Origin of the sequence: Ancylobacter rudongensis, from assembly GCF_900100155.1 — a bacterium.
Classification (GTDB): Bacteria; Pseudomonadota; Alphaproteobacteria; order Rhizobiales; family Xanthobacteraceae; genus Ancylobacter; species Ancylobacter rudongensis.
The window spans coordinates 1-54,286 of record NZ_FMTP01000011.1; the positions used below are offsets into that span (position 1 = coordinate 1).

Annotated in this window: 57 protein-coding genes, 1 tRNA gene and 1 pseudogene (1 of these 59 cut by a window edge); 28 read left to right on the forward strand and 31 right to left on the reverse strand. The window is 67.2% G+C overall.

What is annotated here, in order from left to right:
• Positions 1-920, reverse strand: a pseudogene (locus BLO63_RS19760) (hypothetical protein); the annotation flags it as partial.
• Positions 921-1,406: 486 nt separating this feature from the next.
• Complete coding sequence (locus BLO63_RS19765; RefSeq protein WP_205409370.1) at positions 1,407-1,772, reverse strand: hypothetical protein; 366 nt, start codon at positions 1,770-1,772, stop codon at positions 1,407-1,409.
• A 711-nt stretch (positions 1,773-2,483) separates the two neighbouring features.
• Between BLO63_RS19765 and BLO63_RS19770 the strand changes: the two genes are divergently transcribed.
• A complete protein-coding gene (locus tag BLO63_RS19770; protein ID WP_091444359.1) occupies positions 2,484-4,301 on the forward strand; it encodes an ABC transporter ATP-binding protein in 1,818 nt (605 codons plus the stop codon).
• Positions 4,302-4,629: 328 nt separating this feature from the next.
• Here BLO63_RS19770 and BLO63_RS19775 read toward each other — a convergent pair.
• Both BLO63_RS19775 and BLO63_RS19780 read right to left on the reverse strand, forming a co-directional pair.
• Positions 4,630-4,721, reverse strand: a tRNA-Ser gene (locus BLO63_RS19775).
• A gap of 138 nt (positions 4,722-4,859) precedes the next feature.
• A complete protein-coding gene (locus tag BLO63_RS19780) occupies positions 4,860-5,573 on the reverse strand; it encodes a glutathione S-transferase N-terminal domain-containing protein (protein ID WP_091444362.1) in 714 nt (237 codons plus the stop codon).
• A 204-nt stretch (positions 5,574-5,777) separates the two neighbouring features.
• Here BLO63_RS19780 and BLO63_RS19785 point away from each other — a divergent pair, with 204 nt between their 5' ends.
• Positions 5,778-6,464, forward strand: a complete 687-nt coding sequence (locus BLO63_RS19785; protein WP_091444364.1) for a hypothetical protein — start codon at positions 5,778-5,780, stop codon at positions 6,462-6,464.
• A 15-nt stretch (positions 6,465-6,479) separates the two neighbouring features.
• Here the strand turns inward: BLO63_RS19785 and BLO63_RS19790 are convergent, their stop codons facing one another.
• Positions 6,480-6,977, reverse strand: a complete 498-nt coding sequence (locus BLO63_RS19790) for a GNAT family N-acetyltransferase (protein WP_091444366.1) — start codon at positions 6,975-6,977, stop codon at positions 6,480-6,482.
• Positions 6,974-8,464, reverse strand: a complete 1,491-nt coding sequence (gene gatB, locus BLO63_RS19795) for an Asp-tRNA(Asn)/Glu-tRNA(Gln) amidotransferase subunit GatB (RefSeq protein WP_091444369.1) — start codon at positions 8,462-8,464, stop codon at positions 6,974-6,976. The genes BLO63_RS19790 and gatB overlap by 4 nt, the downstream gene beginning before the upstream one ends.
• 378 nt (positions 8,465-8,842) lie before the next feature.
• Between gatB and BLO63_RS19800 the strand changes: the two genes are divergently transcribed.
• Together BLO63_RS19800 and BLO63_RS19805 are read left to right on the forward strand one after the other, a co-directional pair.
• Complete coding sequence (locus BLO63_RS19800; RefSeq protein ID WP_091444370.1) at positions 8,843-10,537, forward strand: L-lactate permease; 1,695 nt, start codon at positions 8,843-8,845, stop codon at positions 10,535-10,537.
• Between the two features lie 103 nt (positions 10,538-10,640).
• Positions 10,641-10,934 carry a DUF6455 family protein gene (locus tag BLO63_RS19805; RefSeq protein WP_091444373.1) on the forward strand — a complete coding sequence of 98 codons (294 nt, stop codon included), beginning with the start codon at positions 10,641-10,643 and terminating at the stop codon, positions 10,932-10,934.
• A gap of 96 nt (positions 10,935-11,030) precedes the next feature.
• Here BLO63_RS19805 and BLO63_RS19810 read toward each other — a convergent pair whose 3' ends face one another.
• The 5 genes from BLO63_RS19810 to BLO63_RS19830 form a co-directional block, all read right to left on the reverse strand.
• Positions 11,031-11,324, reverse strand: a complete 294-nt coding sequence (locus BLO63_RS19810) for a chorismate mutase (protein WP_091444375.1) — start codon at positions 11,322-11,324, stop codon at positions 11,031-11,033.
• Between the two features lie 4 nt (positions 11,325-11,328).
• Entirely contained in the window at positions 11,329-12,822 is a 1,494-nt protein-coding gene (gene gatA / locus BLO63_RS19815; RefSeq protein ID WP_091444378.1) for an Asp-tRNA(Asn)/Glu-tRNA(Gln) amidotransferase subunit GatA, read from the reverse strand.
• Between the two features lie 5 nt (positions 12,823-12,827).
• Positions 12,828-13,115, reverse strand: a complete 288-nt coding sequence (gatC, locus tag BLO63_RS19820; protein ID WP_091444381.1) for an Asp-tRNA(Asn)/Glu-tRNA(Gln) amidotransferase subunit GatC — start codon at positions 13,113-13,115, stop codon at positions 12,828-12,830.
• A gap of 264 nt (positions 13,116-13,379) precedes the next feature.
• On the reverse strand, positions 13,380-13,682 hold the full coding sequence (locus BLO63_RS19825; protein ID WP_091444382.1) for a hypothetical protein: 303 nt from the start codon (positions 13,680-13,682) through the stop codon (positions 13,380-13,382).
• A gap of 25 nt (positions 13,683-13,707) precedes the next feature.
• Complete coding sequence (locus tag BLO63_RS19830) at positions 13,708-14,034, reverse strand: hypothetical protein (protein ID WP_091444383.1); 327 nt, start codon at positions 14,032-14,034, stop codon at positions 13,708-13,710.
• Between the two features lie 112 nt (positions 14,035-14,146).
• Between BLO63_RS19830 and BLO63_RS19835 the strand changes: the two genes are divergently transcribed.
• Complete coding sequence (locus tag BLO63_RS19835) at positions 14,147-15,070, forward strand: MarR family transcriptional regulator (protein WP_244517990.1); 924 nt, start codon at positions 14,147-14,149, stop codon at positions 15,068-15,070.
• 25 nt (positions 15,071-15,095) lie between these two features.
• Here the strand turns inward: BLO63_RS19835 and BLO63_RS19840 are convergent, their stop codons facing one another.
• Complete coding sequence (locus tag BLO63_RS19840; RefSeq protein WP_091444388.1) at positions 15,096-15,800, reverse strand: metal-dependent hydrolase; 705 nt, start codon at positions 15,798-15,800, stop codon at positions 15,096-15,098.
• A 125-nt stretch (positions 15,801-15,925) separates the two neighbouring features.
• Between BLO63_RS19840 and ruvX the strand changes: the two genes are divergently transcribed.
• The 6 genes from ruvX (at position 15,926) to dprA (ending at position 21,463) form a co-directional block, all read left to right on the forward strand.
• A complete protein-coding gene (gene ruvX, locus BLO63_RS19845) occupies positions 15,926-16,408 on the forward strand; it encodes a Holliday junction resolvase RuvX (RefSeq protein WP_091444515.1) in 483 nt (160 codons plus the stop codon).
• 26 nt (positions 16,409-16,434) lie between these two features.
• Positions 16,435-17,367, forward strand: a complete 933-nt coding sequence (locus BLO63_RS19850) for an AEC family transporter (protein WP_091444389.1) — start codon at positions 16,435-16,437, stop codon at positions 17,365-17,367.
• 70 nt (positions 17,368-17,437) lie between these two features.
• Positions 17,438-18,391: an aspartate carbamoyltransferase catalytic subunit gene (locus tag BLO63_RS19855; protein ID WP_091444518.1), complete on the forward strand. Its 954-nt coding sequence runs from the start codon at positions 17,438-17,440 to the stop codon at positions 18,389-18,391.
• Positions 18,384-19,679, forward strand: coding sequence for a dihydroorotase (locus BLO63_RS19860; RefSeq protein ID WP_091444392.1), 1,296 nt, complete (start codon positions 18,384-18,386; stop codon positions 19,677-19,679). The genes BLO63_RS19855 and BLO63_RS19860 overlap by 8 nt, the downstream gene beginning before the upstream one ends.
• Before the next feature lie 62 nt (positions 19,680-19,741).
• Positions 19,742-20,347, forward strand: a complete 606-nt coding sequence (gene plsY, locus BLO63_RS19865) for a glycerol-3-phosphate 1-O-acyltransferase PlsY (protein WP_091444394.1) — start codon at positions 19,742-19,744, stop codon at positions 20,345-20,347.
• Positions 20,348-20,350: 3 nt separating this feature from the next.
• Positions 20,351-21,463, forward strand: a complete 1,113-nt coding sequence (gene dprA / locus BLO63_RS19870; protein WP_091444397.1) for a DNA-processing protein DprA — start codon at positions 20,351-20,353, stop codon at positions 21,461-21,463.
• A gap of 259 nt (positions 21,464-21,722) precedes the next feature.
• Here the strand turns inward: dprA and BLO63_RS21020 are convergent, their stop codons facing one another.
• A complete protein-coding gene (locus tag BLO63_RS21020) occupies positions 21,723-21,911 on the reverse strand; it encodes a hypothetical protein (RefSeq protein WP_126279095.1) in 189 nt (62 codons plus the stop codon).
• Between the two features lie 290 nt (positions 21,912-22,201).
• Between BLO63_RS21020 and topA the strand changes: the two genes are divergently transcribed.
• Complete coding sequence (gene topA / locus BLO63_RS19875) at positions 22,202-24,874, forward strand: type I DNA topoisomerase (protein WP_091444400.1); 2,673 nt, start codon at positions 22,202-22,204, stop codon at positions 24,872-24,874.
• Between the two features lie 25 nt (positions 24,875-24,899).
• On the opposite strand, the gene BLO63_RS19880 is transcribed toward topA, so the two are convergent.
• Positions 24,900-26,378: an MDR family MFS transporter gene (locus BLO63_RS19880; RefSeq protein WP_091444402.1), complete on the reverse strand. Its 1,479-nt coding sequence runs from the start codon at positions 26,376-26,378 to the stop codon at positions 24,900-24,902.
• A gap of 268 nt (positions 26,379-26,646) precedes the next feature.
• Here BLO63_RS19880 and rnr point away from each other — a divergent pair, with 268 nt between their 5' ends.
• The 5 genes from rnr to rpmG all read left to right on the forward strand — a co-directional run bounded on the left by rnr (position 26,647) and on the right by rpmG (position 31,730).
• A complete protein-coding gene (gene rnr, locus BLO63_RS19885) occupies positions 26,647-28,887 on the forward strand; it encodes a ribonuclease R (protein ID WP_091444405.1) in 2,241 nt (746 codons plus the stop codon).
• Between the two features lie 17 nt (positions 28,888-28,904).
• Positions 28,905-29,363 carry a DUF983 domain-containing protein gene (locus BLO63_RS19890; protein WP_091444408.1) on the forward strand — a complete coding sequence of 153 codons (459 nt, stop codon included), beginning with the start codon at positions 28,905-28,907 and terminating at the stop codon, positions 29,361-29,363.
• Positions 29,364-29,410: 47 nt separating this feature from the next.
• Entirely contained in the window at positions 29,411-30,151 is a 741-nt protein-coding gene (locus BLO63_RS19895) for an NUDIX hydrolase (RefSeq protein WP_091444410.1), read from the forward strand.
• A gap of 119 nt (positions 30,152-30,270) precedes the next feature.
• Positions 30,271-31,431, forward strand: a complete 1,161-nt coding sequence (locus BLO63_RS19900) for an MFS transporter (RefSeq protein WP_091444412.1) — start codon at positions 30,271-30,273, stop codon at positions 31,429-31,431.
• 131 nt (positions 31,432-31,562) lie between these two features.
• Positions 31,563-31,730, forward strand: a complete 168-nt coding sequence (gene rpmG, locus BLO63_RS19905; RefSeq protein ID WP_018390658.1) for a 50S ribosomal protein L33 — start codon at positions 31,563-31,565, stop codon at positions 31,728-31,730.
• 341 nt (positions 31,731-32,071) lie between these two features.
• Here rpmG and BLO63_RS19910 read toward each other — a convergent pair whose 3' ends face one another.
• A complete protein-coding gene (locus BLO63_RS19910; protein WP_091444414.1) occupies positions 32,072-32,443 on the reverse strand; it encodes a response regulator in 372 nt (123 codons plus the stop codon).
• Between the two features lie 107 nt (positions 32,444-32,550).
• Between BLO63_RS19910 and BLO63_RS19915 the strand changes: the two genes are divergently transcribed.
• Positions 32,551-32,853: a DUF3572 domain-containing protein gene (locus BLO63_RS19915; protein ID WP_091444416.1), complete on the forward strand. Its 303-nt coding sequence runs from the start codon at positions 32,551-32,553 to the stop codon at positions 32,851-32,853.
• A 22-nt stretch (positions 32,854-32,875) separates the two neighbouring features.
• Entirely contained in the window at positions 32,876-34,252 is a 1,377-nt protein-coding gene (locus tag BLO63_RS19920; protein ID WP_091444417.1) for a DNA polymerase IV, read from the forward strand.
• Here the strand turns inward: BLO63_RS19920 and BLO63_RS19925 are convergent.
• Positions 34,209-35,027 (reverse strand): cell envelope integrity EipB family protein, encoded by an 819-nt coding sequence (locus BLO63_RS19925; RefSeq protein ID WP_091444419.1) that lies wholly within the window; start codon positions 35,025-35,027, stop codon positions 34,209-34,211. The genes BLO63_RS19920 and BLO63_RS19925 overlap by 44 nt on opposite strands.
• Positions 35,028-35,187: 160 nt before the next feature.
• On the opposite strand from BLO63_RS19925, the gene BLO63_RS19930 reads away from it, so the two are divergent.
• From BLO63_RS19930 to BLO63_RS19945, 4 genes are all read left to right on the forward strand, one after another.
• The gene (locus BLO63_RS19930; protein ID WP_091444422.1) at positions 35,188-35,649 is read left to right on the forward strand and encodes a RidA family protein; all 462 of its coding nucleotides are present in this window, start codon (positions 35,188-35,190) and stop codon (positions 35,647-35,649) included.
• A 10-nt stretch (positions 35,650-35,659) separates the two neighbouring features.
• A complete protein-coding gene (locus BLO63_RS19935) occupies positions 35,660-36,427 on the forward strand; it encodes a glycerophosphodiester phosphodiesterase family protein (RefSeq protein ID WP_091444424.1) in 768 nt (255 codons plus the stop codon).
• Between the two features lie 131 nt (positions 36,428-36,558).
• Positions 36,559-37,767, forward strand: a complete 1,209-nt coding sequence (locus BLO63_RS19940) for a GNAT family N-acetyltransferase (RefSeq protein WP_091444521.1) — start codon at positions 36,559-36,561, stop codon at positions 37,765-37,767.
• 64 nt (positions 37,768-37,831) lie between these two features.
• Positions 37,832-38,254 carry an HIT family protein gene (locus tag BLO63_RS19945; RefSeq protein WP_091444426.1) on the forward strand — a complete coding sequence of 141 codons (423 nt, stop codon included), beginning with the start codon at positions 37,832-37,834 and terminating at the stop codon, positions 38,252-38,254.
• On the opposite strand, the gene BLO63_RS19950 is transcribed toward BLO63_RS19945, so the two are convergent.
• From BLO63_RS19950 to BLO63_RS19970, 5 genes are all read right to left on the reverse strand, one after another.
• Positions 38,244-38,597 (reverse strand): AzlD domain-containing protein, encoded by a 354-nt coding sequence (locus BLO63_RS19950; protein ID WP_091444427.1) that lies wholly within the window; start codon positions 38,595-38,597, stop codon positions 38,244-38,246. The genes BLO63_RS19945 and BLO63_RS19950 overlap by 11 nt on opposite strands.
• Positions 38,594-39,259 (reverse strand): AzlC family ABC transporter permease, encoded by a 666-nt coding sequence (locus BLO63_RS19955; RefSeq protein ID WP_244517992.1) that lies wholly within the window; start codon positions 39,257-39,259, stop codon positions 38,594-38,596. The genes BLO63_RS19950 and BLO63_RS19955 overlap by 4 nt, the downstream gene beginning before the upstream one ends.
• A 308-nt stretch (positions 39,260-39,567) precedes the next feature.
• Positions 39,568-42,006: an ATP-dependent Clp protease ATP-binding subunit ClpA gene (gene clpA / locus BLO63_RS19960; RefSeq protein WP_091444430.1), complete on the reverse strand. Its 2,439-nt coding sequence runs from the start codon at positions 42,004-42,006 to the stop codon at positions 39,568-39,570.
• A 31-nt stretch (positions 42,007-42,037) separates the two neighbouring features.
• Positions 42,038-42,409, reverse strand: coding sequence for an ATP-dependent Clp protease adapter ClpS (gene clpS, locus BLO63_RS19965; RefSeq protein WP_091444432.1), 372 nt, complete (start codon positions 42,407-42,409; stop codon positions 42,038-42,040).
• Positions 42,410-42,726: 317 nt separating this feature from the next.
• Complete coding sequence (locus BLO63_RS19970; protein WP_091444433.1) at positions 42,727-43,065, reverse strand: phasin family protein; 339 nt, start codon at positions 43,063-43,065, stop codon at positions 42,727-42,729.
• 379 nt (positions 43,066-43,444) lie between these two features.
• On the opposite strand from BLO63_RS19970, the gene BLO63_RS19975 reads away from it, so the two are divergent.
• On the forward strand, positions 43,445-45,094 hold the full coding sequence (locus tag BLO63_RS19975; protein WP_091444435.1) for an SPOR domain-containing protein: 1,650 nt from the start codon (positions 43,445-43,447) through the stop codon (positions 45,092-45,094).
• A gap of 14 nt (positions 45,095-45,108) precedes the next feature.
• Here the strand turns inward: BLO63_RS19975 and BLO63_RS19980 are convergent, their stop codons facing one another.
• Both BLO63_RS19980 and BLO63_RS19985 read right to left on the reverse strand, forming a co-directional pair.
• Positions 45,109-45,807, reverse strand: a complete 699-nt coding sequence (locus BLO63_RS19980) for a DnaJ domain-containing protein (RefSeq protein ID WP_091444437.1) — start codon at positions 45,805-45,807, stop codon at positions 45,109-45,111.
• Complete coding sequence (locus tag BLO63_RS19985; protein WP_091444438.1) at positions 45,804-46,532, reverse strand: hypothetical protein; 729 nt, start codon at positions 46,530-46,532, stop codon at positions 45,804-45,806. Before BLO63_RS19985 ends, BLO63_RS19980 begins: the two co-directional genes overlap by 4 nt.
• A gap of 161 nt (positions 46,533-46,693) precedes the next feature.
• On the opposite strand from BLO63_RS19985, the gene panC reads away from it, so the two are divergent.
• Positions 46,694-47,548 (forward strand): pantoate--beta-alanine ligase, encoded by an 855-nt coding sequence (panC, locus tag BLO63_RS19990; RefSeq protein WP_091444440.1) that lies wholly within the window; start codon positions 46,694-46,696, stop codon positions 47,546-47,548.
• 15 nt (positions 47,549-47,563) lie between these two features.
• On the opposite strand, the gene BLO63_RS19995 is transcribed toward panC, so the two are convergent.
• From BLO63_RS19995 to BLO63_RS21465, 4 genes are all read right to left on the reverse strand, one after another.
• On the reverse strand, positions 47,564-47,761 hold the full coding sequence (locus BLO63_RS19995) for a hypothetical protein (protein WP_091444442.1): 198 nt from the start codon (positions 47,759-47,761) through the stop codon (positions 47,564-47,566).
• A gap of 66 nt (positions 47,762-47,827) precedes the next feature.
• Entirely contained in the window at positions 47,828-48,262 is a 435-nt protein-coding gene (locus BLO63_RS20000) for a DUF1489 family protein (RefSeq protein WP_091444444.1), read from the reverse strand.
• A 26-nt stretch (positions 48,263-48,288) separates the two neighbouring features.
• Complete coding sequence (locus tag BLO63_RS20005) at positions 48,289-48,960, reverse strand: glutathione S-transferase family protein (RefSeq protein WP_091444447.1); 672 nt, start codon at positions 48,958-48,960, stop codon at positions 48,289-48,291.
• Positions 48,961-49,163: 203 nt separating this feature from the next.
• Positions 49,164-49,289, reverse strand: coding sequence for a hypothetical protein (locus BLO63_RS21465; RefSeq protein WP_280138072.1), 126 nt, complete (start codon positions 49,287-49,289; stop codon positions 49,164-49,166).
• Between the two features lie 280 nt (positions 49,290-49,569).
• Here BLO63_RS21465 and BLO63_RS20010 point away from each other — a divergent pair, with 280 nt between their 5' ends.
• Both BLO63_RS20010 and BLO63_RS20015 read left to right on the forward strand, forming a co-directional pair.
• On the forward strand, positions 49,570-50,253 hold the full coding sequence (locus BLO63_RS20010; RefSeq protein ID WP_018390636.1) for a DUF599 domain-containing protein: 684 nt from the start codon (positions 49,570-49,572) through the stop codon (positions 50,251-50,253).
• Positions 50,243-50,518, forward strand: a complete 276-nt coding sequence (locus tag BLO63_RS20015; RefSeq protein WP_091444449.1) for a DUF3253 domain-containing protein — start codon at positions 50,243-50,245, stop codon at positions 50,516-50,518. The genes BLO63_RS20010 and BLO63_RS20015 overlap by 11 nt, the downstream gene beginning before the upstream one ends.
• Here the strand turns inward: BLO63_RS20015 and BLO63_RS20020 are convergent.
• The 3 genes from BLO63_RS20020 to mgtE form a co-directional block, all read right to left on the reverse strand.
• Positions 50,488-51,300, reverse strand: coding sequence for a glycosyltransferase family 32 protein (locus BLO63_RS20020; RefSeq protein WP_091444451.1), 813 nt, complete (start codon positions 51,298-51,300; stop codon positions 50,488-50,490). The genes BLO63_RS20015 and BLO63_RS20020 overlap by 31 nt on opposite strands.
• 137 nt (positions 51,301-51,437) lie before the next feature.
• Positions 51,438-52,235 (reverse strand): YdcF family protein, encoded by a 798-nt coding sequence (locus BLO63_RS20025; protein WP_091444454.1) that lies wholly within the window; start codon positions 52,233-52,235, stop codon positions 51,438-51,440.
• A gap of 62 nt (positions 52,236-52,297) precedes the next feature.
• Positions 52,298-53,692, reverse strand: coding sequence for a magnesium transporter (mgtE, locus tag BLO63_RS20030; protein WP_091444457.1), 1,395 nt, complete (start codon positions 53,690-53,692; stop codon positions 52,298-52,300).
• A gap of 157 nt (positions 53,693-53,849) precedes the next feature.
• Here mgtE and BLO63_RS20035 point away from each other — a divergent pair, with 157 nt between their 5' ends.
• Positions 53,850-54,143, forward strand: coding sequence for an acylphosphatase (locus BLO63_RS20035; protein WP_091444460.1), 294 nt, complete (start codon positions 53,850-53,852; stop codon positions 54,141-54,143).
• A gap of 2 nt (positions 54,144-54,145) precedes the next feature.
• On the opposite strand, the gene lipB is transcribed toward BLO63_RS20035, so the two are convergent.
• Positions 54,146-54,286, reverse strand: the end of a protein-coding gene (gene lipB / locus BLO63_RS20040) for a lipoyl(octanoyl) transferase LipB (protein WP_091444462.1). Its footprint extends 603 nt past the window's final position; only the last 141 of its 744 coding nucleotides appear in the window; its start codon lies beyond the right edge, outside the window; it ends in the stop codon at positions 54,146-54,148.

A 54,286-nucleotide genomic window follows, 5' to 3' on the forward strand; every position in this document is an offset into this window, starting at 1 on the left:
CGCGTCTGCCCCCGCCGCTCCGCACGCCCGACAGGGCAAATCCAACCGTCAGAACGAACTGAAAGCTGGATAGAAGTTGGGGGCAACGTCACCGCCAATGGCTGCTTGGTGATGCCGGCGAGAAGCTTCTTTGCTTCGTCATCCGTGAAGGGCCGCTTCACCCCCTGCCCGTCTTCGCCCTTAGGGCCACTCCCGACCTTGAGGAACTGGCGATGCCAAGGGTTCACGCCCTCCTCGATATGACCGCGCTTCCCGAGCCAATCCCAATAGGACGAAAGCCCGGAGATGGCCTTGTTAGCCGTCGCAGGATGAGCGCCGGCCGTCACGAAAGCGTCCGCGATAAAGCGCCCGGCAATCTTCCGGTTTACCGCCTCGATGGTAGCAGGCACCTTCTTCTCAGAGGACCATTCCTTGAACCGCTTAAGGGCGTGGCGGCGAGCGGCCTCAGTCCGGCCTTTGTACGCCTTCTCAGCTATCCAATCCTCGATGAGGCTTTCAAGCGGTGTCGCGGTGCCAAGTGCGATGCCGGCAAGAAGCTCAGCCTTTGCCTCCCCGTGCTGGTGGGCGATTGTGTCCACTCGGTCTTCGAGTGCCTGCCTCGCGGTGACATCCGAAGAGGCTGAAGGCTGATCTTCGGCAATCGCCTCCCTCCAGAGCATTCCTTCGGCCACGATAGGGTCCGCTTCAGTGCCGCTCACGACGCCATTCCGGGCATCGTCAATCCGCTTCTTCAGGCGGGCGATGACAGGCCACTTGAGCGTTTCGGCAGCGCGGGGACTATCGGTGGGGAGCCCCTCCTTGAGCCATGCGGGGAGCTTTGCGCTCTGCTGCACCAGCGGCGGCACACGCACCTTCACCCGAATTTTCTGGCCGTGCCATTCGAGATGCGAGCCGAGTTTCGGCCTGTTGGAGACGGACATGCAGGGGCACCGTGGTTCGACGCGTGGAGCCCGCTTGAACCCCAATTATGGACCCCACGTCAATTCCATTTTTCCTTGATTTCAAAGCAGGATAACCGCTCGTTTGGCGTGCCGCGAAGGGCTCCCCTAGGGCGCGCCAGGCTTCGTACAAAACCGCGAACATCCGGATGGGTGGCTTGGTCGGCGAGTACGGCTCTTTCCAGCAGCGATCGTGATCCATGGATACGCGCGACGTGTCCCGTTCAACCGCGCCGGGCAGCGCGCGGCGCTGGCCCTTGCGCCACGGCGCCTCGCCACGTTGGCACGCTTGACGTGCCGCCGATCCGTCTACGGCCGGCTTGCCGCCGCTCCTCAAGCATTTTCGAGCGACGTGGGGTTCGATTCGCGTGGCGTTAATGCGTAGAAGCAAAATCAGAGCACATCAGCTGAACCGGCGTTCTCCGGGCGTGCTCTAGGGACGGCACCCAAGCGCTCACAGCGCCTGCCTCACAGCGCCTTCACCTCACCCGAGGCGGAGGGCGGCTCGGCGGCGTTCGCGGCGGGCGCAGCGTGCGGCCATGACTTGCCATCGATCACGACGCGGCGTGTGCCGCCATTCTCGAATTCGCACACAGCGGACCGCAGTTCATCGCTGCGCATGAACGCGCCCTGCACCTTGCCATTATGCGCGTCGCCCGTGACCCCCATCGAGGCGACCTCGCCGGCACTGAGGTCATGGCCGGTCGCCGCCTCAAGGTGGATTTCGCACTTGAGCCGGGCGGTTCGGGCGGGGTCATCTTCGCGCAGGAGCAACCAGCCGCTGAGCCCTGCGCCGATGAGAGCCAGAGCCGTCAGGTTCCTGTTGAGCTTCATGATGCACCCCGCAATCATTTGTCCTGCGCCGGGCGTATCCCGGCGCGCGCCTTAGCCCCCTTGGCGGGAGCGGCACAGGATGTGATGGGGGAGCCTTGTCCGGGGCTTGCCGCCAGGGGCCATTGCTCGCAAGCGCGCGGCTCTCACGCAGGCGACCGACCCGCCTTGTCCTTTCAGGCGGCTGCACGCGGGACGGGTCGATCCGTGCAGATTGACGACGTCCACACGACGATTTTCGGCGGCTTCGGGATGGGAGCGGGTCTTGAGTCGGCTCTCTCCACCTGCAGGAAGCGGTGCGATGGTGCGGCCGCCTGCGGGCCATGATGGGTGCGCCGGAAGGGCGGGCCACACAACCACGGGCGTTCTGCCGATCCGGCCGGACGGTTCGCCGCCCTTCCCGCATTTGAGGACGTGAAGGTCTTCAGCGCGGCATGAGCCGATTGCCGCGCCCTCGCGCCGCTCGCCCATCTGCCGGCGCCCCCGGCGAGATTGTCCGCGCGAGCGGAGCGTGGTATCGAATGAGAATTGACGCTGCGAACCAGGGAGGGGCGCGAATGACTATTTTGTTTCGTCAGCCCACCCCGGCTGTGAAGCCGCACGGCTAGTTCGGCAGGCTGCGGAGCCGCGCTCCCCCGCCCTACCGTCACCTGTTCCCCGCTTTGAGCTGATGTCCTTCGCAGGAGAGGCGCGCCTTTCGCGCCTGCGTTTCCCATGTCATTCCCGTCCAAAAGCGGCAGCGACGCGCTGCGCAACGTTCTCGCTTTCACCTTCCGCCACTGGGCGCGCCGCTGGCCGATCGCGGCCGGCATCGGCACGGCCATCGTTCTGGCGACGCTGACCGAGGTCTTCGTGCCGCTCTATGCCGGCCGGCTGATCGACGCGCTGACCGCCGGCAAGAGCGAGGCGCCCGCCGCGCTGGAAGCCTTTGTCATGATGGCGGGCCTCGGCCTCGTCATGGTGCTGCTGCGCCACCTCGCCTGGTGGGGGGTGGTGCCGCTGACGCTGGGCATGATGTCGGATGTGGTGCGCGAGGCGTTCCACCGCGTGCAGCGCTTTTCCAGCGACTGGCACGCCAACAGCTTCGCCGGCTCCACCGTGCGCAAGATCACTCGCGGCATGTGGGCGCTCGACGTCATGAACGACGTGCTGCTGCTCTCGCTGCTGCCCTCGCTGGTGGTGCTGGGCGGCACCGTGCTGCTGTTGATGCTGCACTGGCCGGTGATGGGGCTGGTGATGGCGGTCGGCGCGCTTGCCTATGGCGCGCTCACCGTCACGCTCGCCACCCGCGTCGTCGCGCCGGCGGCCCGGCTCTCCAATGCGTGGGACACCCGCATCGGCGGCATCCTCTCCGACACGCTCGGCGCCAACCAGGTGGTGAAGGCCTTCGGCGCCGAGGCGCGGGAAGATGCCCGTCTCGAGGCGGTGGTGGTACGCTGGAGGCGGCGTGTCCAGCGGACCTGGATGCTTCACACCTGGAGCGCCAGTGGCGAGTTCGCCTTGCTCTGGGTGGTGCGCACCACCGTCACCGCCACCGCGCTGTGGCTGTGGTGGCAGGGCCGCGCCACGCCGGGCGACGTCACCTATGTGCTGACCACCTATTTCGTGCTGCACGGCTATCTGCGCGAGATCGGGCAGCATGTGCACAATCTCCAGCGCGCGGTGAACGACATGGAGGAGATGGTCGACCTGCACGGCCTCACCGCCGGGGTCGCCGACCGCGATTCGGCGCAGCCTCTGGCGGTGCGCGGTGGCGAGGTGCGCTTCGAGCACGTCACCTTCCATTACGGCCAGCACGCCGCGCCGCTGTTCGAGCGCCTCGACGTGCGGATCCCGGCCGGGCAGCGCGTCGGCCTTGTCGGGCCGTCCGGCTCGGGCAAGACCACTTTCGTCAAGCTGCTGCAACGGCTCTATGACGTCAGCGGCGGCCGGGTGCTGATCGACGGGCATGATGTGCGCGAGGTGGCCCAGGCCTCGCTGCGCCAGCAGATCGCCATCGTGCAGCAGGAGCCGATCCTGTTCCACCGCACCCTGGCGGAGAACATCGCCTATGCCCGGCCCGGCGCCAGCGCGGCCGAGATCGAGCGCGCGGCGCGGCTCGCCAATGCGCACGACTTCATCGAGCGGCTGCCGAAGGGCTACCGCACGCTGGTCGGCGAGCGGGGCGTGAAGCTCTCCGGCGGCGAGCGCCAGCGCGTGGCCATCGCCCGGGCCTTCCTCGCCGATGCGCCGATCCTCATTCTGGACGAGGCGACCTCCAGCCTCGATTCGGAATCGGAGGCCGCGATCCAGCAGGCGATGGAGCGGCTGATGCAGGGGCGCACGGCCATCGTCATCGCGCACCGGCTTTCCACGGTGCGGGCGATGGACCGCATCCTCGTCTTCGAGCATGGCCATATCCTTGAGGACGGCCGGCACGCAGAACTGCTGGCGCGTCCGGGCGGGCGTTACCGGCGGCTGTTCGAGCGCCAGTCGGACGGCATGGCGCAGATCACGCAAGCCGGCGTCGACGCGCGACAGCCGGCAGAATGAGGGTGTCCCCGGCGGCTCGTGCGGGTCCGAGCCGCCGGGGAAACGCTCTCGACAGCGCCCGGCGCGCACCGCAAGCGCGGCTCGATCCGGGACGGCGATCGGCCTGACGGGGCGGCCATGCGAGAGTTGGCGACGGAAGCACGCAGTCGGATGAGGCGTGGAACGGTGAGACTACCGGAGGAAACACGTCCGGGCCTTCACGCGGCGCATCGAGGCCGCGGACGAGGCGACCCGCATCATCGGATCGAGAAGCACCCTGCTCAGAACGCTGGCTGCGGTCTCACAAGGGATAGCGGCTACGCTTCACGTGGCCCGTTTGGGATTGGAATGGCGGAGACGGAGGGATTCGAACCCTCGAGGCCCTTTTGGGGGCCTGCTCATTTAGCAAACGAGTGCCTTCAGCCTCTCGGCCACGTCTCCAGCCGGCCTCGCGGGTCGCCTTGCGGCGGCGCGGTTCGAGCCGGCGACCTGTCTAGGTTTCCCCCGCCCCCCGGTCAAGGCCGAATACGCATCCGGTCCACTGCGATGACACGCGGCGAGGGCACGGCGCGATGCCGCTCAGCCCGCCGGGCGCTGGCCGAACAGCACGCTCTGCGCCTGCTTGTCGGTGGCGAAGTCGATCTTGGCGCGGTCAGCGGCGTTCACGGCGAGGCCGCGCTGCACCGCCGGCCGCGCCAGCATCCGCTCCAGCCAGGCGGCCAGATGCGGGAATTGCGTGATGTCCTGCCCCTGCCGCTCCCACAATTTGGCCCAGCCGATGCAGGCGATGTCGGCGATGGAATAGTCGCCGGCCAGGAAGGGCCGGTCGCTGAGGCGCGTGTTCATCACCCCATAGAGCCGGCGCACCTCGTTGGTGTAGCGCTCGATGGCGTAGGGGATCTTCTCCGGCGCATAGATGCGGAAATGATGCGTCTGGCCCGCCATCGGGCCGAGCCCGGCCATCTGCCAGAACAGCCACTGGTCAACCTCCACCCGTCCGCGCTCGTCGCCGGGGTAGAACAAGCCGGTCTTGCGGCCGAGATATTGCAGGATCGCCCCCGATTCGAACACCGAGAGCGGCGCCCCGTCCGGCCCCTCGGGGTCGAGAATCGCCGGCATCTTGTTGTTGGGCGAAAGGGCGAGAAACTCCGGCTTGAACTGGTCGCCGCGGCCGATATTGACCGGAATCACCTCATAGGGGAGCCCGCACTCCTCCAGCATGATCGAGATCTTCCAGCCATTCGGGGTCGGCCAGTAATAGAGCTGGATCGGGCGGGTCTGAAGCTGGGCCATGACGCGAGCGCTCCCCTTCGCCCTCCATGGGGCGGCTTGCATCAGAACTAGAGCCGCCCCGCAGGGCTGGCAAGCGGGGCAGGCAAGCGAGGCTGGCCCGCCAGCGGTCACGGCGCCGGGCGGCGCTCGCCTCATCCGCCGGATGCGGGTAGATTCCCGCGCCCGGCGCTCCCCCCCGCGCCTGCAACAAGCGAGACCGTGCGCGTGAAACCTGCCTCCCCTCTCTACCTGCTCGGCGCCCTCGCCCTTGCCGGCGCCCTCGCAGGCCCGGCGCACGCCCAGGCGCCCGCGGCCCCCTCCCCGGCGAAGATCTGCGCCGATCGCTGGAACGAGATGAAGGCGACCAACCAGACCGGCGAGCAGAGTTTTCGCGATTTTTCCGCGCAGTGCCTGAAGGAACCCGGGGCGGCACAGGAAAAGCCCGCCACGGCGGGCGAGGCCGCGCCCGCGCCGAAGCGCAACACCACACCGACCGGCGCCTCGGCAGCGGCCGCGCAGCCCTCGATCAAGCAGTGCGCCGATCTGTGGAACGAGATGAAGGCGAAGAACCAGACCGGCACCCGCACCTATCGCGACTTCGCCCAGGAATGCCTCGCCGGCACCGGCGTGCTGGACGACAAGCCGGCGCAGACGCCGGCGGAAACGCCAGCCGGGTCGAAGGACGCGGCCAATCCGTCCCAGGGCGCGCCGCCGAAGACCTCGGTGCCCTCCGTGCCCCGCCCGGCGGCGGCGCCCGCGCCCGATCCCGCCCCGTCGCTGTCGCGCCCGCCCGATGCCAGCGACCGCGAGGCGCTCAACCGCTGCAATGCCGAGTGGCAGGCCTACAAGGCCCGGCACAACCTCACCGGCGCCAAGGCCTGGCACGTCTTCATGGCGCGCTGCCTGCCGTGAGGCGGCCGGCCCGGCTTAATGGCCGGATAGGTCGATCTTGAAGCCGTCGAGCCGCTTCTGGAAGCCGGCGCGCTCATAGAAGCGGTGCGCGTCGGCCCGCGCCTTGTTGGAGGCGAGCTGCAGCGACCCCGCGCCCCGGCGCCGCGCCTCGGCGATCGCGAACTCCATCATCGCCCCGCCGACGCCCTTGCCGCGCACATCGGGGTCCACCTGCACCGCCTCGGCATGGGCGAGCAGCGTGCCGTGGCGCAGCAGCGCGCGGAAGAACACCAGCTGGAAGGTGCCGACCACCCTGCCCTCCAGCCGCGCGACATAGAGCGTCACGCGCGGATCGGCGGCGATGTCGTCGAAGGCGCGCTCATAGTCCGGCAGCGCGGCCGGGTCGGCACTGTCGCGCACGCCCAGCAGCGTCTCGCGGGCGAGGATGGCGACAATGGCCGGCAGGTCGGCGCGGGTGGCCGGCTCGATGACGACGGCGCCCGCCGTCGCGTCAGGCGCAGAGGCCTCGCTCATATGCCGAGCTTGGCCTTCAGCAGGTCGTTGACCACCTGCGGGGCCGCCTTGCCGCCGGTCTGCTTCATCACCTGGCCGACGAACCAGCCCAGCATGGTCGGCTTGGCCAGCACCTGCGCCACCTTGTCGGGGTTGGCGGCGATGATGGCGTCCACCGCCGCCTCGATGGCGCCGGTATCGGTCACCTGGCGCATGCCGCGCGCCTCGACGATGGCGCGGGGGTCGCCGTCCTTCTCCTCGGCGATGATGATCGCCAGCACGTCCTTGGCGATCTTGCCGGAGATGGTGCCGTCGGCGATCAGGTCGACCAGCCCGGCGATCTGCACCGGGGTGATGTGGGTCTCATAGACCGACAGGCCGGAGGCATTGGCGAAGGCGGAAACGTCGCCCATGATCCAGTTCGCCACCGCCTTGGCGTCGCGTCCGCCGCCATGGGCGACCGCCGCCTCGTAATAGGCCGCCGTCTCCTTCTCCGCCACCAGCACGTCGGCGTCATAGGCGGAGAGGCCATAGGCGGCGACGAAGCGCGCCTTCTTCTCGTCCGGCAGTTCCGGCAGGTGCGCCTTCAGCTCGGCGACGAAGGCGTCGTCGAATTCCAGCGGCAGCAGGTCCGGGTCGGGGAAATAGCGGTAGTCATGCGCTTCTTCCTTCGAGCGCATGGAGCGCGTCTCGCCCTTGCCGGGGTCGAACAGGCGGGTTTCCTGGTCGATCGTGCCGCCATCCTCGATGATACCGATCTGCCGGCGGGCCTCGGTCTCGATCGCCTGGCCGATGAAGCGGATCGAGTTGACGTTCTTGATCTCGCAGCGCGTGCCGAAATCATCGCCCGGCTTGCGCACGGAGACGTTGACGTCGGCGCGCAGCGAGCCCTTCTCCATGTCGCCGTCGCAGGTGCCGAGATAGCGCAGGATGGTGCGCAGCTTGGTCACATAGGCCTTGGCCTCTTCCGAGGAGCGCAGGTCCGGCTTGGAGACGATCTCCATCAAAGCGACGCCGGAACGGTTGAGGTCGACCAGCGAGAGCGTGGGGTGCTGGTCGTGGATCGACTTGCCCGCGTCCTGCTCCAGATGCAGCCGCTCGATCCCGACCTCGATCGGCCCGTCGGCGGTGTCGACCAGCACCACCCCCTCGCCGACGATCGGGCTCTTGTACTGGCTGATCTGGTAGCCCTGCGGCAGGTCCGGGTAGAAATAGTTCTTGCGGTCGAACACCGAGCGCTTGTTGATCTGCGCCTTCAGCCCCAGCCCGGTGCGCACCGCCTGCTTCACGCATTCGGCGTTGATCACAGGCAGCATGCCCGGCATCGCCGCATCGACCAGCGAGACATGGGCGTTCGGCTCGGCGCCGAATTCGGTCGAGGCGCCGGAGAACAGCTTGGAATTGGAGGTGACCTGCGCATGGATTTCCATGCCGATCACGATTTCCCAGTCGCCGGTGGCCCCCTTGATCAGCTTCTTCGGGTCGGCGGGGCGGGAATGCATGTTCATCGGACGAACCTGTTCTGGCGTGCGCGGGCACGAAAGCGCGGGAGTGGCAGTTCCCTACCCTGCCCCCGCCGGTCCTGACAACCATTTCGCGCGGCGCTGGCGCGACCTTGGCACGCCCCTGGCCCGCCCGGCCGCCACGGCTGGCGGCCGAGATGGCGGCCAAGGCGGCGGCGACACCCGCAAAAAGGCGGGCTTCCTAGACCATTGGACAGGGGGACACGCCATTTTGTCTCGCGTATTCATGGCCTCAATGCGAAGCTGGTCAGAATATATTACCAGAACGCAGGCTCTCGGGAGGAGCGTCCACACCAATCAACGTTGCCGCTCCGTCCGGGCTCCTGGCGGAACAATGGCGGCGACACAGGAGGAAACATCGGGATGTCGACAGGTCTGCTCGCCTTCCTTGCCTTTTTGCCGATCATTTCGGCAGGCGTCTTGCTCATCGGTTTTCGCATCGCCGCCCGCATCGTCATGCCCATCACCTATGTGATGGCGGTGGTCATCGCCCTGTTGTTCTGGGGCGTAAGCGCCAACCGGATCGCCGCCTCGACCCTGCAGGGATTGCTGCAGACCGCCGGCCTTCTATGGATCATCTTCGGCGCCATCCTTTTGCTGAACACGCTGAAGCACTCGGGCGCCATCTCCACCATCCGCGCCGGCTTCACCTCGATCAGCCCGGACCGGCGCGTGCAGGTCATCCTCATCGCCTGGCTGTTCGGCTCCTTCATCGAGGGCGCCTCGGGCTTTGGCACCCCGGCCGCCGTCGCCGCCCCGCTGATGGTGGCGGTCGGCTTCCCGGCCATGGCTGCCGTCGTGTTCGGCATGATGATCCAGTCGACGCCGGTCTCCTTCGGCGCCGTCGGCACCCCGCTGATCGTCGGCGTGCAGACCGGGCTCGACCAGACCGCGATAACGGCGCAGCTCACCGAGGCCGGCTCCAGCTGGGCGACCTTCTTCCACCTCATCACCACGGAAGTGGCGGTCATCCACGCCATCTGCGGCACGCTGATGCCGCTGTTCCTCATCATGGTGATGACGCGCTTCTTCGGCCGCAACAAATCCTGGACCGAGGGCCTCTCCGCCGCGCCCTTCGCCATCCTCGGCGCCTTCGCCATGACGGTGCCCTATGTGCTGGCAGCGACCTTCCTCGGCGCGGAATTCCCCTCGCTGCTCGGCGGTCTCATCGGCCTCGCCATCATGACGCTGGCCGCGCGCGCCGGCTTCCTGGTGCCGAAGACCAGCTGGGACTTCGCCCCGCCCTCCGAATGGCCGAAGGAGTGGTTCGGCCAGCTCGACATCACTCTCGACAGCCTCGCCAAGCGCACCATCCCGCTGGCGCTGGCCTGGGCGCCCTATGTGCTGCTGGCGGTCTTCCTGGTGGTCAGCCGCATGGTGCCCGGCGTCGGCGGCGCGCTGAAGTCGGCGACGCTGGCCTTCTCCGGCATTCTCGGCGAACAGGGGATCAATGGCGATTTCCCGCTGCTGTTCTCCCCCGGAGGTCTGCTCGTCATCATCTGCATGATCACCGTGCTGCTGCACCGCATGCCGCTGTCCGGCTTCGCGGCCGCCGTGCGTGAGAGCAGCGGCACGCTGATCGGCGCCGGCTTCGTGCTGATCTTCACCGTGCCGATGGTGCGGGTGATGATCAATTCCGGCGTCAACGCCAACGGGCTGGACAGCATGCCGGTGCTGGTCGCCGAATGGGTGTCGGAACAGGTCGGCGCGGTCTACCCGGTCTTCGCCCCGACCATCGGCGCGCTGGGCGCCTTCCTCGCCGGCTCGAACACGGTCAGCAACCTGATGCTGAGCCAGTTCCAGTTCTCGGTGGCGCAGGGGCTGGGCATCTCCTCGGTGCTGATGGTGGCGGGTCAGTCGGTCGGCGCCGCCGCCGGCAACATGATCGCCATCCACAATGTGGTCGCCGCTTCCGCCACCGTCGGCCTGCTCGGGCGCGAGGGCGCGACGCTGCGCATCACCATCCTGCCGACGATCTATTATCTGATCGTCGCCGGCACGCTGCTGCTGCTCGGCTTCTATGTCGTCGGCCTCACCGACCCGTTGATGGGCCGGTAAGACGAAGGGCCGGGACCGCCTGCGCGGTTCCGGCAACCTTGCGCCAGATCAAGGCCGGCGCCCGCGCGCGCCGGCACTCTCCCCGCAAACGGGGAGAACAGCCATGAATGTCGACACGATTGACGAGCGCCTCGCGCTCTTCCGCGCCATGGCCGCCCATGCCGGCGTGGATCTCCCGGCACGGACCGCCGAGGCACCGCAGGAGGTGCTGACCGCCGCGCAGCGCTGCCTGGGCTGTCGCGACGCCCCCGATTGCCACCGCTGGTTCGACACGCAGGCGCAAAGCGCCGCCGCCGCCGGTGACGCGCCCGTTCCCGGCTTTTGCCGCAACGTCGTTCAGTTCGATCTGTGGAAAGAGGACGAGGCGGCGCCGGCCCCCGAGCAGCGCACGGCCTAGAGCGTTTTCGAGCGAAGCGGCTACAGGGTCGCGTGAAGAAAACGCGCCAAAACAAAGAATCAGGCGCGCGGGCGCGACCCGCGGCGCGGTGAGACCCTAGCCCAGACGCTCATTCTCATAGGCGATCACCCAGTCGATCAGCTGCCGCCAGAGCATTTCCACCAGCTCGGGCGGCACGCCATGCGTCTCGGCATGGGCGCTGACCTTGTCGATCACGTCTTCCACCCGCTCGGGCAGGAAGGCGGCGAGGCCCTCCACCTTCTTCACCGCGACGACGTGCTTGACCACCTCGATGCGCCGGGCCAGCAGCTCGACGATCTGGGCGTCGATGGCGTCGATCTCCGCCCGGAAGGGGGCGAGGGAACGCTCATTGGCGGGCAGGCGCGGCATGGCCTCACTCCCACCAGCGGTCAGTGACCTCGAAGCGGCCGGCGGCCTCCTCGATCACCTGACCGAGCGAGAACAGCCCCTCTTCGCCGAACGGCCGACCGATGAGCTGCAGGCCGAGCGGCAGCCCCTCGGAGGACAGGCCGGCCGGCACCGCGATGCCCGGCAGGCCGGCCATGTTCAGCGTCACGGTGAACACGTCCTGCAGATACATCTCCACCGGATCGGCGCCCGACTTCTCGCCGATGCCGAAGGCGGGCGACGGCGTGGCCGGCGCCAGCACGGCGTCGACGCCCTGCGCGAACACAGTCTCGAAGTCGCGCTTGATCAGGGTGCGGACCTTCTGCGCCTTGAGGTAATAGGCATCGTAATAGCCGGCCGAGAGCACATAGGTGCCAACCATGATGCGTCGGCGCACCTCGCTGCCGAAGCCGCTGGCGCGGGTCTTCTCATACATCTCGACAATGTCGCGGCCCGCGACCCGCTCGCCATAGCGCACGCCGTCATAGCGCGCGAGGTTGGAGGAGGCCTCGGCCAGCGCGACGATGTAATAGGCCGGCAGCGCGTATTTGGTGTGCGGCAGGCTGATGTCGACGATCTCGGCGCCGGCGGCGCGCAGCATGTCGGCGCCCTTGTCCCACAGCGCGACGATCTCCGGCGACATGCCGTCGACGCGGTACTCGCGGGGGATGCCGATGCGCTTGCCCTTCACCGAGGCGCCCACCGCCGCCTCATAGTCCGGCACGGGCATGTCGACGCTGGTGGAATCCTTCGGGTCGTGGCCGGCCATCGAGCGCAGCAGCAGCGCGGCATCGTTGACCGAGCGGGCGATCGGCCCGGCCTGGTCGAGCGAGGAGGCATAGGCGACGACGCCCCAGCGCGAGCAGCGGCCATAGGTCGGCTTGATGCCCACCGTGCCGGTGAAGGCCGCCGGCTGGCGGATCGAGCCGCCGGTGTCGGTGCCGGCCGCCCCGGCGCAGATCTGCGCCGCCACCGCCGCCGCCGAGCCGCCGGACGAGCCGCCCGGCACGAGGGGCTGCGACGAGCCGCTGCGCCGCCAGGGGTTCACAGCGGCGCCGAAGGCGCTCGATTCGGTGGAGGAGCCCATGGCGAACTCATCCTGGTTCAGCTTGCCCAGCAGCACCGCGCCATCCTTCCACAGCCGGGAAGTGACGGTGGATTCATAGGGCGGCACGAAATTCTTGAGGATGTTCGAGCAGGCCGTGGTGCGCACACCCTCGGTCGCGAACATGTCCTTGATGCCGAGCGGGATGCCTTCCAGCGGCCCGGCCGTGCCGGCGGCGTAGCGGGCATCGCTGGCCTTGGCCATTTCAAGCGCCTTCTCAGGCGTGGCCAGCACATAGGCGTTGAGATCGCCCGCCGCCTCGATGGCGCCGAGATAGGCCTGCGTCAGCTCGGTGGCGGTGAAATGCCCCTCGCTCAGCCCCTCATGGGCGGCGGTCAGCGTGAGGCGGGTGAGTTCGTGGCGGGCGTGGCTCATCGGGCTCACTCCACCACTTTCGGGACGGCGAAGAAGCCGTCTTCGGAGGCCGGGGCGTTGGCGAGCACGCGCTCGGCGTAATCGCCGTCGCTCACCACATCCGCGCGCAGCGGCAGGGTCATCGGGATAACGCTGGTCATCGGCTCGACGCCGTCGGTGTCGACTTCGCCGAGCTGCTCCACGAAGGCCAGGATGGCGTTGAGCTCGCCCTGCAGGTGGGCCACCTCGTCCTCTGTCACGGCGATGCGCGCCAGATGCGCCACCCGCCGGACCGTCGCCTGATCGACCGACATCCGAAATCCCAATCCACTGAAACCGATGCGCGCCCTATAGCAGGCACGCACCGCGCCCCGCAACGCGCGGCGCTACGCTCGCCACATCAATGGCAGGGATTTTCGGATGCCGCTCGGCGCGCCGGAGCGCGCCGAATCCCGACGTAAAGCGGCCGCCAAGGCGGCCGGCCCGACGCCGGTCTCAGGCCACGACTGGCCGCCAAGGCGGCCGTTCCGCGCGCCAAACTCAGGCCACAGCCGGCCGCCTTACGGCCGGCTACTGCGTCAGGAGCGCGCCTGCTCCAGGCACTGGGCGGCCGCCTGGGCGTTGGCGCGGGCATTGCCGCGGTCGATCTGGCCGGACATGGCCAGCGACTTGGTGGTGTCGGTGACGATGGTGCGCAGGTCGCCGCTGTCGCCGGCCGCCATGACAGCCGAGTAGATCGCCTTGCCGTCGGCGTTGAGCGAGGCGGCGCAGGCATTGCCCGCCGCCTGGTCGGCGCGGGCCGCGCCGCTGGCCAGCAGGACAAGCGCGGCGCAGGCAGCCGTGGACAGCCCGCCGACGCGAGCAAAGGAACGAAGCATCATGATAGACTCCATGGTATAATAGGGTTCAGCGCACGCCCGCGCGATTCACGCCGCCGTTCACATTGACCCCCGGACCGGGCCGGGCAACGGCGCGTGCATTGGCATTGGCACCCGCGGTGCAACCGGCGGGAAAGCCGGGGCGTGTGCAATAGACGGTCGCCCGTGCGGCCGGCGCGACATAGGGAGTGGGACGAACCACGCACCCGACCGGAATGCCCGGTCCAGTGCAATAGACGACGGCTGCATCTGCGGGGGCGGCGCTGCCCACGGCGAGAGCGACCAGCAACCCGCCGCAGGAGGCGGCCGGCACGAGGCGGCGCGCAAGCGGGAAGAAGCGAGAATGGAAGCTCATTTGATCATGTCCTGTTCTGGATCCCGCTAGGAGACCCGAACCGTACAATGGGCGGTTTGTGGCGCCCGGCAATGTCGATTATTGATCGCAACGAGAGGCCACGAGGAGAAGAATGGTTGGACGTAATGCAGCTAAGGTCCGGACCGACGATTCCAACCCCCGTCGGTTCGACGCGCTGATGCCGGGCGAAGCGCAGGAACGGGCCCGGCTTCGCACCCGGCCGGATTTCCCCTGGATCGCGCGGCAAGCGGCGATCAATCTCAGCGACGCCTATCGCGGCAATCTGCTGCTGACGCGGCTGCTGAACGATCGCGGCCGCTTCGTTCTCTCCCTGCTGATTCTCGACATGCATTTCGACCGGCCCGACGCCCCGGGCCTCACCACCGGCCGGCTGAAGGCCGAGGCGGTGGCCCTCGATGTGTGCAGCCCGGGGCGGGTCGGCGCCATCCTCGCCGCGTTCCGCGTCTTCGGCATGATCGCGCCGGCACCGGACGCCGACGGGCGCCGGCGGCGCCTCGTCGTCACCGAGAAACTGATGTCGATCCACCGCGAGCGCTGGCGGACCATGCTGAACACGCTCGCCCTGGTCATGCCCGAGGAAGGCGAGCGGGGCCTGCGCCATCTCGACGATCCGGTCTTCCTCGCCGCCTTCGTCCGCGCGCTGCTGGAACCGCTGCGCGCCGGCTGGCGCCCGGCCTTCGACATTCCCGCCATCGCCCAGTTCGCCGAGCGCGACGGCGGCCTGCTGATCGCCCTTGCCCTGTTCGGCATCGGGCTGACCGGCCAGCCGCTGTCGATCTCGCAGCTGGCGCGCTCCTTCCGCATCTCCCGCTCGCATGTGGTCGGCATCGTTCAGGATGCGGCCGCGGCGGGGCTGCTGCGGCGGGTGGAGGAACAGGGCGGGCGCGGGCCGGGCGTGCTGCCGCAGCCGGCCCTGATCGAGGCGATGGAGCACTTCGTCGCCCTGGCGCTGGTGCGGCAGATGGTGGCGGTGCGCGCCGGCCTCGCCGCGCTCGACCAGCGCAACGCCGCCTGAGCCGGGCCGGCCGCTTCCCGCCGGCTCAGCTGCGCGAGAACGCCACCGGCACGCCCTTTTCAGGCACCACCACCGTGGCTTCCTCGCCGACCAGCGAGACGAATCGCTCGGCGCCGGGCTCCAGCAGCCCGAACGAGGCATAGTGCGCCGGGATGATGGTGAGGCCGCCGAGATAGCGCGCCACCGCCACCGACGCCAGTTCCGGCCCCATGGTGAAGCGGTCGCCGATCGGCACGATCACCACATCAGGCTTGTGCAGTTCGGCGATGAGACCCATGTCGGAGAAAATGTCGGTGTCGCCCATGTGCCAGACCGTCGGCTCGCCCGGCGCCTTGACGATGATGCCGTTGGCATTGCCGAGATAGACGGTCCGGCCGTCCTCCATCATCCCGGAGGAATGGTCCGCCCGCACCATGGTGACGGTGAAGCCGTCGAAATGCACTGTGCCGCCGGTGTTCATCGGCTCCAGCCGGGCGACGCCCTGCTGGCCGAGCCAGCCGGCGAGGTCGGCGTTGGCCACGACCGTCGCCTCATTGGTCCGCGCGATCGCCACGCTGTCGCCGACGTGGTCGCCATGGCCATGGGTCAGCAGCACATGCGAGACGCCGGCCGTCGCCGCACCGAAATCGCCTGAAAAGGCCGGGTTGCCGGTCAGGAAGGGGTCGATCAGCACCGCGGTATCCGCGAAATCGAGCCGAAACGCCGCGTGGCCGAACCAGGTGATCTTCATCGCCGAGCCTCATTCATTGCAGGGGAGCGCCGGGGAACATAGGGCACCCTCGCCGCCGCACAAGCGCCCCGCCCCGCCAGTGCGGCGATGGCGCCGCGCCCGTGGCCATGCTAGGCGAGGCCATCATGGTCGCCCCCATCCTCACCGTTACCGACGCCGCCCCGCTCCTGCCGCCCCGCGGCGGGCTCCTTGGCCTCGATCTCGGCACCAAGACCATCGGCGTCGCCTCTTCCGATCCCGACCGGCGGCTCGCCGCCCCGGTGGAGACCATCGCCCGCAAGCAATTCACCCCCGATGCCGCCCGCATCCTGGCGCTGGGCACGGCGCGCGGCGCGGTGGGAATCGTTCTCGGCCTGCCGGTCAACATGGATGGCAGCGAAGGGCCGCGCGCGCAGTCCTCCCGCGCCTTCGCCCGCAACCTCGCCCGGCTGACCGATCTGCCGATCATCCTGTGGGACGAGCGCCTGTCCACCGCCGCCGTGGAGCGCGACATGATCGCCATGGACATGAGCCGCGCCCGCCGCGCCGAGGTGGTGGACCAGCAGGCCGCCGCCTTCATCCTGCAGGGCGCGCTGGACCGGCTGCGCTTCATCGCCGGCAAAGGCTGATCCTCATCTGATGGAGCCGGGCTGACATGTCCGCTGTGCTCGGCGCGCTGGTGCCGGTCTTTCTCATCATCGCGCTGGGCGCGGTGCTCAAGCGCGGGCTTCTGCCCGAAGCCTCGCACTGGATCGCGCTGGAGCGGCTGACCTACTTCATCCTGTTTCCCGCTTTGCTGGTGGTGAGCATCGCCCGGGCGGATCTGGGCGAGGTGGCGGTCATGGAGGTGTCGACGGCCCTCCTTGGCGCCATTGCGCTCACGGGCGCTCTTCTCACCCTCGCGCGGGCCCCGATCTGCCGGGCCTTCAGCCTTGCCGGCCCGAGCTACACCTCGGTGTTCCAGGGCGCGCTGCGCTGGAACACCTATATCGCCCTCGCCGTCTCCGGCTCGCTCGCCGGCCCGCGCGGCCTGGCGGTGGCCGCCGTCGGGCTGGCGGTGATGATTCCGGTGCTCAACACGCTCAGCGTCATCGTTCTGGCCCGCCATGGCGAGAATGGCTCGACCAGCAACCGCCTGCTGCTGCTGCAGATCCTGCGCAATCCCTTCATCTGGTCCTGCGCCGCCGGGGCGCTGATCAACGCACTGCATGTGCCGATACCGCCGGTGCTGATGACCTTCGCCGACATTCTCGGCCGCTCCTCGCTGGCGCTGGGGCTGCTGGTGGTCGGCGCCGGGCTGCGGCTGGAGGATCTGCGCCGCCCGCGCGCGGCGACTTGGTTCACCTGCCTGATCAAGCTCGCCATCCTGCCCGCCCTCGCGGTGACGATCGGGCTCCTTCTGGGCCTGCGCGAGGTCGATCTGCTGATCGTCGCCGTCGGCGCCGCCGTCCCTTCCGCCCCGAACGGTTATGTGCTCGCCCGGCAGATGGGCGGCGACGCGCCGCTGCTGGCGGAAATCCTGACCCTGCAAACCCTTCTGGCCGCCGTCACCATGCCGCTGGTCATCGCCGCCGTGGCGCTGCTGTGAGGGAAAATCGCGCGCGGGCGCTAAATCTCTTGCCGTGGGGCCTCGCGGCCTCTATCCAGCCGACTTCGATATGACATCGAACCCGACCGCCAGTTTTACCCTCAATCGCCGGCACCTGCTCGGCATCGAGGGCCTGTCGCCCGACGAGATCGTCGGCCTTCTGGACCTCGCCGAAGAGTTCGTGCTTCTCAACCGCCAGGTAGAGAAAAAACGGGCAACCCTGCGCGGGCGCACCCAAATCAACCTTTTCTTCGAGGCCTCGACCCGCACCCAGGCCTCGTTCGAGATCGCCGGCAAGCGCCTTGGCGCCGATGTGATGAACATGTCGGTCTCCACCTCCTCGGTGAAGAAGGGCGAGACGCTCATCGACACCGCCGCGACGCTGAACGCCATGCACCCGGACGTGCTGATCGTCCGCCACAGCGCCTCGGGCGCGGTGGAACTGCTGGCCCGCAAGGTCGATTGCGCCGTGGTCAATGCCGGCGACGGCGCCCATGAGCACCCGACCCAGGCGCTGCTCGACGCCCTCACCATCCGCCGCAACAAGGGCCGCATCCAGGGCCTCACCGTCGCCATCTGCGGCGACATCACCCATTCGCGCGTCGCCCGCTCCAACATCCTGCTGCTGCAGGCGCTGGGCGCGCAGGTGCGGGTCATCGCCCCGCCGACCCTGCTGCCCAGGGGCATCGAGCGCTTCGGCGTCACCGTCTATGGCGACATGCGGACCGGGCTGGCCGATGTCGATATCGTCATGATGCTGCGGCTGCAGCGCGAGCGCATGAACGGGTCCTATGTGCCTTCAGTCAAAGAATATTTCCATTTCTGGGGGCTGGACGAGGCCAAGCTGCGCTTCGCCAAGCCCGACGCGCTGGTGATGCATCCCGGCCCGATGAATCGCGGCGTCGAGATCGATTCGGCGGTGGCCGACGGCGCGCAGTCGCTCATCCGCGAACAGGTCGAGATGGGCGTCGCCGTCCGCATGGCCGTGCTCGATGCTCTCTCGCGGAATCTCCCCAATGCATGAGTCCCGTCCCATCCTGCTCGCCAAGACGCGCCTCATCGACCCCTCGCGCGACCTCGACACCACAGGCGACATCCTGATCGCCGACGGGATCATCAAGGACATTGCGCCCAATCTCAGTGCCGGCCTGCCGCCCGACACCGAGATCGTCGACTGCCGCCAGGTGGTGGCGATTCCGGGCCTTGTCGACATGCGCGCCTTCATCGGCGAGCCGGGGGCCGAACACCGCGAGACGCTGGCCTCGGCCAGCCAGGCGGCGGCGGCGGGCGGCGTCACCACCATCATCTGCCAGCCCGACACCGATCCGGTGATCGACGATCCCGCCATCGTCGACTTCATCCTGCGCCGGGCGCGCGACACCGCCATCGTCAATGTCCACCCCATGGCCGCCCTCACCAAGGGGCTGGAGGGGCGGGAAATGACCGAGATCGGCCTGCTCGGCGCCGCCGGCGCGGTCGCCTTCACCGACGGCACCCGCTCGATCGGCTCGGCGCAGGTGCTGCGCCGCGCGCTGACCTATGGCCGCGACTTCGGCGCGCTGATCGTCCACCACACCCAGGATGCGAGCCTCGCCGGCGAAGGCGTTATGAATGAAGGCGAACTCGCCTCCCGGCTCGGCCTCGCCGGGCTCTCCAAGGCGGCGGAGACCATCATCTTCGAGCGCGATGTGCGGCTCGCGGCCATCACCGGCGGGCGCTACCACGCGGCCTCGCTCACCTGCGCCGATTCGCTGGAAGTGCTGCGCCGGGCCAAGGATGCCGGCATCGACGTCACCGCCTCGGCCTCGATCAACCATCTCACGCTCAACGAGCGCGACGTGGTCGGCTACCGCACCTTCTTCAAGCTCACCCCGCCGCTGCGCGCGGAGGAGGACCGCCTCGCGCTGGTGCAGGCGGTCGCCGAGGGGCTGATCGACATCATCGTCTCCGACCACAACCCGCAGGATGTGGAAGTGAAGCGCCTGCCCTTCTCCGAGGCCGCCTTCGGCGCCGTCGGGCTGGAAACCATGCTCGCCGCCGGCCTGCGCCTCGTCACCTCGGGCATGCTCGATCTGATGACGCTGGTGCGCGCCATGTCGACCCGGCCGGCGGAACGGCTCGGCCTGCCGGGCGGCACGCTGCGGCCCGGCGCGCGGGCCGACATCGCCCTGCTGGCGCTTGACGAGGCCTGGATTCTCGATCCGCTGACGCTGAAGTCGCGCTGCCGCAACACACCGTTCGACGAGGCGCGCTTCGAGGGCCGGGTGGTGCGGACGCTTGTGTCGGGCCGCACCGTCTATGAATACGTGTGACGCGCGCCGCCGCAGGCATCCGCCATCTGGGCATTCCCCGAGAACTCTGTAAGGTCGCAGGCATGAACTGGTCCCTGCCCCCATTGTCGAGCTTTGCCGCGCTGCTGCTGGGCTATCTGCTCGGCTCGATTCCCTTCGGCCTGATCGTGACCCGGATGGCGGGTACGCAGGACATTCGCAGCATCGGCTCCGGCAATATCGGCGCCACCAATGTGCTGCGCACCGGCCGCAAGGGGCTGGCGGCGGCGACCCTGCTGGGCGATGCGCTCAAGGGCACGCTGGCCGTGCTGCTGGCGGGCGGGCTGCTCGGCCCCGAGGCGGCGCTGCTGGCGGCGCTGGGCGCCTTTCTCGGCCATCTCTTCCCGGTCTGGCTCGGCTTCAAGGGCGGCAAGGGCGTCGCGACCTTTCTCGGCGTGACGCTGGCGCTGGCCTGGCCGGCGGCCTTGGTGTTCGCCGCCGCCTGGCTGGCCGTGGCCTTCATCACCCGCTACTCCTCCCTCGCCGCGCTGGTGGCGAGCGTGTTCACCGTGCTCGCCGCCTTCCTGCTCGGCTCGCCGCAGACCGGCGTGCTGCTGGCGATCCTGGCCGCCCTGCTGTGGTTCATGCACCGGGCCAATATCCGCCGCCTGCTGGACGGAACGGAAGGCCGCATCGGCAAGAAGGGATAGCGCTTGGGTGGGCGCGGCGTTCAGCTCGATCCGGAACAGCGCCGCGACTGGCTCCGCCTGATCCGGACCGAGAATGTCGGCCCGCGCGCCTTTCGCAGCCTGATCAACCGCTTCGGCGGCGCCGCTGCCGCTCTCGACGCCCTGCCCGCTCTGGCGCGGCGCGGCGGCGGGCTGCTCGCCCCGCGCGTGCCCAGCATCGCCGAGGCCGACGCCGAGATCGCGGCGCTGGCGCGCATCGGCGGCCGCTTCATTGCGCTGGGCGAAAGCGACTATCCCGCGCTGCTGCGGCAGATCGACGATGCCCCGCCTCTGCTTGCCCTGCGCGGCCGCGGCGAATTGCTGGCCCGGCCGACCGTCGCGATTGTCGGCGCGCGAAACGCCTCCGGCGCCGGCCGCACCATCACCGCCCGCATGGCACGCGGCCTCGGCGCCGCCGGATGGGTCATCGCCTCCGGGCTGGCGCGCGGCATCGATGCCGCCGCCCATGAAGCCAGCCTCGGCACCGGCACCATCGCCGTGATCGCCGGCGGGCACGACCGGCCCTATCCGCGCGAAAACGAGGCGCTGATGGAGGCCATCGCCCATGAGGGCGTGATCCTTTCGGAAATGCCGATGGGGTGGGAGCCGCGCGCCCGCGATTTCCCCCGCCGCAACCGGCTGGTGTCCGGGCTGTCGCTCGGCGTCGTCGTGGTCGAGGCGGCCGAGCGCTCCGGCTCGCTGATCACCGCCCGCCTCGCCGCCGAGCAGGGGCGCGAGGTGTTGGCCGTTCCCGGCTCGCCGCTCGATCCACGCGCCGGCGGCACCAATGCGCTCATCAAGCAGGGCGCCGGGCTGGTGACGGGCGCCGAGGACGTGCTCGACGCGCTGGCCTCCCTGCGCGACCGGCCGCCGCCTCTGGCGATCGAAGAAGATCCGCTGGCGATGGACGCCGGCGAGCCGAGCGACGACATGCGGGCGCAGATTCTCACCCTTCTCGGCCCCTCGCCGCTGCTGGTCGATGAACTCGTGGCCCTGTCGGGCGCCAGGGTCAGCGAGGTGCAGATCCTGCTGCTCGAACTGGAACTGGCGGGCCGGCTGGAGCGCCACCGCAACGGCAGCGTCTCGCTGCTCGTCTAGAGCCTTTTTGCGCGACGTGGGTTCCGGTTGGCGTGAAGAGAATGCGTAAAGCAAAGACCCGGGGCACGTCGGGTGCACCGGCCTTCACCGGACGACGTCTAAAGGACGCGAACGCCGAGCCCGTTCGGGTTGTGCCGGCCACCGGATCGGAACGGGCCTTGAGCGTTTTCGAGCGAAGTGGATACCGGTTCGCGTGAAGAAAACGCGACAAAACAAAGAATTAGATCATTTCAGTGTTTCCGTGAAACAGTGAAATGATCTAGCTGCCCTCGCGCGGCTCCGGGTCGGCCCGCACCACCGACCGCGCCTCGTCGCGCGCCATTTCAAGCAGATAGCGCAGCACATCCAGCCGGCTTCTGGCCGCCATGGCCGCCAGTTCATGGGCGAGGGTGGCGATGTAATCGGCCGCCTCCGTCGCAGGCACAGGCGCGTACTCGTTGTCCGTCACGTCAGGGCGTCCGTTGCTGAAGGGCCAGCGCCAAAAAGGTAGCACAGGCGCGGCGCCTGTCACGAGCACTGCGTGCATTTTCGAAATAAATGCGACTACAGGATGTATCAGGCAAAGATGCGCCTCTCCTCCCGGCCTGCACGGCCGGAATACCTCCCGCACGGGAGCCGTGTTTCGGCACCGGCGCCATGGTTGGCGGCACGGGTCCTGCTTGGGATTTGACACACCGGGGCCACTACCCCATTTTCCCCGCCTCTTCGGGCTGGACCCTCAACGGACGTGGCGCGCACATGCAGGTCGTCATCGTCGAATCGCCTGCAAAGGCGAAGACGATCAATAAATATCTAGGATCGGGCTACGAGGTTTACGCCTCGTATGGGCACGTACGCGACCTTCCGGCCAAGGACGGTTCCGTCAATCCCGACGATGATTTCCGCATGCTGTGGGATGTCGATCCCAAGGCGCAGAAGCGGCTGTCCGATATCGCCAAGGCGGTGAAGGGGGCCGATGGCCTGATCCTCGCCACCGACCCGGATCGCGAGGGCGAGGCGATTTCCTGGCACGTTCTGGAAGTGCTGAAGGAAAAGCGGGCGCTCAAGGACCAGCCGGTTTCGCGCGTGGTGTTCAACGCCATCACCAAGCAGTCGGTGCTGGAGGCGATGAAGCATCCGCGCATCATCGACGCGGCGCTGGTCGATGCCTATCTCGCCCGCCGGGCGCTCGATTATCTCGTCGGCTTCACCCTGTCCCCGGTGCTGTGGCGCAAGCTGCCCGGTGCCCGCTCGGCCGGGCGTGTGCAGTCGGTGGCGCTGCGTCTGGTCTGCGACCGCGAGCGCGAGATCGAGACCTTCGTCAAGCGCGAATACTGGTCGATCGCCGCTCAGCTGGCGACGCCGCGCAACGAGACGTTCGAGGCCCGCCTGGTCGGCGCCGACGGCAAGAAGATCACCCGGCTGGACGTGGGCACCGAGGCGGAGGCCAAGGATTTCCGCGCCGCGCTGGAGCGCGCCGATTTCAAGGTGCGTTCCGTCGAGGCCAAGCCCGCCCGCCGGCATCCCTCGCCGCCCTTCACCACCTCGACCCTGCAGCAGGAGGCGAGCCGCAAGCTCGGCTTCGCGCCGGCCATCACCATGCGGATCGCGCAGCGGCTCTATGAGGGCATCGATGTCGGCGGCGAAACCGTCGGCCTCATCACCTATATGCGAACCGACGGCGTCGACATGGCGCCGGAAGCGGTGACGGAAGCGCGCACCGTGATCGGCCGCGAATATGGCGACCGCTACGTGCCGTCCGCCCCGCGCAAATACACCGCCAAGGCGAAGAACGCGCAGGAAGCCCATGAGGCGATCCGCCCGACCGAACTCGCGCGGCGGCCCAAAGATGTCGCCCGCCAGCTGGAGCCCGACCAGGCCAAGCTCTATGAGCTGATCTGGCTGCGCACCATCGCCAGCCAGATGGAATCGGCCGAGCTGGAGCGCACCACGGTCGATATCGAGGCCGTTGCCGCCGCTCGTGCGCTGGAATTGCGCGCCACCGGCACGGTGGTGAAGTTCGACGGCTTCCTCACCGTCTACCGCGAGAGCAGCGACGACGACGAGGACGACGAGGAGAGCCGCCGCCTGCCGGCCATGTCGTCGGGCGAGGCGCTCGCCAATAAGGGCATCAAGGCCGACCAGCACTTCACCGAGCCACCGCCGCGCTATTCCGAGGCGTCGCTGGTCAAGCGGATGGAAGAGCTCGGCATCGGCCGCCCCTCGACCTATGCCTCCGTGCTCGCCGTGCTGCGCGACCGCGAATATGTGAAGCTCGACAAGCGCCGGCTGGTGCCCGAGGACAAGGGACGCCTCGTCACCGCCTTCCTGGAGAGCTTCTTCGACCGCTATGTCGAATACGACTTCACCGCCGACCTGGAAGAGAAGCTCGACCGCATCTCCAATGGCGAGCTGCAGTGGAAGGACGTGCTGCGGGACTTCTGGCGCGACTTCACGGCGGCGGTGGGCGAGACCAAGGAGCTGCGCGTCTCCGACGTCATCTCGGCGCTGGACGGCATGCTGACCGCGCACATCTTCCCGCCCAAGGAGGATGGCTCGGACCCGCGCATCTGCCCCACCTGCGGCACCGGTCGGCTGTCGCTGAAGGTCGGAAAGTTCGGCGCCTTCATCGGCTGCTCGAACTATCCCGAGTGCAAATACACCCGCCCGCTGGCGGCGCAGGGCGACGACGAGAATGGCGGCGAGGCCAGTGGCACCCGCGTGCTCGGCACCGATCCCGCCTCCGGGCTGGAGGTGACGATCCGCGCCGGTCGCTTCGGCACCTACCTCCAGCTCGGCGAGGCCAAGGACGGCGAGAAGCCCAAGCGCTCCAGCCTGCCCAAGGGGCTCGCCCCCGCCGATGTCGATCTCGAAACCGCGCTGTCGCTGCTCTCGCTGCCGCGCGAGATCGGGCTTCATCCCGAGACCGGCGAGCCGATCCTCGCCGGCATCGGCCGCTTCGGCCCCTATGTCCAGACCGGCAAGACCTACGCCAATATCGAGCCGGGCGACGACATCCTCGCCATCGGCCTCAACCGCGCGGTGGCGCTGATCGCCGACAAGCAGAGCAAGGGCCCCGGCCGGCGCGGCGCCGTCGGCGGGCGCGAGCTCGGCGAGCATCCCACGCTGGGCGGGCCGATCACCGTACGGCCGGGGCGGTTCGGCGCCTATGTCAACCACGGCAAGGTCAACGCCACCCTGCCAAAGAGCATCGAGCAGGACGCGGTGACGCTGGAGCAGGCGGTCGAGCTCATCACCGCCAAGGCCGGCACCATGCCGGTCAAGCCCGCGCGCCGGGCCCCGGCCAAGGCGGCGGCCGACGGCGAGACGGCGGTCAAGAAGACCGCCGCGAAAAAGCCTGCGGCGAAGAAGGCAACGGCCAAGAAACCCGCAGCCAAGAAGCCCGCAGCCAAAAAGGTTGCGAGCGCCTGAGCGCCCGCGTGCCGCCTCTGCCGGATCAGTCCGGCAGGGGCGCCGGGGCGTGGCCCGAGCGCAGCGGCCGCTCCTCCATCGCGATCATGGCGATCAGCGAGACCAGCAGCGACGCCGCCGCCGCCACGAACACCCAGCGGAAAGCGCCGGCGAGCGGGGCCACCTGCGCCCGCCCCTCCAGCAGCCGCTCCAGCAGCGCGCTGCTCTCAATGCCGGACAGCCCGATGACGATGGCGCCGAAGCCGGCGGTGAGCACGGCCGCGCCGAGCGAGCGGAACAGGTTCACCACCCCGGTGGCGGTGCCCATCTGCGGCAGCGGCACCGCGTTCTGGATCGCCACGGTCGAAACCGGCAGCACGGTGCCCAGCCCCATCCCGGCGACGCCCATGCCGGCGGCGACGGCATAGATCGGCAGCCCCATCGGCCAGACCGCCATCAGGATGAGCGCGACGATGCCCGCCAGCAGCCCGAGGATCGGCAGCCGCTTGTAATGGGTGAAATGCCCCATCACCCGCCCGGCGCCGGTCGCCCCGACCACGACGCCGGCCATCAGCGGGATCAGCGCCACGCCGGATTCCGAGGCGGTCAGCCCCATCACGCCTTCCAGATAAAGCGGCATCTGGATCGAGAGCCCAACCAGCGTGCCCATGGCGAAGGCCGCCGAGGGCACGCCGGTGCGCACCACCTGGTTGGACAGCACGGCAAGAGGCACCAGCGGCTCGCTCGCCGTCGCCACGCGAAAGGCGAAGCCGATCCAGAGCAACACGGCCAGCGCCAGCAGCCCGAAGATCGGCAGCGACAGCCAGGAGAAATGCGTGCCGCCCCAGCTGAGCGCCAACAGCAGCGAGACGGTCCCCGCGCACATCAGCAGCGCGCCGAGAATGTCGAGCCGGTGCGGATGGTGGTGCGCCGGCAGCCGGCGCAGCGCCCGGTCGCTCATCAGTGCCGCGACCAGCCCGAGCGGCACATTGATCCAGAAGATCAGCGACCAGTGCAAATGCTCGGCGAAGAAGCCGCCGAGGATCGGCCCGGCAATGCTTGAGGTGATGAAGACGATGGCGAAATAGCCCTGGTAGCGGCCGCGTTCGCGCGGCGCGATCAGCAGGCCGATAATCGTCTGCGCCAGGGCGATCAGCCCGCCGCCGCCCAGCCCCTGCACCGCCCGCGCCACGATCAGCCAGGGCATGCTCTGCGCCGTGGCGCACAGCACCGAGCCGATGAGAAAGGTGCCGATGGACATCAGCAGCACCGGGCGCGGACCGTGAATATCCGCCAGCTTGCCGACCAGCGGGGTGATGGCGGTGCCGGTAAGCAGATAGGCGGTCACGACCCAGGAGAGGTTTTCCAGGTCGCCGAACCCCGCGCCGATGGTCGGCAGCGCCGTGGCGATGATGGTCTGGTCCAGCGCGCTCAGAAACATCGCCACCATGACGCCGATCACGATGACGCGGATATCGGCATGGGAGAGCGGGGCGTCAGCGGCCTCGGACGAACGGGCATCCATGGTATAGAATCCAGATCGGCGCCTCGATGCGCCGCGAAAGGCCGGCAAACTTGTCCCATCAGGGGCGGAATGCAAGCCATCTCGAAAGCTTGCCCGAGGGGAAGGCAGCCGCCCCGGTCGACGCGGGGTGTCGATGCCGCTAGCCTTGGGCCGCCCCTCCCACACGCGGTGAATCGTGCGTAAGCCAATAAAAGCCAAAGGGCGCAAGCCCGCCCGTCCGACCCTGCCCGCCGGCCTCACCAAGGGGTTGCCCGGTCGCGAGGAGTTGATGGCGTTCATCGCGGCGCATGGCGGCGATGTCGGCAAGCGGGACATTTCGCGCGCCTTCGGCCTCGACGGTGGCGACCGCATCGCGCTCAAGACGCTGCTGCGCGAACTGGCGGATGAGGGCTTGCTGGGGACGAAGCGGCGCAAGATCCACCTCCCCGGGGCGCTGCCCGCCGTGGTGATGTCGGAAATCGTCGAGCGCGACGAGGATGGCGAACTCATCGCCACGCCGGTGGACTGGGACGAGGACGAGAACGGCCCGGCCCCGCGCATCCTGGTGCGCCTTGCCCGTCGCGGAAGGCTGGCCGGTCCCGCGCCGACGCTCGGCGACCGGGTGCTGCTGAAGACCGAGGAAATCCCCGAGGCGGACGGCGCGATCCGCCACAATGGCGTCGTGCTGAAGCTGCTTGAGAAGGCCCGCGCCCTCACCCTCGGCATCTACCGCCGCGATGCGCAGGGCGGCGGCCGGCTGATTCCCGTCGACAAGCGCAATATGGGGCGCGAACTCGCCATCCCGCCCGATTTCGCCGGCGACGCGCAGGAGGGCGATCTCGTCTCAGTCGAGATCGTCCGTCACCACGCCTATGGCCTGCCCACCGCCAAGGTGAAGGAACGGCTCGGCTCGGTGTCGACGGAAAAGGCGATCAGCCTGATCGCCGTTCACGCCCATGGCATTCCCAGCGTCTTCCGGCGCGAGGCGCTGGCGGAGGCCGAGGCCGCCCGCCCGGCCACGCTGGCCGGGCGCGAGGACTGGCGCGAGCTGCCGCTGCTCACCATCGACCCGCCCGACGCCAAGGACCATGACGACGCGGTGCACGCCACGCCGGACCTCGACCCGGACAATGAGGGTGGCTTCATCGTCACCGTCGCCATCGCCGATGTCGCCGCCTATGTCCGCCCCGGCAGCGGGCTGGACCGCGAGGCCCTGGCGCGCGGCAATTCGGTCTATTTCCCCGACCGTGTCGTGCCGATGCTGCCCGAGCGCATTTCCAACGATCTGTGCTCGCTGCGGCCGAACGAGGATCGCCCGGCGCTGGCGGTGCGGATGGTGATCGGCGCCAATGGCCGCAAGAAGCGCCATGCCTTCCACCGCGTCATGATGCGCTCGGCCGCCAAGCTCGCCTATGCGCAGGCGCAGGCGGCGATCGACGGTCATCCCGACGAGACGACCGGGCCGCTGCTGGAGGACGTGCTGCGCCCGCTCTGGGCCGCCTATGGCGCCGTCAAGCAGGCCCGCGACGCCCGCGCGCCGCTGGACCTCGACCTGCCCGAACGCAAGATCCTGCTGAAGCCCGACGGCACGGTCGACCGGGTGATCGTGCCCGAGCGGCTCGACGCCCATAAGCTGATCGAGGAGTTCATGATCCTCGCCAATGTCGCCGCCGCCGAGACGCTGGAGGAAAAGCACATTCCGCTCATCTACCGGGTGCATGACCAGCCCTCGCTTGAGAAGATGTCCGGCCTGCGCGACTTCCTGCAGACGCTGGACATCAAGCTGGCGAAGACCGACGCCGTGCGGCCGGCCCAGTTCAATGACATCCTCGCCCGGGTCGCCGGCTCGGAGCTGGCGCCGCTGGTCAACCAGGTGATCCTGCGCAGCCAGGCGCAGGCGGAATATGCCAACGAGAATTACGGCCATTTCGGCCTGCATCTGCGCCGCTACGCCCATTTCACCTCGCCGATCCGCCGCTATGCCGATCTCATCGTGCACAGGGCGCTGGTGCGGGCGCTGGGCCTCGGCCGCGACGGCCTGCCCGAAACCACGACCCCCGAGCAGCTGGCGGAGATCGCGGCGCGCATTTCCGCCAGCGAGCGCCGGGCGATGGCGGCCGAGCGCGAGACGATCGACCGGCTGATCGCCCACCATATGGCCGAGCAGATCGGCGCCACCTTCAAGGCCCGCATCTCCGGCGTCACCAAGGCCGGGCTGTTCGTCGCCCTCAACGACACAGGCGCCGACGGCTTCATCCCCGCCGTCACGCTCGGGCAGGACTATTATCGCTATGACGAGGTGCGCCATGCCCTGATCGGCGAGCGCACCGGCGAGATGCACCGGCTCGGCGACCGCGTCGAAGTGAAGCTCGTGGAAGCGGCGCCGGTGGCTGGCGCGCTGCGCTTCGAGCTACTATCTGAGGGCAAACACGTAGCGATCGACAAGCGCCGTCCCGGCGGCGCGCGCGGACGCTACGGCAGGCCGGATGCGCGCCCCCACGGACCCAAGCGCATCGGCAAGCGCAAATAGCGCCGGAGGCGCCACGCATGCAGGACACGTCTCACCAGCCCGCCCGCCCGATCGGCCCCGCCATCATGAAGGGCTTCCGCATGCGCTGCCCCGCCTGCGGCCAGGGGGCGATGTTCGGCGCCTATCTCAAGGTGAACGAGCACTGCCCGGAATGCGGCGAGGAGCTGTGGCACCACCGCGCCGACGACGCGCCGCCCTACATGGTCATCACCATTGTCGGCCACATCGTCGTGCCGCTGCTGCTGGCGGTGGAGATGGCGCTGCATCCGGCGGTGTGGATCCACCTCATCATCTGGCTGCCGCTCACCCTCATCCTGTCGCTGGTGCTGCTGCCGCCGGTGAAGGGGGCGCTGATCGGCTTTCAGTGGGCGGTACGCATGCACGGTTTCGACCCAAACGATTCCGAGCGCGAGGCGCTGCCCCCGAGCCACCGGACCGAAGCGGCGCTCACCGCCCCGTCGCCCGGCCGCTCCTGATCGCCCATGCCGGCCTCATCGCACTGACACTCCACCTCATCGAACCCATGAACCTGACCGACGTGTCCCGTGATTTTCCGCGCGATCGCCCCGACGCGGTGCATCCGCTCGTCCGCCCGGTGGACGCCGCCGCGCTGATTCTGGTCGACAGATCAAAGCGTAAGCCGCGCATCCTGCTCGGCCGCCGCAACCCGGCACTGCGCTTCATGCCCGGCAAATTCGTCTTTCCCGGCGGCCGGGTCGACGTGGTGGACCGCCGGGTGCCGGTCTACGGAATGCTCGATTCCGAGAGCGAACGCAGACTCTTAGCTCGAATCACGCGCCCAAGCACCGTCCGCGCCCGGGCGCTGGCGCTGGCCGCCATACGCGAAACCTGCGAGGAAACCGGCCTCCTGCTCGGCACCGACGAGGCCGGCGATCCCGGCAAATTGCCTGGCGCCTGGCATGCCTTTGGCGAAGCCGGACTGTTTCCCAATCTCGAAGCGCTGACCTTCGTCGCACGCGCCGTCACCCCGCCCCGCCTTGCCCGCCGTTTCGACACACGCTTCTTCATGGCGGACATCTCGCACGTCGCGCACCGCCTCGACGGCGTGATCGGGCCGGAGGCGGAACTCGTTGAAGCTCAATGGCTTACGCTGGAGGACGCGCGGCAGGCGGACGTGCCTGACATCACGCGGGCGATCCTCGCCGAGGTCGCCCCGCGCCTCGCCGGCGGCCACCGGCCATGGCAGCCGGTGCCGTTCTTCTTCTCGCGCGGCGGAAAGGTCGTGCGCGAGAGCATCGCCTGAGGCGAGCGGCGCGGCAGAAATTTCCCCTATGCAGCCATTGCCAAAAGTCATTCGACTTTTGCCGTCCATGGGCTAGAGGCAGCGGTCCGGGAATCAACGTCCCGGTCCAGGTGCCCGCCATGCATGCCCCCGCCCTCTCGCCTCCCGTGAATGTCGCCTCGATCGCGGCGGCCATCGCCGCCATTTCGGCGGTAGGGCTGGGCCTCGCGCTCTCCATTCCCCTTCTGGCGTTCGAGCTGCACGACCGGGGCGTCTCCTCGACCTGGATCGGCCTCAACACGGCGGTGGGTGGGCTCGCCACCATCGCACTGGCACCTTTCCTGCCCAAGCTGGTGCGCCGCATCGGCGCCGGGCCGCTGCTGCTGGTGGCCATCCTCAGCGCAGCGGTCAGCCTGCTCGCCTTCAAGATCACCCCCTCCTTCGTGCTGTGGTTTCCGCTGCGCTTCATCTTCGGCGCGGCGTTGTGCGTGCTGTTCGTGGTCAGTGAGTTCTGGATCAACGCCGCCTCGCCAAACCACAGGCGCGGGTTGGTCATCGGCATTTACGGGACGGTGCTGTCGATGGGCTTCGCTGGAGGACCGGCGATTCTCAGCCTGGTCGGCACGCAGGGCTGGGCGCCCTATCTCTGCGGCGCCGCCTTCTTCGCTCTGGCCGGCATTCCGGTGCTGATCGGCGCCGCCGGCGCACCGGCAATTGAGGAGGACCATTCCGGCGGCGGCGTGTGGACGCTCATGCGCATCGCCCCCGCCGCCACCCTCGCCGCCTTCATCTTCGGCGCGGTGGAGACGGGGATGATCAACTTCCTGCCGCTTTACGGCCTGCGGCGCGGGCTGGACGCCGGCGAGGCGGCACTTCTTCTAACGGTGGCCGAACTCGGCAACGTCGCCCTGCAGCTGCCGCTCGGCCTGCTAAGTGACAAGGTCGACCGGCGGCGGCTTCTGCTCGGCTGTGGAATCATCGGCGTTTTCGGCTCCTTCCTGATACCGCACCTCGCCATAGACAGCTGGGCGATGTGGATCGCGGCGTTCTTCACCACAGGAATCGTCGCCGGTCTCTATACGGTAGGCCTCGCTCTGCTCGGCGCACGGTTCAACGGGGCGGCGCTCGCCACCGCCAATGCGGCCTTCGTGATGCTCTATTCTATCGGCCTCACGGTGGGCCCGACCGCCGTCGGTGGCGGCATGCAACTGTTGGATCCGCATGGTTTCGCCTGGGCGATCGGAGCCTTCCTTCTGCTCTATGTGCTGGTCGTCGCCGGTCAGATTTGGCGCGATCGCTGAGTGCGCTTCCTTGACATTCGCGCGCCGATCACGGATACGGACGCGCAACGAGCGGCGCATCTGCCGCGCGAACCCGTTTACTTCGGCGTGGCGCCCCCACGTTCGAGAGCCACGCTCCAGGAGACCCGGTCATGGCCAAGGCAACGACCATCAAGATCAAGCTCGTGTCGAGCGCCGACACCGGCTTCTTTTACGTGACGAAGAAGAACTCGCGCACCATGACCGACAAGCTGGTCGTCAAGAAGTACGATCCGGTTGCGCGCAAGCATGTCGAGTTCCGCGAAGGCAAGATCAAGTGATCTGAGCTACCGCACGGGCCCTGCCCGAGACGCAAAAGGCGCCGCAAGGCGCCTTTTCTTTTGGCGAATCCGTGGCTCGGCACGGGTAGGCGTCTTGGCATTGAAGCGGGGGAAATATCCGTGGAGGCGAAACTGGAATCGGCGAGCGGTGAACGGAGAGGCCATCCGTAGACACCGCCCGCCGACCAGACCCTACGGACCCAGGAGATGCGGCGGACCCGAGCACTCCGCAGGGCAAACGGATACCTCGGAGAGGCTACCCGAACCGGCGCCAATTGCAACGGGGATTGTTGACAGATTCGCGCTGGTGGCTGGTGCGCGTCTTGACCCGCGCCAGGCCTTCAGGGGAGAGGGGCGAACTGGCGCACCGTCTCCAGGAATTTCGCCACGGAGATCGGCTTAGAGAGATAGGCTTCGCAGCCCCCCTCGCGAATGCGCTCCTCATCGCCCTTCATGGCGAAGGCGGTAACGGCGATGACGGGGATCGCCTTCAGTTCCGGATCGGCTTTGAGCGCGCGGGTCACATCGAGGCCCGACACTTCGGGAAGCTGGATGTCCATCAGGATCAGGTCCGGCCGGTGCTTGCGCGCCAAATCCATGGCTTCGATGCCATTGCGCGTTCCGACCGTGATATAGCCATGGGCTTCGAGCAGATCGTTGAAGAGCTTCATGTTGAGCTCATTGTCCTCGACGATCAGAACGGTCTTGGGCATTGCTCGGCGGTCCCTGCGACGACGGCACGTTCTGGCGAGCCGGAATCGCTCGCCCATCCGCCGGTCGATACGCTAGCTTTACCCACCCATTCCTTACGGAACCGGAAATGAAAAGCCGCAACTCCCGTACGCCGACCCAGCTCGAGGCCGCCCGGCAGGTCGCCCTCGGCGCCCTCGCCTATCTTGCCGGCGATCCTGAGCGCATCGGCCCTTTTCTGGCGGAGAGCGGCCTGTCGCCGGCCGACCTGCGCGGTGCGGTCGGCTCGGCCGCCTTCCATGTGGCGCTGCTCGACCATCTGATCAACCACCAGGAACTTCTCATCGCCTATGCCGGCGAGGCGGAAATTGACCCGGGCCATGTAGTGGCGGCCCGCGAAATCCTGTTTCATGCCGATATGGGTGAGGACTGAGCAGGGCGAACGGAGTACCGTCATGGCCCGCCCGCCGGCCTTCTGCCGCGACTGCCTCAGCGAGGCCGGGGATGAGCGCCGCTGCACCCGTTGCGGCAGCCCGCGCCTGGTTCGCCATGGCGAGCTCCACACCTTGCACGTCGCGCATATCGATTGCGACGCCTTCTATGCCTCGGTGGAGAAGCGCGACGACCCGGCACTGCGCGACGTGCCCGTCATCATCGGCGGCGGCAAGCGCGGCGTGGTTTCCACTGCCTGCTACCTCGCCCGGGTGAAGGGCGTGCGCTCGGCCATGCCCATGTTCAAGGCCCTCGCCCTCTGCCCGGAAGCGGTGGTCATCAAGCCCAGCATGGCGAAATACGTCGCGGTCGGGCGCCAGATCCGCGAGCGCTTCCTTCGCCTCACCCCCTTGGTCGAACCGCTGTCCATTGACGAGGCCTTTCTCGATCTCGCCGGCACGGAGCTGTTGCACGGCGAAAGTCCCGCCCGGGCCCTCGCGCGGCTTGCCCGCGCCGTGGAGACGGAGATCGGCGTCACCATCTCGGTCGGCCTCGCGCCGAACAAGTTCCTCGCCAAGATGGCCTCTGAGCTCGACAAGCCGCGCGGTTTCGCTGTGATCGGAACGCAGGAAGCGGTGGCCTTTCTCTCGGAGCGAAGCGTTGGCGCGATCTGGGGGGTGGGCAAGGCGACCCAGGAGCGGCTCGCGCGCGAAGGCTACCGCACCATTGCCGATCTTCAGGCGGCCGACGAGACCACGCTGGCCCGCCGCTTCGGCAATGAGGGTCTGCGGCTATGGCGTCTCGCACGCGGCATCGATACGCGCACCGTGAACCCGGAGCGCGAGACCAAGAGCGTCTCGACCGAGACCACCTTCGACAGCGACATTGCCGACTACCGGACGCTGGAGCAGGAACTATACCGCCTCACCCGCAAGCTCTCCGACCGGCTGAAAGCCGCAGACCTCGCCGGCCGCACTGTCACGCTGAAGCTGAAGACATCCGATTTCCGCCTTGTCACCCGCGCCCGCTCGCTGGAGGATCCGACGCGGCTCGCGCACCGCATCTTCGACCATGCTCGCGAATTGCTCGCCCGCGAGACGGATGGGCGGCGCTTCCGGCTGATCGGTGTGGGCGTGTCCGAACTGGCCGACCCGGTGCTGGCCGACCCAGCGGACCTCGTCGACACCTCCGCCACCAAGCGGGGGCTTGCAGAACTAGCGACCGATGCCCTGCGCGCCCGCTTCGGCAAGGAGATTATTGATCGCGGCATCGCACTCGAAACGCCGCGCCGGCATGAACCCGAGCAGCCGCATCGCAACCGGCCGGACGAGCCGGCACCGGAAACCACAGCAAAGCCTATTTCGCGCAGTCTTCCTTCGGCAGCGCCTCGTAGGAAATGAGCGTGCCGTTCAGGGCGAACTCGCCATAGTCGAGTTTCAGCTTTCGGCTCACCCCGTTGTCGAACATGTCGAAGCTAATCACATAATCCGGCGTCTCGCTGCTGCCGCCGCGCTCGTAATAGCTGATCGTCACCGGGAAGCGGGGTCGGCCGGCAAGATCCCCGATCGTCGCGGCCTCCTCCAGCCCCTTGGCGTCGCGGGTCTCGCGACCGATGACCGCGAGCGTCTCGTAGACCTTCTTGGCGTCGGGCGACCCATCGAAGACGGGCGCTTCCAGCACCGCCTCGCCGCTTTCCGCGCTACGGATGAGGCGGAGCACATGCTCCGTCGGCAGCAGCACATTCTTGCCGAGCACGACGGTCCGCGCCTCCGGCTTGGTCGCCGTCACCGTGAGTTCGCCGTCTTTGCGCTCGGCCACCCCGTCGGCCTCCTCGGAGGTCTCGCCATTGAGCCTGTTGGTGACGCGGAAGCGATAGGACTTGCCCTCGCCATCCTCCCATGTTGCCGTCGTCACCGCGCTGTTGACCCGCCCGCCCTCGGTCGCGAGGTCGGTATCCTGGCGCAATTGCACCGAATAGCCCGCACAGGCGCTGCCCCGCATCTCGTAGACGATGCGGCCCTCGGCGCCGTTGATGCGGGTTCCGGACTTCGAGGCATCGAGCGAGACGGCATAGGTGGCGCGATGCGGCGCAAGCTGGATCGCCATGGCTGGAAGGGCGGACGCACCGAGTAGAAGGGCAGCGACGGCGAAGCGGGTGAAACAGGCGGACGGCATAGCTGAAGGGCTCCTCGCAGACGTCAGTCGCAGCTTGCGAATGGCGAACCGATCCGCCAAACATGACCCATCGAAGATGGCAATTGCAGGTCGGTTGCCGCTCATTGGCCGCCACCGCATGCCCGACAGGCATGCGCTCTCAAGATAGCAGGAGATCCCCATGACCGGAACGGTTGAGGCCAAGCTCGCGGCCCTCAGCATCACCATCCCCGCGGCCAGTGCCCCTGCGGCGAATTATGTGCCGTTCGTCATCAGTGGCAACCTTCTGTGGATCTCCGGCCAGATCTCCATGGCCAATGGCAGCTTCATGACCGGCAAGCTCGCCGGCGAGGCCGATATCGAGGCCGGCCGCGCCGCTGCCCGCCAGTGCGCCATCAACCTCATTGCCCAGATCAAGGCGGCGCTTGGCGATCTCGACCGGGTGAAGCGAGTGGTAAAGCTGGTGGGCTTCGTCAATTCGGCGCCGGATTTCACCGACCAGCCCAAAGTGGTGAATGGCTGTTCCGACCTGTTCGTCGAGGTGTTCGGCGATGCCGGGCGGCACGCGCGCTCGGCGGTCGGCGTTGCCCAGTTGCCGTTCAATGTCAGTGTCGAAGTCGAGGCAGTGATCGAATTCGCCTGAGGCTATCCGGATGGCTGCCGAGGCTCTCGCCCCCAACGCGCCGGCCTGGCTCACCGCCCGGCCGATTGCCCACCGCGCGCTGCATGATTCCGCGCGCGGCGTGATCGAGAACACACCCTCCGCGGTCGAGGCCGCGATGGCGCGCGGCTATGCCATCGAGGTGGACATCCAGCTCTCCGCCGATGGCGAGGCGATGGTGTTTCACGACGACACGCTGGAGCGGCTGACCCTGGCGGAGGGGCCCGCCAAGGCGCTTACCGCCGCAGAGCTGAAAGCGGTGGAGTTGCGCGGCACTACCGACCGGATGATGACGCTCGGCGACCTCCTCGCCCGCGTCGGCGGGCGGGTGGCGCTCATCATCGAGTTGAAGAGCTCGTTCGACGGCGATACCGCCGTCGCCAGGCGCGCTGTCGAGGTGCTCGCCGGCTATGGCGGGCCAGCGGCACTCATGTCGTTCGATGCCGATCTGGTGGCGGCCGCGCGGACACTGGCGCCACACATCCCGCGCGGGATCACAATGGAGCACCTTTACGACGATCCCGAATGGGAGATCTTGAGCGCGGATACCAAACACGCCTGGGGAAACCTGCTGCACCTGCCGCGCACACGACCCGATTTCATCGCCCATTATGTGAAGGAACTGCCCTCCGCCGCCGTCGACCGCGTGCGCAGCGAAACGTGGCTGCCGCTGCTCACCTGGACCGTGCGGACCGCAGAAGACCGTGCCGTGGCGGCCCGCCATGCCGACCAGGTGATTTTCGAGGGCTTCCTACCCTGATCCGCGCCGCCTTCGCGATCGCGTGACCGGGCTTCCGCCAACGCCGTGTGCGGCGCAAAATGGTGTTCGACGCGATTGAAGCCGCTCCGCCAATCGACACCTGCCAAAGCCTCCTCCGCGAGCCCTGCCGCATGTCTGACGAACCGTTCCGCCTGCGCGTCGAGAGCGACATCCGTTCGCTCGCCGCCGACGCCTGGGATGCCTGCGCCAACGCTCCTGGCTCGCCCCCTGATTCGGCAGCCCGCTACAATCCCTTCGTCAGCCACGCCTTCCTCTCGGCGCTGGAGGAGTCCGGCTCGGTCGGCGCGGCGACAGGCTGGCTACCGCAGCACCTTGTCCTGGAGACAGAAGAAGGCCAGGTGCTCGGCGTCTGCCCTGCCTACCTGAAGTCCCACTCGCAGGGCGAATATGTCTTCGACCATGGCTGGGCGGAAGCGTTCGAGCGCGCCGGTGGGCGCTATTACCCCAAGCTACAGGTAAGCGTTCCCTTCACTCCTGCCACGGGCCCGCGTCTGCTAGCCGGAAATGGGGTCGAGAGCGAAGCCATTCGCGCCGCGCTGGCGGGCGGGCTCGTGGCATTGGCCCGCCTGCGCAAGGTCTCCTCGGTCCACGCTACCTTCCTCACCGAGGCGGACGCCGGGGCGCTGGAAGCCGAGAATTTCCTGCCGCGCACCGACCAGCAGTTCCACTGGCGCAATGAGGGTTACGCCGATTTCGAGGCCTTCCTCGACGCCCTCGCCTCGCGCAAGCGCAAGCAGATCCGTCGCGAGAGGCGGGAGGCGCTGGAGAACGGCGTGACTATCCATCGGCTCACAGGGGCGGAACTGACCGAAGAGGTATGGGACGCCTTCTATAGCTTCTACATCGAAACCGGCACGCGCAAATGGGGTCGCCCTTATCTCACGCGTGCCTTCTACTCCCTCATTGGCGAACGCATGCCCGAGCGCATCCTGCTGGTGATGGCGAAGCGCGCCGGGCGATGGATCGCAGGGGCAATCAACTTCATCGGCTCGGACACGCTCTATGGCCGCCATTGGGGCGCCGTAGAGCATCACCGCTTCCTGCATTTCGAGGTGTGCTACCACCAGGCCATAGACTTCGCCATCACCCACCGCCTCTCGACGGTGGAGGCCGGCGCCCAGGGCGAGCACAAGCTGGCGCGCGGCTACATGCCAGTCGTCACTCGATCGGCGCACTATATCGCCGATCCGCAGTTCCGCGCCGCCGTCGCCCACTATCTGGAGCGCGAGCGCCGTTATGTCGCCGAGGCCGGCGCCGAACTGAGCGAACTCGGCCCGTTCCGCCAGCAGGTCGCGGGCGAACAGGCCGACGAGCCTTGAGAGGGGATGGCCTTGACCGGCGCGTGCCGGCTTGCGATCAGGTCAGGCCGACAGGGAGGAACCCATGGCTTACGATCCCGGCAACATCTTCGCGAAGATCCTGTGCGGCGAGATTCCCGCCCACAAGGTCTATGAGGACGAGCGCGTTCTCGCCTTTCTCGATATCATGCCGCGGGCGGCAGGCCATGCTCTCGTCATTCCCAAGGCCCCGGCCCGCAACCTTCTCGATGTCGAGGCCAGCGATCTCGCCGCCGTCATGGCCGTGGCCCAGCGCATCGCGCAGGCGCAGATGAAGGTGTTCGCGGCGGAGGGCATCACCCTCTCCCAGCATAATGAGAAGGCTGGCGGGCAGGAGGTGTTCCACCTGCATGTGCACGTCATTCCGCGCCATGCCGGCGTCGACTTGCGCGCGCCGCTTTCCTACAAGGAAGCACCGGAGGTGCTGGCCGAGCAGGCGGCGCGGCTCAAAACGGCGCTTATGGGCTGACGCCGAGCCACCAGGCCCCGGCCACCAGCACCGCCTCGGCGACCAGCACGCCGGCGAGCACGGAGCGGCGCACGATGAGGAAGCCGGCAATGCCGCTTCCCACGGCGCCGACGCGCAGCCAGAGCGGCAGGGCCACCAGCGCGCCGCTGGGCACCAGCAGAAGCCGCGCCACTACCGCCGCCAGCAGCGCCGTCGCCACCGCCTGAACCCACTGCATCCACGCGCTTGCGGGGTCGATCCGGCGGCCGAACAGCACGCCAAGCACGCGCCAGACCTCGTTCGGCAGGAAGCCGATGAAGATCACCACCAGCATGGCGCCGAGTTCGGTGGTGAGAAAATTCATGCCCTGCGCCCCGGCAGGACGCGGGCGATGAGAAAGGCCAGCGTGCCACCGCCCACGCCCGCCCAGAACAGATCGAGCCCGCCGGGCGAGTTGGCCACCAGGGGCGAGATCGACGTCCCCAAGCCAATGGCGAGCCAGTCAACCGGCCGACGGGCGTTGCGGACCAGCAGGATGGCGAAGGAGATCGGCGTCAGAAGCAGCAGCGCCACCGCCAGCGGCCCTGGCAGAGCGCCGGTGAGATAGAAACCGATGGCCGTGCCGGCCATGCTGAGCACGGTAAGGCCGAACCCAAGTCCGGCCGCATAGGAAGGCCGCCCTTCCGGGGCCACCTTGGGCAGCAGCCGGAAGCCCTCCGCCCACATGGTGACGGCGACGAAATGGGCGCAGACAAGTTCGCTCAGCAGCCGTGGACGAGGGCCTCGCATTAACGGCATCAGCGACACCACCATCGGCAGCAACCGGACGCCGGAAAGACAGACCGCCACCGCCAGCGCCGGCAACGAGGCTCCTGCGGCGAGGCCACCGACCAGGATCACCTGAGCCGGCAACGCCCAAACCAGCAAGGTCGAGAGAAGACCGGCGAGGATCGGAAAGCCGAGATCGTGCAGCAGCCCGCCAAAGCCAATGAAGGTCGCCACCAGAACGACACCGGGCGTCGACACGGCGCCGCGCATCCCGCGCAGAAACCAGCGCGCCGGGCGGGCAGTGTCTAGGGGGTGAGAATCCGGGAGGGCATTCATGTGAACTCGCGTTGGCGTTCTGCGGCGCCCTCCCCCGGCCGTCAAGCGAAAGGACGGCCCGCCGTCGCATGGCTGCCATGAGCCTCTGCCCACAGGCTCTACCGTGATGCCTGCCGCCAGCGGCGGCCAAGCGCGCCGCTAAGCTCCCTTCGCGCGGCTCCATAAAACGAAACCGCCCGCGACAGTGTCGCGGGCGGTCCCTCATTTCCTGGCAGATGCTTGAGGCGGCCTCAGGCCTTGACCAGCGGCACCTTCGGCACTTTCGAAGAGCCGGACTTGCCACGGCTCGCCGTCGCGGCCGGCTTCTTGGCCTTGGCGGCGGGGGCCTTGCGACGCGGCGCCCGCTTGGCCTTGGGCGGCTCGATCTTCTCCGGCTTGGGCGTGATCGGCCCCTCCGGGAACTCGAAGCCGAGCGAAGTCTCGCCGTCCTCGTCGGTCTTGAGCACGACGCGGACATGGCCACCCGCGCGCAGCTTGCCGAACAGCACCTCGTCGGCAAGCGCCTTCTTGATGTGCTCCTGGATCACCCGGCCCATCGGTCGGGCACCCATCTGTTGGTCGTAGCCGCGTTCCACCAGCCAGGCGGTCGCCTCGTCCGACAGCTCGATGGTGACGTTGCGGTCGGCCAACTGGGCCTCAAGCTGAAGCACGAACTTCTCCACCACTAGCGAGATGACCTCGTTGGTGAGGTGGGCGAAGGGGATGATGGCGTCCAGGCGGTTGCGAAACTCCGGCGCGAAGAGGCGGTTGATGGCCTCCACGTCGTCGCCCTCGCGCTTGGTACGGGTGAAGCCGAAAGCCGACTTCGACAAATCGGCGGCACCCGCATTGGTCGTCATGATCAGGATGACGTTGCGGAAATCCACCTGCTTGCCGTTGTGGTCGGTCAGCTTCCCATGGTCCATCACCTGCAGCAGGATGTTGAACAGGTCGGGATGCGCCTTCTCAATTTCGTCGAGCAGCAGCACGCAGTGCGGGTGCTGGTCGATGCCATCGGTCAAAAGGCCACCCTGGTCAAAGCCAACATAGCCAGGAGGCGCGCCGATCAGCCGCGAAATGGTGTGCCGCTCCATATACTCGGACATGTCAAAGCGCAGCAACTCGACACCGAGGCTGGAGGCCAGCTGCTTGGCCACTTCGGTCTTGCCGACGCCGGTGGGGCCGGAGAACAGGTAGGAGCCGATCGGCTTCTCGGGCTCGCGCAGACCCGCCCGCGCCAGCTTGATCGCCGAGGACAACGCCTCGATCGCCTTGTCCTGACCGTAGACGACGCGCTTCAGCGTCGTCTCCAGCGCCGAGAGGATTTCGGTATCGGACTTGGACACCGACTTTGGCGGGATGCGGGCGATGGTGGCGACGGTGGCCTCGATCTCCTTCACGCCAATGATCTTCTTGCGCCGGCCCTCGGGTAGCAGCATCTGCGCCGCGCCGGATTCGTCGATGATGTCGATCGCCTTGTCCGGCAGCTTGCGGTCATGGATGTAGCGCGCGGAGAGCTCCACCGCCGCCTTGATGGCGTCATTGGTGTAGCGCAGCCGATGATAGTCCTCGAAATAGGGCTTCAGCCCCTTCAGGATCTCGATGGCGTCCGGCACGGTCGGCTCCGGCACGTCGATCTTCTGGAAGCGGCGGACCAAGGCCCGGTCCTTCTCGAAGTACTGGCGGTATTCCTTGTAGGTGGTCGAGCCGATGCAGCGCAGCGTGCCCGCTGCGAGGGCAGGCTTGAGCAGATTGGAGGCATCCATAGCCCCGCCCGAGGTCGCACCGGCACCGATCACCGTGTGGATCTCGTCGATGAACATGATGGCATCGGGATAGGCCTCGATCTCCTTGACCACCTGCTTGAGGCGCTCCTCGAAATCGCCGCGGTAGCGGGTGCCCGCCAACAGCGCGCCCATATCGAGCGAGAAGACAGTGGCCTTGGCGAGGACATCAGGCACTTCGCCGGCGACGATGCGGCGCGCCAGGCCCTCGGCGATGGCGGTCTTGCCGACGCCGGGGTCGCCCACGAAGAGCGGATTGTTCTTGGAGCGGCGGCAGAGCACCTGGATGGTGCGCTGAATCTCGCTGTCGCGACCGATCAGCGGGTCGATCTTGCCCTCGCGCGCCTTCTTGTTGAGGTTCACGCAATAGGCCTCGAGCGCATCGGCCTTCTTCTTGGTGTCCTCCCCGGTCTTCGTCTCCGTCTCCTCCTCGGCGCCGCGAACGGGTCGACTTTCCGACATGCCGGCGCGCTTGGCGATGCCGTGGCTGATGTAGTTGACGGCATCATAGCGCGTCATGTCCTGCTCTTGCAGGAAATAGGCCGCATGGCTCTCACGCTCAGCGAAGATGGCCACCAGCACGTTTGCGCCGGTGACTTCCTCGCGGCCGGAGGACTGCACATGGATGACGGCGCGCTGAATGACGCGCTGGAACCCGGCGGTGGGCTTTGAATCCTCGCCAGCGTCCTGAACCAGATTGTCGAGCTCGGTATCAATGTACTCGACGAGATTGCGCCGCAGCTTGTCGATGTCGACATTGCAGGCGCGCATCACCGCCGCGGAATCCTGATCGTCGACCAGCGACAGCAGCAGGTGCTCGAGCGTGGCGTATTCGTGGTGGCGCTCATTGGCGAGCGCGAGGGCCCGGTGAAGCGACTGCTCGAGGCTTCGGGAGAAGGTGGGCATCGGGACCTCTTCGTTTAGCCGTCGCGGGGCGTCACTTCTTCTCCATGACGCACTGCAAAGGATGCTGGTGCTTGCGCGCGAAGTCCATCACCTGCGTGACCTTTGTTTCGGCCACTTCATAGGTAAAGATACCGCACTCCCCCACGCCATGCTGATGCACATGCAGCATGATCTGGGTGGCTTCCTCCCGGTTCTTGCTGAAAAAGTGCTCCAGCACATGCACGACGAACTCCATTGGCGTGTAGTCGTCGTTGACCAGAAGCACCCGGTAGAGATTGGGCCGCTTGACCTGCGGCTTAGTACGCGTGATCACCGCCGTCCCGGGCGCGTTGTCCCCGCGGCGGCGACGCTCGTCGTCGGCCATCATAGCCTCACGCGGCTGAAATTCGGCGTGGTCGGACATTCATGCATTCCCCAACCGGCGAACCGGCCTTCGTTAGATATAATAAGTACGCATCTCCGCTCACGCCAGAGGCCCGAGCGGAACCGACTGTCGCATTCCGGTGACAATTCTTTGAGGCGGGCGGCCGCTCATCGCGCTTCAGCGCGTCATTCCGTGGGGCCGCGGCCTGCGCGCCAGCCCAAATAAAAAAGCCCGGCGCTGAGGCCGGGCCTTCTTGAAACACATGAACAGCCCGAACTCCCTTTCCGGACCGCCCCTCTACACCAGACAAATGCCCGGTGTTGCAATGTCAGTGGCAGCCGGTCAGCTGCCGCACATCACTTGGTGGCAGTGACCTTGGCGAGGACGCTCTCATACGGCTTGTAGGTCTCTTTCGCCAGGTCGGCATAAAGCTCGCCCATCTTGGTCGCCTGGGCGACGAAGCGCTCATAGGCGCTCTTGAAATAAGCCGACTGGATCTCGACAGCCTTATCCAGCGTCTTGGCGCCGAACAGCTTCTCGGCGGTGGCGGTGCCTTCCTCGAAGGACTTCTTCGAGTAGTCGGCGACCTCGATGGCGATCGCCTGGACGCCCTTGGAAACCGTGCCGAAGCTCTTGCTCGCAAGCTCGAGATTGTCCTTGCCGACCTTCTGGATGTCTTCAAAATTCTGCAGCATGAGCCCAACTCCTGTGGTGTTTCGCCACGCGCGTCGCGCATCAGCCGCACGCGCCCGCCCGGGAATTCTCCCTGGGGATTTTGTAATGCACCGCACCAAGACCCGTCAAGGAAATTGTGCAACGCAACATACCGCCCCACCGAACGCAGTCCCCACACCATCTTCGCGCCATATCAACAGGGTTGATGGCATTCTTTACGACTCTGTAACCGTGCCCTTTTTAAGATTTGGGAAGTGATGGTTCGGCAGGGTTCCTTAACCGGTCGAGGCCTTCGCAGCGGCAGCAATTGTCCTGCGATGCCTTGTCCCTGGCGAATGTGTGAAGTTTCCGGCAGTGGCCGGCGAAGAGTAGCGGGACGGTCATATGCAGGTTCCGAGAATGGTTGGCGCCACTTTCATGCGTGCCGCCGTGGCGGTTTTGGCGGTCTCCCTGCTGGGTGCAGGCGTGGCGGAAGCCGCGTCCAAGAAGAAGAAGTCGGTACGCGCCAAGTCGGCTGTCACACGCAGCGTGGCCAGCACCGGCACCTGGCATCGCGGCTATTCCCACATCGTCGTCGATGCCAATACCGGACGCATTCTCGACGCCGATAACGCCGACGCCCTCCGCCACCCGGCATCCGTCACCAAGGTGATGACGCTCTATCTGCTGTTCGAACAGTTGGAGAGCGGCCGTATGAGGCTCAACACACCGCTGCGCGTGTCGGCCTATGCCGCCGCGCAGCAGCCTTCCAAGCTTGGCGTCAAGGCCGGCTCCACCATCTCGGTCGAGGATGCCATTCAGGCGCTCGTCACCCGCTCCGCCAACGACGTAGCCGTCGTGATCGCCGAGAACATTTCCGGAAGCTCCTCCAGCTTTGCCAATCTGATGACGCGCCGCGCCCGCCAGCTCGGTATGTCGCGTACGGTGTTCAAGAATCCGAACGGACTGCCCAGCCCTGAGCAGGTCACGACCGCCCGCGACCTCGCCACGCTCGGCCGTGCCGTCCAGGAGCGCTTCCCGAAGTACTACGGCTATTTCGAAGCTCGCAGCTTCCAGTATCGCGGCGTCGCCATCCGCAACCACAATCGCCTGCTGGGCCGTGTCGATGGTGTCGACGGCATCAAGACCGGCTACACCAACGCCTCCGGCTTCAACCTGCTCACTAGCGTCAAGAAGAATGGGCGCTACGTGATCGCGGTGGTGATGGGCGGCAAGAGCGCGGCCTCGCGCGATAACCAGATGGTCGCACTGCTCAACGAAAACCTTGGCAAGGCCCAGTCCGGCCGTCAGATGGTCGCCCGCATGAGCGGGCCGCCGCAGGGGGCCTCGGCCGACGAAGCCGTCGCGCCGGTTGCTCTGGTCGACGAAACCCCGGCAGCGCCCAAGACCATTCCAGTGCCGACTAGCAGCCCCCGCGTCGCCATGGCGTCCGCCGTCGCCGACGTGGTTAGCACTGGCTCGATTCCGACGCCGGCCCCCTCGCCGGCCCGCCCGACCCAGGCGGTGGCCAGCGCGCCGGCGCCGAATGCGCCGCCCGTCGGCTCGGCCGCCCCGATTGTGCCGGTCGCGGTGAAGACGGTGGCGGTGGCCCGGCCCAGCCAGCCTGTCGCCTCCTTCAGCAATCAGCCGGGTATCCTCGGCACGCTGTCCTTCACCAATGGCTTCGTCTCTGATGCCTCCGAGGCGCCTGCTGCGGCTCCGGCCCAGCGCGCCATCCGCCAGCAGGTGCAGGTGGCGAGCGCCGGCCCGATCGAGATCCCGCGTCAGGACGCCGAGAACGCCGACCAGTCCGCCGCGCCGCGTTCCGGCTGGGCAATCCAGATCGGCGCCTTCGGCAGCGAAGCCGATGCCCGCGCCCAGATCGCCAAGGCGCAGCAAAAGGCCGGCAGCGCCCTCGCCAAGGCCGATGCCTATACGGAGCAGGCGGTAAAGGGCTCGACCCGGATCGTGCGGGCGCGCTTCGCCGGCTTCGACGCCGAATCCGCTGCACGGAAGGCCTGTCAGGCCCTCAAACGCAGCGACTTCGGTTGCATGGTCTTCCGCAACTGACCGGGGGGATGGGATCAATGGCGGTCGAGCAGGACATCCTTCGCTTCGTTTACCCGGGCAGCGAGATAGTTCGACCCGCCCTGGTCGGGATGGAGTTTCTTCATAAGGGATCGGTGAGCCTGGCGGATCTCGTCCGCCCCCGTCCCCGGCTGAAGCCCCAGGATCTGGTAGGCCTCCTCTTCCGTCATCGCGCCGCGGCGCGGCGGGTCAGCGCGCCGCCCGCCCGCATGTCCGTCCACGTTCTCACGCCAGCCGGGCGACCGGCGGTCAAGATAAGCTTCGAGTAGCTGGCGGCTCTCGACATCCACGTCGAGCGCCAGGCGGGCAAGGCTCGGGACGTCGAGCGTATCGAGCGCGGTACCACTCAGTGGGCCGTTGATCACCTTTCCGGCCAGCCGCCCGCTGTCATGGTCGAGCTCCATGTCGAGAAAGGCCGTCCGGACCTTCGATGTCCCACCCTGGCTCGGCTCGCTCTTCGCCGAAGAGAACGCCTTTCGGATATCCCAGCCGAAGAGAGAAAGGCCGAATATCCCGAGCGGCAAGGCCGTCTCGATATGGCCACGCATGCCGAGAAATCCTGCCACAACGATAAGCGCGCCGCCCCCGACCCTGCGCCCGAGCTTGGCGAGGACCGCCGGGTTGGATCGGCCAAACGCCTTCAGCCCGTAGTAGAGCAAGGCGACGATCGCCGCCCCGATAACCAGATTGATCATCGCGTATCCTGCATCGCGGAAATAAGCCGGCGCGCGCCGGGCGAGGCGCCCGCAAGGGCGGCCAGCGCCTTCGCCCCGCCGGCGGCATAGGAAGCCGCCGCGCGCAGCAAAGCCCGCAACTCGGTGGAGGCCCCAGCGTCGAAGCGGCAATAGGCCCCCTTGGTCAGCCGCGCAATCTCGCGAAAGGCGCGCTCGGCGGCCGGGTCGGCGCCTTCCTGGAACATGAAGGCGGGCACGCCACGCAGCGCCAGCGGGCCCGCCTCGGCGCAGAGCGCATCGACATTCTCCTCCATCGCATCGCCCACGAACACCAGCGCGCCGACAGGCCCCTTTGCGGCTTGCGCACCCGCATGGTTCAGCACCCGCCCGATCTGGGTCCGCCCGCCCTGGCACTGGATGCGCGCCATCAACGCACCGAGCTTCGTTCCGTCGCCCATCCAGGGCGAGGCGCGGCACTCGCTGAGGCCACGATAATAGACGAGCTGCATATCGAGCCCGCCAATGCGGGCGGCCTCCTCGAACATCTCCATCTGCAGGGCGCAGGCGAGATCCCAGGTGGGTCCACGGCTCATCGTCGCATCGAGGCCAAAGATCAGCCGCCCGCGCCGCTCGGCGGTAAGAGGTGCTCGGCGCTCCAGTTCCGCCAGGAAGGCGGAGGCCTCGGCGGAAAGCGCGGCGGGCGTCGCCGTGTTGTTTTTGGTCGTTACGGTCTTGTCGGCGGCCATTGCGGTTTCCGATGAGGATTCGGCGCGAGTGTAGCGGGGGATGCGCCCCGGCGAACAGCCCACTCGCCAAGGGTTGACCGTGGGAGCCTCGCCCGCGCCGTAGGTTGACGCTCAGGGCGGCTCTGCTAGCTTCCGCGCCCCGGCCGAAAGGGGTTTTTGCCATGACGAGCGCCCGCGCGATCCGCACCGTTCATACCGTCGCTGCGCTGCGCGCGCAGGTGAACCGATGGCGCGCGGCTGGCGAACGGATTGCCCTCGTTCCCACCATGGGCGCGCTCCATGCCGGCCATGTGGCCTTGATGGACGCCGCGCGGGAGACGGCGGACCGCATCATTGTGTCGATCTTCGTCAATCCGACCCAGTTCGCCCCGACGGAGGATCTTTCGCGCTATCCGCGCACCCTTGAGGCGGACCTCCAAAAGGCGGGCAGCGCCGGGGTCGAGCTGGCGTTCGTACCCGATGTCGACGAGATGTATCCTGATGGATTTTGCACCACCGTCTCGCTACGCGGCCCGGCGCTGGGGCTGGAAACCGCGTTTCGACCGACCCATTTCGCCGGCGTCGCCACGGTAGTGGCCAAGCTGCTGATCCAGGCGATGCCGGACGTCGCCCTGTTCGGCGAGAAGGACTATCAACAGCTCCAGGTGATAATCCGCCTGGCCCGCGACCTCGACCTCCCGGTAGAGGTCGTTGGCGTTCCGACGGTGCGCGAGGCGGACGGCCTCGCCCTATCCTCGCGCAATGTCTATCTCTCCGCCGCTGAGCGTGCGGCAGCACCGGCGCTCTATCGTGCGCTGATGGCTGCCGCATTTAGGATCGGCCGGGAAGCCACCACCGCCGACGCCGTGGAAGAAGCACGCGCGGCCATCATAGGCGCCGGCTTCGAGCTCGACTATGTCGAGGCCCGTCACGCCGAGACGCTGGCTCCCATCGCCTCCTCCATGGAAGGTCCGATCCGACTGCTCGTCGCCGCCCGCATTGGGTCGACGCGGCTCATCGACAATATCCCGGTTTGACGAGGCATCCGGGCGCTAGATCATGACCGTGTAGGCAATCACCATGCCGACGATGACCAGCGCGAGGCCGACGCCGAGGACGTAGCGCATCGGCTTGACCTCGGCGGCCTGCCGCTCCTGGGTGTCGGCCTTCACCACTACCTCGCCATTGTCGACCACGCGATGATCGTCCGAGTTCGTGTGGGTCATGCCGTTAGAGTTGGTCTGGTTCATTCCAAGGTCCTTTCGCGTTCCGTACGGGAATAACGTGCGAAAGGGTGTTCGGGTCCCTCGAAACAGCTACAGAAGTCCCAGCGAGCGCAATTCGCGGCGGAGCTCGTCCGGCAGCGCCGGAGCGGTGCCGATGGTGGCAAGGTCCGGAGGGGCGTCCTTGGCCGCGAGATAACGCCATCCCTGGAAAGGCCGGCTGGGGCGCGGATCGACGCGGTGGACGGTCGGATCGAGCACAAGATGGCAACGGCGGATGCCGTCGCCATCCACGAAGGGCCGAATGCCGGTCAGCGTCTGGCGGCACGCGACCTCACCCTTAACGACCCAGTAAAGGGAGCCGCCGTCCACCAACTCCGCTAGGCGGGTCGGCACCATGCGCGTGGTGTGGACCTGTTCGGCCGTCTGCCCGCGGGCCACCTTGCCAGCGAGCGATTCGGCAATCCACGCCTCCAGATCCTCGATGGACTCGGCGCCGACGCAAAGCTTGAGCAGGTGGAGCGGCATGGCTGGGCCCGTTGAGCAACTGCGCTCTATACCCGCTTGACCACCGGCCAGTCGACCTCATCCTCCGCCAGCGAACCCGTCTCCTTCAGCGCCGCCTCTTTCCACGCTTTGAAGGCGGGATGGGCGTGGATCGCCTCGACATAAGCGGACGCCACCGGGTCGATCTCGATGGCATAGGTGCGCAGCCGAGTTGCCACCGGCGCATACATCGCATCGGCGCCGGAAAACGTCCCGAACAGGAAATCACCCCCTGCACCGAAGCGTGCACGAGCCTCGCCCCAACGGCGGACGATGCGGCGAACGTCTTTCATCGCTTCCTCGGGAAAGGCCCGGGGCTCGATCGGCCGCCAGAGGTTCATCGGCGCCGCGCTGCGCAGCGCACCGAAGCCGTTGTGCATCTCGGCGGCCAGAGAACGCGCATAGGCGCGGGCGGCAGGCTCCACCGGCCAGATTCCCCTGTTCGGGAACCGCTCGGCCAGATGCTCCAGAATGGCGCTCGATTCCCACACCACCCCATCGCCGTCGATCAGAACCGGCACCTTGCCAGCGGGTGAGCGTTCGCGGATCCGATCCTTGAAGTCGGGCGCATCGAGCGGCACAAGCTCTTCCTCGAAAGGAATGCCGAGCGCTGTCATCGCCAGCCAGGGCCGCAGCGACCAGGAGGAGTAGTTCTTGTTTCCGATGATGAGCCTCAGCACTGCGTTGCGCCTCCCTGTTCCGGCACCGGCCGGAGAATCCGCCATTTGGCGAAGCAGGGCAAACGCAGCCATGTGATGAGGGCGATCAATCCCCGTGATCGACGCCCGCTTTGGCGGCCGGGGCCAGACATGGCAAAGGCCCGGCCTTGCGGGCCGAGCCTCTGTCATGCAACTGAGAAGATCAGCGGCCCGAAGGCCTTAGCTCAACCGGCGACGATCTGCGCCGCCTGGAAGCCACCGAACAGATAGATGAGAGCGATTGCCGCCAGGAAAGCGGCGACAGCCCAACGGGCAACTCCCCAACAGGAGCGCTCGGGAATGGAATTCATGATGATCCTCGGAACGATACGTTCACTGTGATCCGCCGACCGACGACTCGGGATAAGGGCGCGACCTGAAACAGTATTTAATAAATCGTTACGACGTTCGCAACCGCGAAATCGCCACATTCCACCGCAGCTCATGCAGTGCAGCCCTGCCTGTCCCGCATGGACGCCCACTCGACAAGCCCTACAGAGAGCTGTTGAAAGCACTCCTGACAACGCTCACCCTCGGCCTTCCATCCCGGCCCAGGGCGGCCGAATGACCGGCGGAAATCCAGGTAACACCATGCTCGGCTTCACCTATATCGATGCGATCGCCTTCTCGGCATTCTGCCTGGCATGGGTCGCTTATCATTTGGTGATGGAGGGGAGCTGGGCCGAATCGCGCACGCTCAACCGGCGGATGGATGCCTACCGGTACGAGTGGATGCGCCGCATGCTCGAGCGCGAGAACCGCATCGTCGATGCCCAGATCGTCGCTGCACTGCAGAACGGAACGGCCTTCTTCGCCTCCACCTCGCTGCTGGCCATCGGTGCCACCCTCGCCATTCTGCAATCGACCGAAGCGGTGATGGCGCTCTTTCGCGACCTGCCCTTCGGCGCTCCGAACCGCACAAGCTGGGAATTGAAGACCCTTGGCCTGACGCTGATCTTCGCCAACGCCTTTTTCAAATTCGCCTGGGCCTACCGGCTGTTCAACTACTCGACCATTCTGCTTGGGTCGACACCACCGCCCTCCGAGGCCGGAACACCCCAGGCGCAGGCCCATGTCATCAAGCTCGCCCGCATGGCGACGATCGCCGGGCGACACTTCAACCGGGGGCAGCGCGCCTTCTTCTTCGCCATCGCCTATCTCGGCTGGTACATCAACGGCTGGGCGCTGATGGCTGCAACGCTCGCCATCTTCCTTGTCATGATCAACCGGCAGCTGGGCCGGGATTCGCACTGGGTACTCGACAATGACGGATAGTCCTTCCCGCCCTTCCGAAGAAGCCGTCGAAGCGGCGATTCTGGCTGTCGCCAGCCAGCCCGGCGCGGCGAAGACGGTGACGCCCGAAGATGTGGCGCGCAGCGTCGCCACCGGGCCCGATTGGCAGAGCCTGCTTCCCTCAGTACGGCGCGGCGCCCTGCGCCTGGCCCAGGCCGGGCAGTTGGTCCTCTATCGCAAGGGCAAGCCGGTCGATCCGTCGGAACTGCGCGGCGTCTATCGCCTCGGGCTGCCGCCCGCCGCCTGAGATGGATGGCGCGGCGGGGCACTCCCCGCCCGCGCCGCCTCGTAGATTTCCTTGAAGGGCGACAGCCCGATCGATTTCTCGCAAATGTACTTCCGGTAGAGATAAAGCCCCAGAGGCAGCCGGGCGATCAACGCCTTGACAGCGGACTTGGCACGCCCCTCTGCCTTCCAGCTCGCGCTGAAATGATGGACCGTGTAGTTCCTACGCCAGAGAAAGGACGGATGTTCAAAGGTGGTCTTGTCGTAGATCGCCACGTTCGTTCCCCGCCATGCGCGCCCATCCAGCAGGAAGCCGTCGACCTTGGCGAGAAAGGCGGCCGTCATCATGTCGTTGTTGGGAACGTCCGTCGATATCTCGCCAGGGCGATCAACATAGGTGTCCAGCAGGTCCCTGATGACAGGATGTCCCGCCCGGGCGCCGATGACGGCGGTGCCGAGATTGCAGTCCCACATGTATCCCAGGAACATCTCGTTCGACAGCAACGGCGTAAAGCTTCGTAAAACCTGGACATCAGTGTCGAGATAAATCCCTCCGACCTCAAAGAGCTTCATCAAACGCACCATGTCGGACACATGAGCGAAATGGCCCGCGCGGTGGCATCTTTCGAGGAAGGGAGACTCAGCGAGGTCTATATTCCGCTCATTCCATTCCACATGCTCATAGTCAGGCAGAACCTGCTTCCGCAAGCGCTCGAACCTGAGCATCTTTGCCGATTTCCGCCCTCCACCGAACCAGCAGGTATGGACGATCTTCGGGATGATGGGCTGATCCTCCTGCGGCATTCGGATTTTCCTCTGTTAAGCTGATCCTGCCCCAACGACGTTCGTAATCCGCATGGCCCACCTGAGCGCGCTCCGATCTCAGGAAGCGATCGGAGCGCTGGAACCGCCCTCAAACTCTAGGCGGGAGAGGCTACAAGCTAGGGCAGCGGCGCGGGCAGAGGGCTGTCGATCCGGCCCGTCAGGTAGTAGACACTAAGGCCGAGCCATTCGTGTATGGCGAGATCAAAGAAGTCGAGCCCATTCGCCACTGATCTGAACGGTTCGAAGTAGTCGGCTTTGCCGCTGGTCCGGTAGTCGACGGGATAGGCGGTGACGGGAAAACCGGCAGCCCGGAAGCACCCCACCGCGCGCGGCATATGAAAAGCGGACGTGACGAGCAACCACGTCTCACCCGGCTGCGGTTGAATCAGCTCCTTTGCCAGGCGTGCGTTTTCCTCGGTATTGCGGGCCATTGGCTCGAAGGTCACCCGATCGTCCGCCAACCCGATCTGCGGCAGCGCGAGGCGCACGACGTCGGCCTCGTCTAGTGGCCGTGGTCCGAGTTCGGCGCCGCCGCCCGAGAAAACGACCCGCGCCTGCGGGTAGCGGCGCGCCAGTTCGCCCATCGCCAGAATGCGCTCCGCCGATTCGTGGAAGGAAGGCTGGCCCCGGGCTGCAGTGATGCGTGCCAGCTCGGTTCCGCCGAGGACGATGATCCCGTCGACCTTGCGGCCATCCTCGACATAGCTCGGAAACCGGGCCTCCAGCGGGATAAGCAGCATGCGGCCGAAGGGGCCAATACCGATCAACAGAAGTCCCACGACACCGAGCGTGACCAGCCCCGCGCCAAGCCATGGCCAGCGAAGCCACAGTACCAGGCCAATCGCGGCCAGAAGAGTGAGGAAGGTCGAGGGGACTGCGACCAGCCAGATCAGTTTGGACAGGGTGAAGAACACGTCACGGCCTCGTCAGTTTGCCTGCCACAGCGCAGCCGGGCACCGCGCTGCGGTCAGGCCGATCAGAACCATAGCGACGCGATTCCGAGAAAGGCAAAGAACCCCACCACATCGGTGATGGTGGTCACGAACGGTCCCGACGCAACCGCCGGATCAACCTTCAGGCGATCGAGCGTCAGCGGGATGAGGATGCCACCCAGCGCGGCGGCCGCGAGATTGATCACCATCGCCAGCGCGATCACGAAGCCGAGGTCGGCCACGCCGAAGCGCGCGAACACCACCACGGCCATGATCACCGCGAAGACCACGCCGTTGAAGAGCCCCACCAGAAGCTCGCGCGCGATAACCCGCCTGGCATTGCTCGGCCGCAACTCGCGGGTGGCGAGCGCCCGCACCGCCACCGTCATCGTCTGTGTCGCGGCATTGCCGCCCTGGCTGGCGACGATCGGCATCAGTACCGCCAGCGCCACCATGCGCTGAAGCTCGTTCTCGAACAGCGCGATGACGAAAGAGGCGATGTTGGCGGCGATGAGGTTCAGCAGCAGCCAGGAGAAGCGGCTGCGGGCGATGTACCAGAAGCTGTCGGAGAGTTCCTCGTCGCCGGCGACACCGCCGAGCGCCTTCAGGTCCTCCTCCGCCTCTTCCTGGATCACGTCGACGATGTCGTCGACAGTGAGCACGCCGACGAGGCGCCCCGCCTCGTCAACCACCGGTGCCGAGATGAGGTTATAGCGCTCGAAAACGCGCGCCACGTCCTCCTGGTCATCGGTGGCGTTCACCACGTGACGATCCGGCGTCACCACATCGCCGAGCTTGGTGCCGCGTTTCGTCCGCAGCAGCCGGTCGAGCGGCACCGAACCGTTCAGACGATAGGTGGCATCGACGACGAACACCTCAAAGAAGGTTTCCGGCAGCCCCTCAGTCTCGCCGATATAGTCCAGCGTCTGGCCGACGGTCCAATAGGGCGGCAGCGCAATGAACTCCGTCTGCATGCGCCGGCCGGCGCTTTCCTCGGGATAGTCGAGGCTGCGCTGCAGCGCCGCCCGCTCCGGGATCGACAGATTGGAGAGAATTTCCTGCTTGTCGGCGTCGTCGAGGTCTTCAAGAATGTAGACCGCGTCGTCGGAATCGAGGTCGCGCATACCGTCGACGACGGTCTGGGTCGACAGCGCCTCGAGGATCTGCACGCGCACCGTCTCGTCGAGCTCGGTCAGCGCGGTGAAGTCGAAATCGCTGCCCAGCAGCTCGATCAATTGGGGACGATCGGCGGCCGGCAGCGCCTCCAGCAGGCGCGCGACATCGGTCTCGTGGAGATCGCTGACGATGGCGCGAAGGGCCGCGACATCGCCGGCGTCGATGGCCCCAACCACCGCCTCGACGAAGCCGGGCGTCTCGCTCGGATCGTTATCGTGCTCCGGCCCGCGCAGCGGGGTGGCGAGATCGGTCTCTTCGCGCATGCCTACTCCGGACGGGTCGTGAGGAATGAACGGCTCGGTCCGCGACGGGAACGATGCGCGTTCATGGACGAGCTGGTGTTAATGAAGAGTCGGCCCAGGGACAATTCCTTAAGCCGCTCGCGGTTTCGCGCTACCGAAACTTTGTTGGAGGAGCTCCATGACGGACCTAGCGGCGACACGTCTCCTCGTGCGCGGAAGGGTGCAGGGCGTCGGCTACCGCGCCTGGCTCGTGCGCGAAGCCGATGGACGTGGGCTGCGTGGCTGGGTTCGCAACCGGCTGGACGGCAGTGTGGAAGCGCTCGTCTTCTCGCCGGCGCCGACGTTGGCGGACTTCCTGGCCGCCTGCCGGATGGGCCCGGCGGCGGCGAACGTCACCGAGGTGACGGTTCAGGAAGAGGCGGTGCCGGCAGCGGAAGCGTTCGGCGACTTCGCCATCTGGCCCACGGCTTAAGCTCAGGCCTCATCGACGATCGTCGGCCCGAACACCGTCTCGAAGGCGCGGCGCAGAGCGAGGTCGGCATCGTCCATCGTCACCGGCAGGCCGAGATCGACAAGGCTGGTGACGCCGTGCTCGCGTACGCCGCAGGGCACGAT

Excerpts from the sequence above, each read along its gene's own strand:
- BLO63_RS19835 (WP_244517990.1), top strand. The coding sequence starts at position 14,147 with ATGGTTGGACGTAATGCAGCTAAGGTCCGGACCGACGATTCCAACCCC.
- BLO63_RS19980 (WP_091444437.1), bottom strand. The coding sequence starts at position 45,807 with ATGATCAATCTGGTTATCGGGGCGGCGATCGTCGCCTTGCTCTACTAC.
- BLO63_RS20020 (WP_091444451.1), bottom strand. The coding sequence starts at position 51,300 with ATGCCGCAGGAGGATCAGCCCATCATCCCGAAGATCGTCCATACCTGC.
- BLO63_RS20010 (WP_018390636.1), top strand. The coding sequence starts at position 49,570 with ATGCTCGGCTTCACCTATATCGATGCGATCGCCTTCTCGGCATTCTGC.
- gatA (WP_091444378.1), bottom strand. The coding sequence starts at position 12,822 with ATGAGCCACGCCCGCCACGAACTCACCCGCCTCACGCTGACCGCCGCC.
- BLO63_RS19995 (WP_091444442.1), bottom strand. The coding sequence starts at position 47,761 with ATGAACCAGACCAACTCTAACGGCATGACCCACACGAACTCGGACGAT.
- BLO63_RS19810 (WP_091444375.1), bottom strand. The coding sequence starts at position 11,324 with ATGCCGCGCCTGCCCGCCAATGAGCGTTCCCTCGCCCCCTTCCGGGCG.
- BLO63_RS20000 (WP_091444444.1), bottom strand. The coding sequence starts at position 48,262 with ATGCCGCTCCACCTGCTCAAGCTTTGCGTCGGCGCCGAGTCCATCGAG.
- BLO63_RS19985 (WP_091444438.1), bottom strand. The coding sequence starts at position 46,532 with ATGGCCGCCGACAAGACCGTAACGACCAAAAACAACACGGCGACGCCC.
- BLO63_RS19975 (WP_091444435.1), top strand. The coding sequence starts at position 43,445 with ATGGTTGGCGCCACTTTCATGCGTGCCGCCGTGGCGGTTTTGGCGGTC.
- BLO63_RS19880 (WP_091444402.1), bottom strand. The coding sequence starts at position 26,378 with ATGGATGCCCGTTCGTCCGAGGCCGCTGACGCCCCGCTCTCCCATGCC.
- rpmG (WP_018390658.1), top strand. The coding sequence starts at position 31,563 with ATGGCCAAGGCAACGACCATCAAGATCAAGCTCGTGTCGAGCGCCGAC.
- BLO63_RS19930 (WP_091444422.1), top strand. The coding sequence starts at position 35,188 with ATGACCGGAACGGTTGAGGCCAAGCTCGCGGCCCTCAGCATCACCATC.
- BLO63_RS19850 (WP_091444389.1), top strand. The coding sequence starts at position 16,435 with ATGTCCGCTGTGCTCGGCGCGCTGGTGCCGGTCTTTCTCATCATCGCG.
- BLO63_RS19910 (WP_091444414.1), bottom strand. The coding sequence starts at position 32,443 with ATGCCCAAGACCGTTCTGATCGTCGAGGACAATGAGCTCAACATGAAG.
- BLO63_RS20015 (WP_091444449.1), top strand. The coding sequence starts at position 50,243 with ATGACGGATAGTCCTTCCCGCCCTTCCGAAGAAGCCGTCGAAGCGGCG.
- BLO63_RS19830 (WP_091444383.1), bottom strand. The coding sequence starts at position 14,034 with ATGAGCTTCCATTCTCGCTTCTTCCCGCTTGCGCGCCGCCTCGTGCCG.
- BLO63_RS19920 (WP_091444417.1), top strand. The coding sequence starts at position 32,876 with ATGGCCCGCCCGCCGGCCTTCTGCCGCGACTGCCTCAGCGAGGCCGGG.
- BLO63_RS20035 (WP_091444460.1), top strand. The coding sequence starts at position 53,850 with ATGACGGACCTAGCGGCGACACGTCTCCTCGTGCGCGGAAGGGTGCAG.
- BLO63_RS19860 (WP_091444392.1), top strand. The coding sequence starts at position 18,384 with ATGCATGAGTCCCGTCCCATCCTGCTCGCCAAGACGCGCCTCATCGAC.
- rnr (WP_091444405.1), top strand. The coding sequence starts at position 26,647 with ATGGCGTTCATCGCGGCGCATGGCGGCGATGTCGGCAAGCGGGACATT.
- BLO63_RS21465 (WP_280138072.1), bottom strand. The coding sequence starts at position 49,289 with ATGAATTCCATTCCCGAGCGCTCCTGTTGGGGAGTTGCCCGTTGGGCT.
- BLO63_RS19940 (WP_091444521.1), top strand. The coding sequence starts at position 36,559 with ATGTCTGACGAACCGTTCCGCCTGCGCGTCGAGAGCGACATCCGTTCG.
- BLO63_RS19825 (WP_091444382.1), bottom strand. The coding sequence starts at position 13,682 with ATGATGCTTCGTTCCTTTGCTCGCGTCGGCGGGCTGTCCACGGCTGCC.
- BLO63_RS19945 (WP_091444426.1), top strand. The coding sequence starts at position 37,832 with ATGGCTTACGATCCCGGCAACATCTTCGCGAAGATCCTGTGCGGCGAG.
- BLO63_RS19900 (WP_091444412.1), top strand. The coding sequence starts at position 30,271 with ATGCATGCCCCCGCCCTCTCGCCTCCCGTGAATGTCGCCTCGATCGCG.
- BLO63_RS19770 (WP_091444359.1), top strand. The coding sequence starts at position 2,484 with ATGTCATTCCCGTCCAAAAGCGGCAGCGACGCGCTGCGCAACGTTCTC.
- BLO63_RS19780 (WP_091444362.1), bottom strand. The coding sequence starts at position 5,573 with ATGGCCCAGCTTCAGACCCGCCCGATCCAGCTCTATTACTGGCCGACC.
- gatB (WP_091444369.1), bottom strand. The coding sequence starts at position 8,464 with ATGAACATGCATTCCCGCCCCGCCGACCCGAAGAAGCTGATCAAGGGG.
- BLO63_RS19925 (WP_091444419.1), bottom strand. The coding sequence starts at position 35,027 with ATGCCGTCCGCCTGTTTCACCCGCTTCGCCGTCGCTGCCCTTCTACTC.
- BLO63_RS19970 (WP_091444433.1), bottom strand. The coding sequence starts at position 43,065 with ATGCTGCAGAATTTTGAAGACATCCAGAAGGTCGGCAAGGACAATCTC.
- clpS (WP_091444432.1), bottom strand. The coding sequence starts at position 42,409 with ATGTCCGACCACGCCGAATTTCAGCCGCGTGAGGCTATGATGGCCGAC.
- plsY (WP_091444394.1), top strand. The coding sequence starts at position 19,742 with ATGAACTGGTCCCTGCCCCCATTGTCGAGCTTTGCCGCGCTGCTGCTG.
- topA (WP_091444400.1), top strand. The coding sequence starts at position 22,202 with ATGCAGGTCGTCATCGTCGAATCGCCTGCAAAGGCGAAGACGATCAAT.
- BLO63_RS19800 (WP_091444370.1), top strand. The coding sequence starts at position 8,843 with ATGTCGACAGGTCTGCTCGCCTTCCTTGCCTTTTTGCCGATCATTTCG.
- BLO63_RS19765 (WP_205409370.1), bottom strand. The coding sequence starts at position 1,772 with ATGAAGCTCAACAGGAACCTGACGGCTCTGGCTCTCATCGGCGCAGGG.
- ruvX (WP_091444515.1), top strand. The coding sequence starts at position 15,926 with ATGGTCGCCCCCATCCTCACCGTTACCGACGCCGCCCCGCTCCTGCCG.
- BLO63_RS19790 (WP_091444366.1), bottom strand. The coding sequence starts at position 6,977 with ATGAGCGAGGCCTCTGCGCCTGACGCGACGGCGGGCGCCGTCGTCATC.
- BLO63_RS19855 (WP_091444518.1), top strand. The coding sequence starts at position 17,438 with ATGACATCGAACCCGACCGCCAGTTTTACCCTCAATCGCCGGCACCTG.
- BLO63_RS19950 (WP_091444427.1), bottom strand. The coding sequence starts at position 38,597 with ATGAATTTTCTCACCACCGAACTCGGCGCCATGCTGGTGGTGATCTTC.
- BLO63_RS19935 (WP_091444424.1), top strand. The coding sequence starts at position 35,660 with ATGGCTGCCGAGGCTCTCGCCCCCAACGCGCCGGCCTGGCTCACCGCC.
- BLO63_RS19890 (WP_091444408.1), top strand. The coding sequence starts at position 28,905 with ATGCAGGACACGTCTCACCAGCCCGCCCGCCCGATCGGCCCCGCCATC.
- BLO63_RS19895 (WP_091444410.1), top strand. The coding sequence starts at position 29,411 with ATGAACCTGACCGACGTGTCCCGTGATTTTCCGCGCGATCGCCCCGAC.
- BLO63_RS19915 (WP_091444416.1), top strand. The coding sequence starts at position 32,551 with ATGAAAAGCCGCAACTCCCGTACGCCGACCCAGCTCGAGGCCGCCCGG.
- panC (WP_091444440.1), top strand. The coding sequence starts at position 46,694 with ATGACGAGCGCCCGCGCGATCCGCACCGTTCATACCGTCGCTGCGCTG.
- BLO63_RS19840 (WP_091444388.1), bottom strand. The coding sequence starts at position 15,800 with ATGAAGATCACCTGGTTCGGCCACGCGGCGTTTCGGCTCGATTTCGCG.
- mgtE (WP_091444457.1), bottom strand. The coding sequence starts at position 53,692 with ATGCGCGAAGAGACCGATCTCGCCACCCCGCTGCGCGGGCCGGAGCAC.
- clpA (WP_091444430.1), bottom strand. The coding sequence starts at position 42,006 with ATGCCCACCTTCTCCCGAAGCCTCGAGCAGTCGCTTCACCGGGCCCTC.
- gatC (WP_091444381.1), bottom strand. The coding sequence starts at position 13,115 with ATGTCGGTCGATCAGGCGACGGTCCGGCGGGTGGCGCATCTGGCGCGC.
- BLO63_RS19805 (WP_091444373.1), top strand. The coding sequence starts at position 10,641 with ATGAATGTCGACACGATTGACGAGCGCCTCGCGCTCTTCCGCGCCATG.